The following is a 49461-nucleotide window of genomic DNA, read 5'->3' on the forward strand; positions in this document are numbered from 1 at the left end:
CGGTCACGGCCGAGGACGTGCGGCGTGGGAGCGTCGACAATGTGGCGACCGCGACGGGCACTGATCCGTCGGGCGGGGCGTACACGTCGGAGGAGTCGAAGGTGTCCACGGCGACGGCCGGGGCGGCCCTGCCGGGCACGGGCTCGGGTCTCACCCCGGGCTATGTGCTCCTGGGCCTGCTCCTCGCGGCCGCCGGAGTTCTCGCGCTGCGGGCCGTCAGACACCGCCGACACGCCTGACATCCCGGCCTCGCCCGGATCCGCATCCGGTCACGGACACGGATCCGGGCGAGGTCGTTCACCCCGATCGATCAGGTCGTCGGAACCGGCGAGGTGGCGGTCAGCTTCCGTCGCCTGTGCCTGCGTCCCGAATTCGCCTCAGGTCACACCTGGTCGTAGGAGGCGAGGTGGCGGTCGAGGGCGGACCAGACGTGGTCTTTGGCGCGGGGGGACGAGACGACGCCGAGGTGGCTGAAGCCGTCGACCTCCACATACTCGACCTTCGCCTCGGGGAAGGCCTCGACGCCGGCTTTGACGGACTCGGCGTGGGCGATGGCGTCGGTGCTGCTGCCGACCAGCAGGGTCGGGACCGCGAGGTCGCGGGTCGCGATGGTCAGGTCGTCGGTCAGTCGGACCTCGCCGTGCATGAACGCCCGACCGTACGTCAGCAGCGCGATGGACTGGTTGAGCAGACGCGCCGGATAGCCGGGCATGGACGACGTGAACCGGTCGGTCGCCTCGATGCGCGCCAGAGTCTCGGGCTGGTCGAGGTTGGTCAGCAGCGTCCACGGCTTCGTCAGCTCGCGCACGGGCGACAGCCACCGGTAGGCCAGCCGGGTCGCCACGGCGGGCGCGCCGCCGACCAGCTTCATCGGCGCGAGCAGCGGAGCCATGCCGACGACGTCGCCGACGGCGAACAGCGGCGCGTAGGTGGCCGTCCGCCGGTAGTCGATGGGAGCGGCCAGGCCGGTGATCGACGCGATGGGAAGGTCGGGCAGGTGGGCGCCGAGCATGAGCGACATCGACGCGCCCAGCGACCAGCCGACGAGGTGGACCGGCTGGCCGTGCTCGTCGGCGATCCGCTGGACGGCCGTCGGCAGCAGGTCGTCGACCCAGTGCTCGAAGCCCATCGCCCGGTCGGCGAAGGTCATCTCGCCGTAGTCGATCGTGTAGGTCGGGCGGGCCTGCGCCAGGTGCGCGGCGAGGCTCTGCCCCGGCCGCAGGTCCCAGCAGGACACCGGCACCGCCAGCGGCGTCACCAGCAGCACCGGGTTCCCGGACTGCTCCGGCGACGGCGCGACCCGGCGCACCAGCGCGTGCGGCTCCTCGTACAGCACGGTCGAGGGCGTTCCCTCCCACTGCTCGACGCCAGGGCCGAGCGGCGAGAGCGCCCACGCGGTACGGGCCGAGCGGAGCAGAGTCGTGGCGTTCATTCGGAGTCCTTCCACCCGACGAGTAAGCGTTTGAGCACCTTGCCCGTGGGGTTGCGGGGGAGCTCGGACAGGAAGATCACATCGCGCGGGACCTTATAACGGGCCAGCCGTTCGCGGACATGGGCCTTGAGGCCGTCGACGGTCAGTTCGGCGCCGTCGTGGACGGCGACGAAAGCGCGCAACCGGTGGCCGAACTCCGCGTCGTCCACGCCGACCACCGCGACCTCGCGCACGGCGGGGTGGGCGACGAGCAACTCCTCGACCTCGGCGGGGAAGACGTTCTCGCCGCCGGAGACGATCATGTCGTCGTCGCGGCCGTCGATGTGGAGACGGCCGTCCTCGAAATGACCGACGTCGCCGGTGGCCATGAGGCCGTCGACGATCTCCTTGTGGCCGCCGCCGGTGTAGCCCTCGAAGGGCGTGACGGTGCCGACGAACACGCGGCCCTTCTCGCCGGTCGGGACCGGCCGGCCGTCGTCGTCGACGATGACCACGCGGGAGCCGAGCGCGGGGCGTCCGACCGACGTCGGATAGCGGCGCACCTCGGCGGGCGTCGCCAGGGTCGCGATGGACACCTCCGTCGAGCCATACAGGTTGAACAGGACGTCGCCGAAGCGGTCCTGGAACTCACGGGACACCGCCGCCGGGAGCGCCGCGCCGGAGCAGAAGGCGACCCGCAGGCACGACGTGTCGTAGCGGTCGGCCGTCTCCCGGGGCAGCGCCAGCACCCGCTGCAGCATGACCGGCACCGTGCAGACCGTCGCCGCCCGATGGGTCGCGATGTCGGACAGGAACGCCTCGGGGTCGAAGGACCGTCGCAGCACGACTTTCGCGCCGAGCCCGAAGGACAGCACCGTCATGATGAGCCCGGTCCCGTGGAACAGCGGCGGGCCGATGACGGTCGCCTCCCGGGCGCGCATCGGCATGCGGTCGAGCAGGCTGCCCGGCAGCGTGTAGCCGCGCGGCTCGGTGCGCGGCGCGCCCTTCGGGGCGCCGGTGGTGCCGCTGGTCAGCAAGACCAGACGGCCAGGTTTCTCGGGCGCGGGCGGCACAGCGGCCGAGGACGCGTCCGCGAGGTCGGTGAGGTCGTCGGCGGGACGGGTGACGTCGGTCCAGAGGATCGGCAGGCCGATCCCCTCCACGGCCGCCGCGAGATCGGCGTCGACCACCAGCAGGTCGACACCCTCCCGGGCGATCACCTCCCGGGCCTGCGGCGCGGAGAAGCCGGTGTTCAGCCAGACGGTGTTGAGTCCGGCGCGCGAGGCCGCCATCGCCGCGACGATCGGGCCGCGATGGTTGCGGCAGAGCATGCCGACGGTCTGGCCGGGTCGGTACTGCTCGCGCCAGGCGTTCGCCACCCGGTTGATCTGCCCGTCGAGGTCGGCGTAGCTGATCTCGCCGCGCTCGTCGGCGACCGCCGGGAACCGGCCGTGGTGCAGCGCGCCAGCCCGCACCGCCCCGCCGAACGGGCCGAACTTCTTCATCGCGAGCACAACGCCGGGCAGCGTGTGTGGCGCGGTCAACGGCAGCACTCCGGCACGGACCATGGCGGCGACGGACCGGACTTCCAGGGACGCGCGGTGCAGCGGGTTCATGAGTCCTCCCTCTTCTGGCGGTGGGTGACGCCGACGACGGGCAGACGCAGTGCGCCCGACACGCCCTCGGGGACCGCCGGGTGAGACTCCAGCACCGCCACCCGGTAGCCCTTCTCGGTCAGCCGCAGCGCGCTGACCGAGCCGCCGAAGCCGGACCCGATGACGACGACGTCGTAGTGCTCGCTCATGCCTCGGCGTCGCGCGGCAAGCCGAGCATGCGCTCGCCGATCACGCTCAGCTGGACCTCGGTCGTGCCGCCGTAGATCGTCGTCGCCCGGCCCGCGAGCAACTGCTCGACGGCGTGGTCGCTCGGCTCGCCGGAGACCGCCACGGTCCCGGCGACGCCCAGCTCGGCGACGATGAACTCCGCGATCTTCTGGCTGATGCCCATCGCCAGCAGTTTGCCCGCGCTCGACGTGGTGGAGGTGTCGGCGCCCGTCAACTGCTGGAGCACGACCCGCGCGCCCATCACGTCGACAGCCTGGCTCTCGGCGATCAACTCGCCCACCTGGTGACGCGCCACCGCCGACAGCTCCCGGCCCTGGGTGAAGCGCAGCAGGTCGCCGTCGTTGGCGTAGGCCTCCGTCTTCTGACTGCGCATGACCCGCTCGCTGCCGAGCGTCGTGCGGGTGACCTCCCAGCCCCGGTCGACCTCGCCGACGACGTAGGCGTCGGGAATGAAGACGTCGTCGAAGAAGACCTCGTTGAACAGCGCCGACCCGGTCATCTCGCGCAGCGGCCGGACGTCGACGCCGTCGCTGGACATGTCGAGCAGGAAGTAGGCGATGCCCTGGTGCTTCGGGGCGCCGGTGTTCGTGCGGGCGACGGTAGTACAGGTGGGCGTCGTGCTCCCAGGTGAAGCCGATGCCGCCGTGGACCTGGATGCAGTCCTGCGTGACCTCGACGGCGAGGTCGGGGGCGACGAGGGCGGCGACGTCTCCGGCGAATCCGGCGGTGCCGTCGCCCCGGTCGAGCGCGGCGGCCGTGTCCCACACGGCGGCGCGGGCCTGCTCCAGGGCGATGCCCATGCGGGCACAGGTGTGCTTGACCCCCTGGAACTGGCCGATGGGACGGCCGAACTGGACGCGGATCTTCGCGTACTCCGAGGCCTCGGCGACCGCCCGCGCCATGACGCCGACCGCCTCCGCGCCGAGCACGACCGCAGCCACGGCGTTCGCCCGGCTCTCGTCGAGCGACAGCAGCCGGTCGGCCGGAACGACGAGGCCGTCGGCTACGACCCGGGCGGCCGGACGCAGCACGTCGAGTCCGTCCTGCGGCGACGCCTTCACCTGGCCGGCGTCGACCATGACCCAGCGCGTCGCACCGTCGGCCGTCACCGGCAGGACCAGCACGTCGGCCTGGCCGCCACCAGCCACACCGTCCCAGGCGCCCGTGACCCGCAGGCCGTCGCCCTCGCCGGTCGCCTCCGGCGTTCCGCTCGCCGCCAGCGCCGTCGCGCCCGGCGCCGTGCCGTCGACCAACGACGGCAACAGCGACACCGCCGCTCCGCCGTCGGCCTGAAGCAGCGCCGACGTCAGCACCGTCGGCGTGAAGGAGCCGGGGATCGCCCGACGTCCCAGCGCCTCCAGCGCGACCGCGAGCGTCATCAGCCCGCCGCCGGAGCCGCCGTGCGCCTCGTCGACGTGCAGGCCCAGCAGGTCGTAGTCGACCAGGGCCTTCCAGAACACCGGCTGCTCCGGCTCGCCTTTCGCCTCGACGATCGCGCGGACCGCGTCGGGGGTGATGACGCTGTCGGCGAGATCGGCCACCGCCGCGGCGAGGTCGACGTGCTCGGGGGTCAGGCCGAGGACCAGCTCATAGTGCTGGCGTGCCATGTTTCTCCTGTTCAGTTCCCGGCGAGGAGGCCCTTGGCGACGTGCGCCACCTGGATCTCGTTGCCGCCGAACAACCGGACGGCCTCCATCGCCACGTCGGTGGCGGCCTCGGTCGAGTAGAGCTTCATCGCCGAGGCCTCGGCGAGGGTCGGCAGTTTCCCGGCCTTGATCGCGTGGCCCGTCTCGGACCAGGCGTGCATGTCAGAGTCCTCAGCCGAGACGGTCGGCGAGGTCGGCGATCTCCCACGGACCCTCGGACTCGATCATCGCGACCTCGTGCCAGCCGGCCATCTCCTGGATGACGCCGCCCTGCACGGCGAAGAACTTGCCGTTGAGCGTGCAATCGGCCGCAGCGAGGCGCGCCACGAGCGGGGAGATGTTGGCCGGGCTGAAGGCGTCGAACTCGCCCTCTTCGACCTCGTCGGCGAAGATCGCGCCCATGCCGGGGGTGGCCAGCGTGAGGCGGGTGCGTGCGATCGGGGCGATCACATTGGCGCGCACGCCGTACCGGTCGAGCTCGTCGGCCGCCACCAGGGTCAGCGCGGCCACGCCCGCCTTGGCGGCCCCGTAGTTGGCCTGGCCGGCGTTCGGCATGAAGGTGCCGGAGGCCGAGGCGGTGTTGACCACCGAGGCCTGGACCGTCTGCCCGGCCTTGCTCTGCGCCTTCCAATAGGCGGCGGCGTGGTGCAGCGGGGCGGCGGTGCCCTTGAGCACCACGGCGAGCACCGCGTCCCACTGCGACTCCTCCAGATTCGGGATGAAGGCGTCGCGCAGGATGCCGGCGTTGTTGACCAGGACGTCGAGGCCGCCGAAGGTGTTGACGGCCTGCGTGACCAGGTTCTCCGCGCCCGACCAGCTAGCGACGTCGTCGGTGTTGGCGACCGCCTCGCCGCCGGCGGCGACGATCTCCTCAGCGACCTGCTGGGCGGGTCCGGCGTCGCTGCCGCTGCCGTCGTTGGCGCCGCCGAGGTCGTTGACCACGACCTTCGCGCCCTCGGAGGCCAACAGCAGCGCGTGCTCGCGGCCGATGCCGCGCCCCGCCCCGGTGACGATGGCGACGCGTCCGTCAAGAGTTCCCATGATGTGTGTCCTTTGAAGAAGAGGGGTCAGTCGGTGATGACGGCGAGGCCGTCGCGCAGGACGAGGTCGTCGCCGACGGAGGTCTCGAAGCCGACGGCGCGCTCGCCGTCGTTCGACGGGAGGTCCCAGAAACGGGTGGTCAGGTCCTGGCCGGGCAGGACCGGCTTGGTGAAGCGCACCGCGAGCCGCCTGAGCCGCGCGACGTCGCCGCCGGCGAACTGCTCCAGCGCCGCCCACGAGGTGAACGCCATCGTGCAGAGGCCGTGGTTGATGATGCCCGGCAGGCCCGACATGCGGGCGATCTCGTCGTCGAGGTGGATCGGCATCGGGTCGCCGGAGGCGGGGGAGTACCGGAAGGTCTGGTCCTCGTCGACGTGCTGGGTCACCTCGGCGACCGGCGCGGTCGCGGTGATCGCCGCGTCCAACGCGTGCCCCGGGGCCAGCTCGCCGACGGTTGTGCCGGCGTCGACACCTCGGAAGAAGGCGGTGATCCACTGCTCGTTGACCAGCTCGCCGCCTGAGTCACGGGTCTCGGCGTAGATCACGACGGTCGAGCCGGTGCTCAGCGAGGCGTAGCCGGTGGCCTTGGCCTTGCAGGTGAGCACGTCGCCGGGTCGGATCGGCCGGTGGAAGTGGAAGTCTTGCTCGCCGTGTACGAGCTTCATCAACAGCTCCACCGGCGCGACCTCCAGGGCCGCCGGGGCCATCGACATGAACGTCGGGACCACGGCGAACAGCGGCGGGGCGACCGTGCCGTCGCGATGCGCCTCGATGGGGTCGTTGGTGGCCGCCGCGTACTCGGCGACGCGTTCGGCGGTGACCTCGAAGACGAGGTCCTCGCTCCACTTCTCCAGGCCTTCGTCCTCGAAGGTCACCGCCGTGGGCATCAGGCCGCGACCAGATCGGAGAACTTCGCGAGCGAGGCCTCGAGGTCCTTCTGCGTGTTCTTCGCGACGGCCTTGCCGATGGGGCCGACGATCATCGTTCCGGTGAACTCGGCGTCCATCGTGATCGACGAGCCGCCGTCGGTCTCGGCGATGCTCAGCGCGAACTTCACCTGGACGCCGGCCATGCCGGCGCCCTCGATGGCGACCGAGCGCGGGGCGTCGACCTCGGTGACCTTCCACTCGATCTTGTTCGCCATGCCCATGACCGAGACGACCTCGGTGATCTGGGCGCCGACGGTGATCTCGGAGGGCAGCTCGGACTTCCAGCCCTGGTGGATGGTCAGCCAGTTCTCCCAGCTCTCGAGGTTGGTGAGCTGGTCCCAGGCGGCCTGGGGGCTGACAGACAGGTCCTGCGTGACGGAGACGTTGGCCATGACTTCTCTCTTTTCCTTCGGTGGTGGGATTCAGTGGGCTTTGCGGTAGGCCGTGACGACGACCGCGCCGCCGAGGCCGATGTTGTGCTGCAGTGCGACGCCGCCGGGCTGCGCGGCGCGCTCGACCTGACGCTTGTCGGCGGTCCCGCGCAGCTGCCAGGTGAGCTCGCTGCACTGGGCCAGGCCGGTCGCGCCGAGCGGGTGGCCCTTGGAGATGAGGCCGCCGGAGGGGTTGACGACCCAGCGTCCGCCGTAGGTGGTCTCGTCGTTGTCGACGAGCTTGCCGGCCTCGCCGTCGGCGCACAGGCCGAGCGCCTCATAGGTCAGCAGTTCGTTGGCGCTGAAGCAGTCGTGCAGCTCGATGACGCTGACGTCCTCGGGGCCGACGCCGGCCTGCGCGTAGACCTCCTGCGCGGCGCGGCGGGTCATCTCCTTGCCGACGAGCGACTGCGCCGACTGGTCGTCGAAGGTGCTGGTCATGTCGGTGACCATGGACTGTCCGATGATCTCGACCGCCTGACCCCACAAGCCGTGCTGCTCGACGAAGGCCTCGCTGGCGAGGATCGCCGCGCCGGAGCCGTCGGAGGTCGGCGAGCACTGGAGCTTGGTGAGCGGGCTGTAGATCGTCGGCGCGTCGAGGATCTCCTGCAGCGTGTACTCGGTCTGGAACTGCGCGTACGGATTGTTGACCGAGTGCCGGTGGTTCTTGAGGCCGACCTTCGCGAACTGCTCGGGCGTCGTGCCGTACCGCTCCATGTGCTCGCGACCGGCGGCGCCGAACATGTACGGCGCGGGCGGCATGGCGAACTCCTGCAGCTCGGCCAGCGCCAGCAGATGGCGCATCATCGGCTGCTCACGGTCGTCGAAGGTCGAGCCGAGCGAGCCGGGCTGCATCTTCTCGAAGCCGAGCGCGAGCGTGCAGTCGGCCAGGCCGCCGCGGACCGCCTGGGCGGCGAGGTAGAGCGCGGTCGAGCCGGTCGAGCAGTTGTTGTTGACGTTGACGACCGGGATGCCGGTCATGCCGAGCTCGTAGACGGCGCGCTGCCCGGCGGTGGACTCGCCGTAGACGTAGCCGACGTAGGCCTGCTGGACGAGGTCGTAGCCGAAGCCGGCGTCCTCCAGGGCCTTCGTGCCCGCCTCGCGCGCCATGTCGGGGTAGTCCCAGTCGCGTGATCCCGGCTTCTCGAACTTCGTCATGCCGACGCCGACGACGTACACCTTGTTGCTTGTCATGAACGCTTTCCTCGCGGGTGTGCGGAGACCGTCTCGCGATCTACCATGGACATCTTGTCCGGGACAAAGTACCCCGGACAAGATGTCTAGGCAAGGGTGGGGGTTATCGTCGTGCCATGGCACAGACGGTGAAGGACGCGCCCGCGACCAGCGACGGCCGCGATCGCCGGTGGGACGACCACCGTCAGGCGCGGCGCGATCATTTCCTGGACACCGCGATCTCGCTGATCGACGCGGAGGGCTCGGGGGTCGGCGTGGCGGCGATGGCCAAGGCCGCCGAGATGCCGCGTTCGGTGGTCTACAAGCTGTTCGGCGACCGCAAAGACCTCGACGAGCACATCCGGCAGCGCATCGTCGCCGAGGTCAGCGCCGCGATCTGGGACAGCCTCGTCGCGACCGGCAGCATCCGCGACCTCGTGCGCGGCGGCGTGGAGACCTATGTCGAGTGGGTGGCCGCGCACCCGCATCTGCACCGCTTCATCGGGTCGGGCTCGCAGAGCGCGCCGACCACCGAGTCGCGCGCCAGCCGCAGCGGCAAGCGCAGTTTCGCCTCGCGGGTGCGCGACCTGATCGAGGCGGCGTGGGCGCAGGCCGTCGCCGAGGGGTCGCTGCCGCCGGGGGTGGCCGAGCACCTGGCCTACGGGGCGGTCGGCCTGGTCGACAGCGTCGTCAACCGCTGGCTCGCCACCGGCGCCAAAGTCACCACCACGCATGAGTTGGTCGCCTTCCTCACCGACGCCATCTGCGGGATCGTCGAGGCGGGCGGCCGTGGGGCCGGGATTGACGTCGACGTGGACGCGGTCATGGACCTGGGGATCACGCCCGAATAGCATCGACGCGATGTCCGGGGTACTCTCGGTATGTTGTCCTCCCCGTCGATCAGGAGTCAGCTATGTCGGTCACCACGTCGTACGACGAGAAGCTCGCGGTGCTGTCGGAGGGGTCGGTGCACCAGCACTTCGACGCCTTCGAGGACATCGCGTGGGATGAGCCCGCGTTCGCCATCGAGGCGAGCGACCCGCGTCTGAAGGCCCCCACCTCCCACCTGCTCGCCCAGACCGAGTGGTACCAGTCGCTGCCCGAGGAGCGGCAGATCGAGGTCGGCACCTGGTTCATGGCGCAGATGTGCAAGGTCGGCCTGCACTTCGAGAACCTGCTGATCCGTGGCCTCATGGGCTATGTCTTCACCCTCGACAACGACAACCCCGAGTTCCGGTACGTCACCCACGAGGCGACCGAGGAGACGCACCACACTCAGATGTTCCAGGAGTTCGTCAACCGGACCGGCGCCGACGCGCCCGGGCTGCGGTGGTGGGCCAAGCCCTTCCACCACGTCATCCCGATGTTCTCGACGATCTTCCCCGAGTTCTTCTTCGTCATGGTGCTCGGCGGCGAGGAGCCGATCGACCACATGCAGAAGCACATCCTGCGGGCCTCGGAGGACGAGCTGCACCCGCTGATGCGCCGGATCACCCAGATCCACGTCGCCGAGGAGGCCCGGCACATCTCCTTCGCGCACAGCTACCTCGTCAAGCGCTCGCAAGAGGTCGGCTTCGTCAAGCGCGCGCTGCTGGCGCTGCTCACGCCGATCGTCATGCGGATCATGTGCGACATGATCCTCGCGCCCGACGCCCGTTCGGCCAAGAAGCTCGGCATCCCGCGCAAGGTCCGCAAGCAGATGTACTGGCGCGACCCGGCGTCGAAGCAGTTCCTCAGCGACATGTTCGGCGACGTCCGCATGCTCGCCGACCAGATGGGCATCCGCACCCGCTGGACCCGGCCGATCTGGAAGGCGATGGGCATCGACGGCGCGCCGTCGCGGTTCCGGGGCGAGACGCACGAGCGCGCCGCCCTCGCGCACGGGGAGCGCTGAGTGCCGCACGTCGTCACGCAGTCCTGTTGCAGCGACGCGTCCTGCACCGTCGCCTGCCCGGTCAACTGCATCCACCCCGGACCCACCACCGACGAGTTCGGCGCCGCCGAGATGGTCTACATCGACCCGTTGGCCTGCGTCGACTGCGGTGCCTGCGTGACCGCCTGCCCGGTCGACGCGATCAAGCCGCACACGGCCCTGTTGCCCGGCGAGCTGCCGTTCCTCGAGGTCAACGCCCGTCACTTCGCCGAGTCGCCGCACGCCGACCGGCCGGTGCTGGCCGCCGTGCCGCACCGTCGGGCGACACCGCACGGCCTGCGCCTGCGGGTGGCCGTCGTCGGGTCCGGGCCGGCCGGCCTCTACACGGCCGACGAACTGCTGCGCCGCCCCGGCGTGACGGTCGATGTGTTCGAGAAGTTGGACCGTCCGCACGGACTGGCCCGCTACGGCGTCGCGCCCGACCACCAGCGGACCCGTCAGATCGCCGACCTGTTCGCGGTGATCGAGCGGCAGAAGGGCTTCCGGTATCGCCTCGGCGTCGAGGTCGGCAAGGACGTCTCGCTGGCCGCGTTGGAGCGCGACTACGACGCGGTGGTGCACGCCGTCGGCGCGTCGACCGACCGGCGGCTCGACATCGCGGGCGAGGATCTGCCTGGCAGCGTCTCGGCCACCTCGGTCGTCGGCTGGTACAACGGCCACCCCGACCATGTCGGCCTGCCCGTCGACCTGTCGCACGAGCGGGTCGTGGTGGTCGGCAACGGCAATGTCGCGCTCGACGTCGCGCGCATCCTCACCGCCGACCCCGAGACGCTGGCGTCGACCAGTCTCGACCGCGCCGCGCTCACAGCGCTGCGGGACAGCCAGGTGCGCGAGGTCGTGGTGCTCGGCCGGCGCGGCCCGCTCGACGCGGCCTTCACACTGCCGGAGCTGCTCGGACTCGCGGCCTTGGAAGACGTCGACGTGCTGGTCGACGCCGCGGGTCTGGACATCGACGAGTCGACGCAGAAAGGCCGCGTGCTGGCCGAGTTGGCCGCCCGGGAGCCGCGCGAGGGACGCCGCCGGATCGTGCTGCGCTTCGGCGCCGCGCCGCGCGCGATCCTCGGCGCGGAGCGGGTCGAGGCGGTCGAGGTGGAGCGCCGCGTGCCGACTGCTGACGGCTGGTCCGCCACGGGCGAGGTCGAGCGGATCGCGTGCGGCATGGTGTTGCGCTCCATCGGCTACCGCGGTCTGCCGATCGACGGCCTGCCCTTCGACGAGGCGACCGGCACGGTCCCGCACGAGCGCGGCCGGGTACGTCCGGGCCACTACGTCGTCGGGTGGATCAAGCGCGGCCCCACCGGCTTCCTCGGCACGAACAAGTCCTGCGCGCAGGAGACGGTCGAGACCCTGATCGGCGACCTGATCGCCGCGAGCACACCGGCGAGGACGAGGGAACCGCTGCCCGCATGAGCACGAACGAGGAGCTGATCGCCCACGTCCGGGCGGCCAAGGAGGCGTTGCTCGACGAGCAGCGCGCCGAGAAGGTCGCCAAGCAGCACGCGCGCGGCAAACAGACCGCCCGCGAGCGCATCGCCGCCCTCACCTCTGAGTTCTACGAGTTCGGCGGCCTCGCCGGACCAGGACCGGCCAACAACGGCGCCGCGCCGCTCGTCGCGCCGGGCGACGGCGTGGTCACCGGCATCGGCTACGTCGACGGGCGTCCGGTGGCGCTGGCCGCCTTCGACTTCACGGTGCTCGGCGGCAGCAACGGCGCGGTCGGCATGGCCAAGCTCATGCGCTGCGCCGACCGCTGCCTGCGCGACAAGATGCCCTTCGTTCTGCTCATGGACGGCGGCGGCCACCGCATGCAGGAGGCGCTCGACTCGCGGCTGGCCGCGCCCGGCTCGGAGTTCCTGCTCAAGATCACCGACCTGTCCGGCTACGTCCCGCTCGTCGCGGCGATGATGGGGCCCGGTTTCGGCGCTCCGGCCAATATCGCGGCGTCCTGCGACTTCGTGACGATCGTGCGCGGCACGGGAACGATGGGGCTGTCGTCGGACTTCCTCGTCAAGAACGGCACCGGCGAGGAGGCCACCAACGAGGAGTTGGGCGGCGCCGACCGTTGCGCGCGACGCGGCGTGGTCGACCTCGCTGTGGACGACGAGGCCGAGGCGTTGGACGCGATCCGGCTGTACCTGTCGTATCTGCCGTCGTGGCAGGACGGCGCGCCGAATCTCGGTTCGGCGGGCGCCGAGCCCGGCCCGGACGCCGACCGGATCGACCAGCTCGTCCCGGCGAACACGCGCCAGGGCTACGACGTGCGCGAGGTGGTCGAGGCGCTGTGCGACGACGCTTCGGTGTTCGAGCTCAAACCCGACTTCGCGCCGAATGTCGTGACGACGTTGGCCCGGCTCGGCGGACGTCCGGTGGGGGTGGTCGCGAACCAGCCGCTGCGCCTCGGCGGCGCGCTCGACAGCCCGGCCTCGGAGAAGGCGGCCCGTTTCATCGGCGTGTGCGACGCCTTCGGCCTGCCCGTCGTGCTGCTGATCGACCTGCCCGGTTTCATGGTCGGCGTGGCCGCCGAGGAGAGCCAACTGGTGCGCCGCAGCGCCCGTATCGGCTACGAGTTGGGTATCGCCACGGTGCCGCGCGCGGTGGTCGTGACCCGCAAGGCCTACGGCGCGGCGTATGTGGTGATGGGCGGCGGCCGCTCCATCGACGCCGACCTGTCGATCGCCTGGCCGACGGCCGAGATCTGCGCGATCCCGGTGGAGAGCGCCGTCGACATCGCTTTCAAGTCCGAGTACGAGAAAGCCGACGACCCGCAGGCCAAGCGGGCGGAGTTCCTGGAGTTGTTCCGCGCCAACATCGACCCGCTGCTGGCCGCCGAGGGCTTCGGGATCGACGACGTCGTGCTGGCCTCCGAGACCCGCCGCCTGCTGATCGAGACCTTCACCCGCGCCCAGCCTCGCCGTGCTCAGCGCGTCCCCGACAAACGGCGGTCCATCTCCCCGATCTGACGCGCTGGCCGAAGGCCTGATCGTCGTATGTGCGTTCGAAGAATGTCAGTGGCGGCCTTTACGGTGGATGGGATGGGAACTGCTGCGGCTGATGGCGGTTCAAGCAGGCTGGTAGTGGTCCGCTGGGACTGCCGGGACGTAGGGTGATGTGTGTGCTGATCGATGTTCGTCGTCCGCTCGCCGTGGATTTGTTCGCCGGCGCCGGGGGCTGTCGTTGGGACTGGAGCAGGCCGGATACGAGGTGGCCGCAGCGGTCGAGTTCGATCCGATCCACGCGGCGACGCACGAGTTCAATTTTCCTCAGGCGAAGACGTTCTGTGAGGACGTCTCAACGATCACGGGCGCGTGCATACGGGGGAACTCCGAGATCGGTGACCGTGAGATCCATCTTGTCGCCGGTGGGCCGCCTTGCCAGGGCATCTCGATGATGGGACGTCGGGTGATCGACGATCCGCGCAACGCCCTCTTGAAAGAGTTCGTGCGCAGGGTGCTGGAGTTGAAGCCACGCTACTTCCTGATGGAGAACGTGGCAGGCCTCATGGTCGGTGGTCACCGACAGCTGCTCGAGGAGGTGATCGAGATGTGTGAGGCGAGCGGTGAGTACGACGTCCTGACCCCTGTGGAGGTGTTGCAGGCCGCCGACTACGGATCGCCTCAGTCTCGCAAGCGCATGATCCTCCTCGGCGCGCGTCGGGGGTTGACGCTCCCGTCGTATCCCGAGCCGACCCACATCCCGCGCACACTGCGCGGGGTCGTTCCGCGGGTCGAGGAGGGCGGCCTGCCGCTCGGTCCCAGCGTGAATGACGCGCTGGCTGATCTGCCTGACGCCGACGACTTCGAGGAGCTCCTGCAAGGCGACCACGTCAGTGAGGTCGTCTACGGCGAGCCGAGCGTCTACGCGAGGTCGCTGCGCGATCCGGGTGACGACCCGACGGACTTCTCGAGGCCGAGGCCCTCTGTCGGGCGAGATCTCACGTCGTCGGCACGTACTCTGCACACGCAGAAGTCCATTGATCGATTCGCAGCCGCGGAGCCCGGAGACACTGAGCCGGTCAGTCGCTTCCTCAGGTTGCATCCAGAGGGTATCTGCAACACGTTACGCGCGGGCACCGCTTCTGATCGCGGCGCGTACACAGCTCCCCGCCCGATCCACCCGGTGCGTCCGAGGGTCATCACGGTGCGCGAGGCCGCTCGGTTGCACGGCTATCCGGACTGGTTCCGCTTCCACGTCACGAAATGGAACGGATTCCGTCAGATCGGCAACTCTGTGCCCGCGAGGCTCGGGCGGGCTGTCGGTGCTGCGATCCTCGCCGCTGATGGAGTGGAGCCTCAAAGGACGGGCCGCACGCCGGTGAGTCTTGGATCGCCTGAGCTTCTGTCGATGGCATCGGGTCAGGCTCATGCTTATTTCGGGCTCGAACAACGAGTGATTCCACAGCGTGACCGGAAGGCGGGCTGAGGTGGGTGGCGAGAATCGGTATGAGCGGCTCGCGGCCTGGGTGTTTGAGAAGCACTACGTCGCCGGTGACACCCACGTCGAGCGGAGGCGAGACGAGCTGACTGAGGCGGCGCAGGCTCTTGGCATTGAGTTGCCGAAAACCTTGGAGACGTCGTGTACTCGATCCGCTACCGGATCAGCGTGCCGGCCGTCATGCTGGAGGTCGCCCCGGAAGGCATGGAATGGATCATCCGTTCCATCGGAAGGTCGAGGTACGCCTTCGACTTGATCCCTGCGCAGGTGAGAGTGCGCCCCAACCTCGCCTTAGAGGTGACGAAAATCCCTGACGCCACGCCGGAGATCATCGCGAGATCGGCGCTTGGCGATGAACAGGCCCTCCTCGCGCTGGTGCGTTACAACCGGCTGATGGACCGCCCCACGTGGGTCCACAAGATGCCAGCGTGTTTGTAGCGGGTGCTGTTCCGTGGGGTCCAAGCCTTGTGGATAAGAGCCTCGACAGATCAGATCATCGACGTGATTCTGGCGGCATGTCTCTCAGCCGTGTCACACTGCCGGTAGCGGTGGCGCTCACTGATGGAGGATCAGCATGTCGGTTTCTGTCCCACAGGGTCTCGGGCCGTGGACGGTCGACGACCTGCCCGAGGACGGCCGTCGCTACGAACTGCTCGACGGGTGGCTGATCGTGTCCCCGGCGGCCGCGCCACGGCATGAGTTGGCGGCGGGCGAACTCGCGTTCGTGTTGAAGACTCACCTTGCGCGTCAACGTGTTCTCTCACCGGTGGGTGTCGACTTCGCGAACGCGACCTACCTGGTGCCGGATCTGGCGGTGACCGCTGAGGGCGTGGACGTGTGGAATGTCCGGCATCTCGGCCCCGGCGACGTCGACCTCGTGGTCGAGGTGGTCTCGCCGGGCTCGACCCGCCACGACCAGGTGATCAAGCGCGCCCGCTACGCCGCCGAGGGCATCGCCGCGTACTGGATCGTCGAGACCGACCCCGACCTCGTGCTGACCGCCCTGGAACTGCGGCCCGACGCCCAGGCCTACGTGGAGGTCGGCCGGTGGAGCGGCGATGACACGGTCAGCCTCGACCGCCCGTTCCCGGTGTCGTTCAGGCTCTCCGAGCTACGGGGCTGACTGTCCCAGTTCCGCCTCCAGCGCGGCGAAGAAGGCGTCCAGGAGGACGAGATCGACCTCGTCGGCGGACACCTCACGCGCCCAGGTCACGGGATCGGTGGTCAGTGCTGCACGCCGGTCGGCCATGCCGGCAACCTATCGGCACAGGATCCTCACCGCAGGGAGAGCAACTCCTCCGGAGTCCGCAGGAGCCAGTCCGTCGGGCCCGTCAGGCGTCCCTCGGCGACATCGTGCTCGCCTCGCAGACCCGCCGCCTGCTGATCGGAGACCTTCGCACGAGTCCAGCCCCGGCGCGCCCCCCGCGCCCCCGACAAACGGTGGTCCGCCTCCCTGATCCGAGCTGGCCAAGGGATGAAGGCGGGGGTGAATTTCGCCGGGTCGGTCGGGCGCTGCTCGCCACTGTCGACCGGGATTTGACGGGGGGGGGGTCTGCTTTTAGGCTGCGCAGTGTGGCGGCGGCTGTGTCGTCGCTTTGTCCTGTCTGTGAATGAGGAACAGTGCCAGCAACTCGAACACGCCGTCTTGTCCCTCTGAGTCTCGCGGCCGCGCTGGTCGGCGTGTCGCTCGTCATGGCGGTCGGTGCCGCCGTGGCCCCCGTCGAGGCGGCCCCCGCCGGACAGCCTGGCACCCCTGGAGTCCCGGGGGAGCTGTGGCATGAGGACTTCGAGTACGGCATGGACTCCGGCGAGGTCGTCCCGCTGGTCGACACGGGGTCGGGCGGCTACGTGGGCAAGAACGGCGAGACCTACACCGCCGACGACCCATGGGACAAGCCTGCGCGTTGGAATGGACTGGTGTACGACGGGAACTCGACCAACGCCGCGATGGAGGCCGTCGGCGTCCCCACGGGAAATACCTCCGCGAAGGACTCGCTGCGGACTTTGGCCAGCACCTTGGGGACGTTGAACGGCACCGATCCGGTGGCGGACAACCACGTCCTCGCGGCCTACACGAGCGGCTGGAACCACCCGGGCGACGTGGTCCAGTTCGCGACCACCGCGCCCCTGCCGGTCGAGGCGCAGGGCAGGTTCATCTCCTTCTCGGTCAACGCCGCGGCCACCAGCTGTTGGGCGGCGCACCCGGTCATGCGGTTCTTCCTCGTCGACGGAACCGAGAAGCACCAGGTCACCGCGTCCGACCTGGACCCGTGCGCCGGGTACGTCAACACGGGCACGTCGAACAACCCGTCGGGGCCTTACTACATGTCCGCCACCCTGACGGCCGACAGCGCGTTCCTGATGACCAGTGACGAACTGGGCATCGAGATGCGCAATATGACGGCCACCGCCGCGGGCAACGACGGCGCCATCGACGACATCAAGGTCCTGGACGTCACCCCGCAGCTCGACAAGCACTTCGGTGCCGCAGGCTTCTACACCGAGTCGTACACGGCGAAGACGGGCGACGTCGTCCCGCTGACGTTCACCGTCACCAACACCTCCGAACGGGGTCAGAAGACCGGTTGGTCGTTCACCGACGCCCTGCCCGGCGGCCTGAAGGTGGCGAATGTGCCGTCGCCGGTGTCGCTGAACGACTGCGCCGCCACGGTCACCGCGGCTCCCGGCGACGAGGAGGTCGTGGTGACGAACGGATCGTTGGCGGCGGGCGCGTCGTCGTGTGCGATCACCGTGATGGTGCAGGCCCCGGCCGACGCGGGCTCGGTCGTCAACGGCGCGGACGACATCACCGCCGTCGGCCTGGACGAGCCGAACGACGCCACCCTCACGGTCACCGCCCCGACCGCCCCGTCGACCTGCTCGGCCGAGGACGACCGCGCGGTGCAGCGGTACTGGTTCTTCGGCAACGGCGTCGGCTTCGACTTCGGCACCAGCGGCGACGCGGGTCCGACGCAGCTGACCTCCACGGGCGTCTCCTCCCAGGAGGGCACCACGGTGGTCACCAACACCGGCGGCGAGTTGCAGTTCTGGACCGATGGCGGCGGCGGCAACATCTACAACAAGAACCACCAGGTGATGACCAACGGCGCGGGCGTCACCGGCACGCCGACCTCGGTGGCGGCCTTCGCCGCGTCCGGGGTGGCCGGACGGTACTTCGTCGTGTCCACCAGCGCCGGGCAGCCGAATCCGGGACAGTTGTTCTGGACGCAGGTGAACATGAACACGTCCGACGGCCTGGGCGAGGTTGACGCCACGAACAAGAACGTCGCCCTGGGCGCGGCGGGCGCCGCCTCGGAGGCGGTCACCGCCGTGCCGACCGACGACGGCACCGGCTACTGGGTGCTGACCTACACCTACGACTCGCCGAACATCATCGCCTACAAGTTCGGCGACACCGGTCCGACGGGCGAGGTCGTCACGAGCGCGATGCCGACGAGCAACAGTGTGAGCGGCTACGGCTCCCTGGCCTTCGACGCCGACCTGCAGCAGTTGGTACAGCTCGACAGCCTGCACAGCACCAACCCCAACAACAACACGGGACAGGCCTCGCGGGTCCGGCTGTTGAACTTCGACGCCGCGACCGGCGCGGCCTCGTTGAGGGCCGAGTGGCTGACCGACGCCGGCACGGGCGGCGCCAAGGGCTACGTGGCCGACTTCTCGCCCTCGGGCCGGTACGTCTACGTGTCGAAGATCTTCAGCGCGACGGGCGGCGGCGCGCCGGGCGTGCTGCGCTATGACACGCAGGCCGCGGACATCGCCGCCTCGCAGACGTTGATCGGGAACGTCACCGCCGGCAACGGCGGTCAGGTCAAGCGGGGTCCCGACGGCCGCATGTACGTGGCGCAGTACGGCCAGGGCACGATCTCGGTGATCGAGGACCCCGACGCCGCCACACCGACCTTCCAGGCCGGTGGCATCACCTTGACGTCCGGCACGTCGAGCCAGTGGGGCCTGTCGCAGATGGTGACCGGCTGCCCCGCTCCGGGCCGTCTTGAGATCGTGAAGACGAGCGCCCTGCTGGACGACGGCGACGTCGACGGCGACGGCCAGGCCGACGTCGGCGACGTCATCACCTACACGTTCACGGTGAGCAACGACGGAGCCTCGGCGGTCGAGGATGTGACGATCGTCGACGACCATGCCGGCCTGTCGGCGACCGACCCGGCCTCGGTCGACATCCCGGGCAAGAGCCAGGCGACGTTCACCGCGACCTACACGGTCACACAGGCCGATGTGGACAGCGGGTTGATCGAGAACACCGCGACCGCCACGGGGACTCCGCAGGGCGGCGGCGACCCGATCGAGAGCGACCCGGACGACGACACGTTCGTCCCCGCTCCGCGCGATCCGAAGCTGGCGATCGAGAAGGCCAACGACGTCGCCGACGACGCGACGGTCGACGTCGGCGACGTCGTCGCCTACACCTTCACGGTGACGAACACCGGCAACACGACGATGACCGACGTGCAGGTGGCCGACCCGATGCCGGGCCTGTCGGCGTTGGACCCGGCGAGCGTCGCGAGCCTGGCCCCCGGCGAGGAGGCTGAGTTCACCGCGACGTACACCGTCGACGAGGACGACGTGGTGACCGGCGAGGTCGTCAACACGGCCACGGCCTCGGGTCTGAGCCCGATCGACGACGTCCGTCGCACCTCCGACCCGGACAGCTCGACGGCCACCACCGCCGACGCCGACCCGCGCCTCGTGCTGGACAAGACCGACGCGTTGACGACCGACGCCAATGACAACGGGCAGGCCGACGTCGACGACGTCGTCACCTACACGTTCACGGTCACGAACGAGGGCAACCTCACGGTCAGCGGTGTGACGGTCGACGACCCGATGGAGGGCCTGTCGGCGATCACCCCGGTCGCCCCGGCCGTCGACCCGGTCACCTTGGAGCCGGGCGGCGAGGCGGAGTTCACCGCGACCTACACCGTGACGCAGGCCGACCTGGACGCCGGTTTCCTGCGGAACACGGCCACCGCGGCCGGCTCCTACCCGCTCGAGGGCGGCGGAACCGACGTCGTGACCTCGCCCCCGGACTCGGTCGACAGCGACACGCTCGTCGCGCGGCCGGAGCTGACGATCGTGAAGTCGGCCGACCACGACGACGCGAACGGCAACGGCGTCGCGGACGAGGGCGAGATGATCGGCTACTCGTTCACGGTGACCAACACCGGCAACACGACGATGGAGAACGTGCGCGTGGTGGACCCGAAGGTCACCGGCCTGCCTGAGACGGGCGTCACGTTGGCCCCCGGCGAGGAGACCACGATCGAGGCCGACCCGTACCGGGTCACCGACGCCGACGTGGCCGCCGGCGAGGTCCTGAACACGGCGACCGCGCGCGGCAACGTGCCCGGCGGCTCGGAGTTCTCCTCCGACCCGTCGACGGCGACGGTCTCGGCGGAGAAGCCGGCCGAGAAGTCCGGCCTGCTGCCCTCGACGGGCGCGGCGGTCATGCTGGCGCTACTGTTGATCGGCGGTCTGGCCGTCGGCGTCGGCGGAGTCGTCGTGCGGGAGCGCCGCCGCCAGAGGCTGGTGTGACCGGCTGACTCCGAACGAGCGAGGGGCGTGTCCCAGGCGACTGGAGCACGCCCCTCGCCGTCGTCGGTCGTTCCTGTCGTCGCAGGGCCTACCATGGACCGAAGATATGACTGAACCCGCCACCGAGCACCCCGCTCACACGTTCACCGTGCCCAGCAGCGTCGACGCCGTCGCGCTCTTCGGTCCGGGCGACGAGTTCCTCCGGCTGATCGAACGCGACTTCGAAGCCGACGTCCATGTGCGCGGCGACCGCGTCAGCGTCACCGGAGCGCCGTCCGAGGTCGCCCTCGTCGAACGGCTCCTCGACGAGCTCGTCGCCATCGTGCGCACCGGCCAGGGCCTGACCCGCGAGACCGTCGAGCGCAGCGTCGGCATGCTCCGCGCCGAGACGCAGGAGCGGCCCGCCGAGGTGCTGAGCCTCAACATCCTGTCCAACCGGGGGCGCACGATCCGCCCCAAGACGCTCAACCAGAAGCGGTACGTCGACGCCATCGACGCGCACACCATCGTCTTCGGCATCGGCCCGGCCGGCACCGGCAAGACCTATCTCGCGATGGCCAAGGCCGTGCAGGCGTTGCAGTCCAAAGAGGTCAGCCGCATCATCCTCACCCGTCCGGCCGTCGAGGCCGGAGAGCGGCTCGGCTACCTGCCCGGCACCCTCAGCGAGAAGATCGACCCGTATTTGCGTCCCCTCTACGACGCCCTGCACGACATGATCGACCCCGAGACGATCCCCAAGCTCTTGACTAGCGGGGTCATCGAGGTCGCGCCCCTGGCGTATATGCGGGGACGGACCTTGAACGACGCGTTCATCATCCTCGACGAGGCGCAGAACACCACAGCCGAGCAGATGAAGATGTTCCTGACCCGGCTCGGCTTCGGCTCGAAGATCGTCGTCACCGGCGACGTCACCCAGGTCGACCTGCCGGCCGGACAGCGGTCCGGGCTGCGGGTCGTGCAGGACATCCTCGGCGACGTCGACGACATCCACTTCTCGCGGCTCAGCTCCCGCGACGTCGTGCGGCACCGTCTCGTCGGCAAGATCGTCGCCGCCTACGACCATTTCGACGCGGGCGCGAACCAGTCCGCGGGACGGGGGAGCCGTGAGCGTCGAGGTTCTTGACGAGTCCGGTGCGGGCGTCGACGTCGTCCGGCTGACCCGTCTGTCGCGGTTCGTGCTGCGACGCATGCGGCTGCACCCGTCCACCGAGCTGACCGTGCGGCTGGTCGAGCCCGACACCATCGCCATGCTCAACGAGCAGTGGATGGGCAAGAAGGGCCCCACCGACGTGCTCTCCTTCCCGATGGACGAGCTGACGCCCGGCGACCAGGTCGAGGAGGGCTACCTCGGCGACATCGCGCTCTGTCCGCAGGTCGCCGCGCAGCAGGCCCCGGCCGCCGGGCACGAGACCATCGACGAGATCGACCTGCTGCTCGCCCACGGCATCCTCCACCTCCTCGGCTACGACCACGCCGAGCCCGAGGAGCACCGGGAGATGTTCGGGCTGCAGGGCCGCCTGCTGCTCGAATGGCAACGATTCCTGCTCGGCGTCGACCCGGAAGACGCCTGATGCCCGACCCCGTCAGTTGGACGCCCGTGGTGGCAGCGGTGCTGCTCGCCTTCGTCGCGGGCCTGTTCGCCGGCGTGGAGGCGGCGCTGTCGTCGTTCTCCCGCGCCCGCGCCGAGGAGCTGCACGACGAGGGGCAGGCGGGCGCCGCGCGACTGCTGAAGATCCTCGACGACCCCGCGCCCTACGTCAACAGCGTCACCCTGCTGCGGGTGCTCGCCGAGACCGCCGCCGTCGTGCTCGCCGCCCTGTTCGTCGCGCGCGAGGTCGACGGGCTCTGGCGGCAGTTCCTCGTCGCCACGCTCGTCATGGGCCTGGTCAGCTTCGTGTTCATCGGCGTCGGCCCGCGCACGCTCGGCCGTCAGCGCGCCGAGCAGGTCGCGGTGCTCTCGGCACTCCCGGTGACCGTGCTCGAATGGGTGCTCGGCCCGATCCCCCGACTGCTCATCCTCATCGGCAACGCGCTGACCCCGGGTCGCGGTTTCAGCGAGGGTCCGTTCGCCTCCGAGGTCGAGGTGCGCGAGATGGTCGACCTGGCCGCCGCCTCCTCGTTGATCGAGAGCGACGAGTCCAAGATGATCCAGTCGGTCTTCGAGCTGGGCGACACGATCGTGCGAGAGGTGATGGTGCCGCGCACCGACGTGGTGTCCGTCGAGCGGACCAAGACGCTGCGGCAGGCGATGGCGCTGTGCCTGCGGAGCGGCTACTCGCGGCTGCCGGTGGTCGAGGAGAACCTCGACGACGTGGTCGGCATGGTCTACCTCAAAGACCTCACCCGCCGTGTCTTCGACCATCACGGCGCCGAGCAGGTCGAGCGGGTCGCCACGATCATGCGGCCGTGCCTGTTCGTCCCCGACACCAAGCCCGCCGACGGCTTGATGAGGCAGATGCAGGCCGCCCGCACGCATGTGGCCATCGTCGTCGACGAGTTCGGCGGCACGGCGGGACTGGTCACCATCGAGGACCTCCTGGAGGAGATCGTCGGCGAGATCACCGACGAGTACGACTCCGATCCCGACGAGGCCGAGCAGCTGGCCGACGGGTCGTGGCGGATCAGCGTGCGCTGCGACCTCGACGACCTCGCCGAGCTGACCGGGGTCGAGATCGACGACGAGGAGCTGGACACCGTCGGCGGCCTGCTCGCCAAGCACCTCGGCCAGGTGCCGCTGCCCGGCTCCGAGGCCGAGGCGTCGGGGCTGCGGCTCGTGGCCGAGGGCGCCTCGGGACGTCGCAACAAGGTCGGCCATGTGCGCGTGTGGCGCCTGGGCGCCCCCGACGAGTCGGTAGCCTCGGGCGCATGAGCATTGAGTTGGAGCCCGAGGACGCCAAGCTGGTGACGCTGGCCCGCGCCGCCCGCGCCCGTACCAACACGCGTCAGGGGGCGGCGGTGCGCGACCTCGACGGCCGCACCTACGCGGCGGCGACGGTCTGGCTGGAGTCGCTGTCGGTCAACGCGCTCGACCTCGCCGTCGCGATGGCCGTGTCGTCGGGCGCGAAGGGTCTGGAGGCGGCCGCCGTCGTCGGCCCGGAGGACCGGGTGATCGGCCTCGACGCGATGCGCGACCTGGGCGGCGAGGGGCTGCCGGTCTACGCCGCCGAGCCCGACGGCACGGTCCGCACGGTCAAGCACACCTGATGACCGCCTTCCGTTCCGGTTTCGCCTGTTTCGTCGGCCGCCCGAACGCGGGCAAGTCGACGCTGACCAACGCGCTCGTCGGCGACAAGATCGCCATCACGTCGTCCAAGCCGCAGACCACGCGGCACGCGATCCGGGGTCTGGTGCACACCGAGGACGCCCAGCTGATCCTGGTCGACACGCCGGGCCTGCACCGGCCGCGCACGGTGCTGGGGGAGCGGCTGAACGACCTCGTCCGCTCCACCTGGGCCGACGTCGACACGGTCGCGATGTGCCTGCCGGCCGACCAACGGGTCGGTCCCGGCGACAAGTTCCTCGTCAAGGAGCTGGCGCAGCTGCGCAGGAAGCCGATCCTCGCGGTGGCGACGAAGACCGACCTGGTCTCGCCGACGCGGCTGGCCCGGCATCTGATGGACGTCCAGAAGGCGGGCGACGAGGCGGGCGTCCGCTGGGCCGAGATCGTCCCGGTCAGCGCGACGGCGGGCGACCAGGTCGAGCTGCTGCGCGACCTGCTGATCCAGACCTTGCCGGAGGGCCAGCCGCTCTACCCGGACGGCCAGCTCACCGACGAGCCCGCCGAGACGCTCATCGCCGAGGTCGTGCGCGAGGCCGCGTTGGAGGGCGTGCGCGACGAGTTGCCGCACTCGCTCGCGGTCGTCGTCGAGGAGGTCGTGCCGCGCGAGGACCGTCCGGCGAACAAGCCGCTGACCGACGTGCGCGTGAACGTCTACGTCGAGCGCGACAGTCAGAAGGGCATCGTCATCGGCCACAGGGGCACGCGCCTGCGCGAGATCGGCGCGGCCTCCCGCCGCCAGATCGAGAAGATCCTCGGCACCCCCGTCTACCTCGACCTGCACGTCAAGGTCGCCAAAGACTGGCAGCGCGACCCCAAACAACTCCGCAAGCTCGGCTTCTGACGGGTCACCTTTTCTCCAGATTTGCTGACTTATCCACCGTTCGCCACCGGGCAAACGGTGGATAAGTCAGCAAATCTGGGAAGAAATGACCCAAAATGGCGCACATCTGGGAAGAGCGCTACCCCATGAGGGTCGCGGCGAGGGTGGCGCCCAGGGTGTGGGCGCGGTCGGTCTCGGGGGCGGCGACGTCGCCGAGGACGGTCAGGTGGTCGGCGGCCCGGCGCCAGCCGAGGGCTCCGACGATGGACTCGACCGAGCGCACCGCGCCGGTGGTGTCGTAGCGACCGTGGACCCACAGGCCCCACGGCTTCTTCGTGCCCGACGAGGAGGCCGAGCCGCCGCTGCCGTCGTCGGCGAGCGCGCCGCCGGCCTGCAGGAAGATCGTGTCGAAGAAATGCTTGAGCGCGCCGCTCATATAGCCGAAGTTGGCGGGCGTGCCGAGCAGGTAGCCGTCGGCGGCGAGCACGTCCTCGGCGTTCGCCTCCAACGCCTCCCGCACCACGACCTCGACGCCCTCGATCGCGTCGTCGCGGGCCCCCGCGACCACGGCGTCGGCCAACCGGCGCACAGTCGGTGTGGGGGCGTGCTGGACGACGAGCAAGTGGCGAGACACAGAACTCATGCTGCTACGCTAACCCGGTGACGTTCTTCGGGAGCCTCCTTCTTAGCTGCCGCGGCGAATCTGATTAGGTCGGACACCTCGCCGCGGAGTCTCGCACGGCCGACCGCGAATCCGCTTCACCCACGAGGAATCCCGACATGAAGAACAACGCCGTCTCGCCGCAGACCCCCTCCCCGATGCCGTTCGGGCGCTACCAGGCCTTCCCGCCGATCGACCTGCCCGACCGCACCTGGCCGGCGAAGACCATCACGAAGGCCCCCCGCTGGCTGTCGACCGACCTGCGCGACGGGAACCAGGCGCTCATCGACCCGATGACCCCGGTTCGCAAGCGCCGCATGTTCGACCTGCTGGTCAAGATGGGCTACCAGGAGATCGAGATCGGCTTCCCGGCCGCCTCCGAGACCGAGTTCGCGTTCATCCGGTCGCTGATCGAAGAGGACCTGATCCCCGACAACGTCACCGTCTCGGTGCTGACGCAGGCCCGTGAGGACCTGATCGAGCGCACCACGCAGTCGCTGGCCGGGGCCAAGCGCGCCAACATCCACCTGTACAACGCGGTCGCGCCGCTGTTCCGCCGCGTCGTCTTCAACGCCTCGGTCGACGAGGTGCGCGCCATCGCCACCCGCGGCACCGAGATGGTCATGAAGTACGCCGAGCAGAACATGGGCGACACCGAGTTCGGCTACCAGTACAGCCCGGAGATCTTCACCGGCGCCGAGCTGGAGGTCTCGCTGGAGGTCTGCGAGGCGGTCATGGACGTCTGGCAGCCGGGCGAGGGCCGCGAGATCATCCTCAACCTGCCCGCCACCGTCGAGATGGCCACGCCGAACGTCTACGCCGACCAGATCGAGTGGTTCGGCCGGAACATCAGCCGCCGCGAGCACGTCGCGATCAGCCTGCACCCGCACAACGACCGGGGCACCGCCGTCGCGGCGACGGAGTTGGGCGTCATGGCCGGCGCCGACCGCGTCGAGGGCTGCCTGTTCGGCCACGGCGAGCGCACCGGCAACGTCGACCTGGTCACGCTGGGCATGAACTTGTTCAGCCAGGGGATCGACCCGCAGATCGACTTCTCCGACATCGACGAGGTGCGCCGCACGGTCGAGTACTGCACCAATCTGCCGGTCCACCCGCGTCACCCGTACGCGGGCGACCTGGTCTACACGGCCTTCTCCGGCTCGCACCAGGACGCCATCAAGAAGGGCCTGGAGGATCTCGACCGCCAGGCCGCCGAGCAGGGCGTGCCGGTCTCCGAGATCGCCTGGGAGGCCCCCTACCTGCCGATCGACCCGCACGACGTCGGCCGCACCTACGAGGCCGTCATCCGGGTCAACAGCCAGTCCGGCAAGGGCGGCGTCGCCTACATCATGAAGGCCGAGCACCAGCTGGACCTGCCGCGCCGCCTGCAGATCGAGTTCAGCCGGGTCGTCCAGCAGATGTCCGAGGGCGAGGCGGGCGAGATCGACGCCGACGCCATCTGGGAGGCCTTCCGCGCCGAGTACCTGGAGAGCGAGGAGCCGTACCAGCTGAACGCCTTCAGCTCGACCACCTCGGCCGACGGCCACGACCAACAGATCGTCGACCTGGTGGTGCGCGGCGAGGCGCGCTCGTTCAAGGGCGAGGGCAACGGTCCGGTCGACGCCTTCGTCGACGGCATGCGCCAGGCCGGCTCCGACATCCGCGTGCTCGACTACAGCGAGCACGCCCTGTCGGCCGGCGGCGACGCGCTGGCGGCGGCTTACGTCGAGTGCGAGATCGCCGGCGAGATCGTGTGGGGTGTCGGCATCGACCCCAACATCGTGCGCGCCTCGCTGAGGGCGGTCGTCTCGGCCGCCAACCGCGCCGAGGCGGTCACCATCCCGAAGGCTTGATCGGCTGACCCGAGACCGCCAAGCGGTAGGGTCGGGCGCAGGACATCAGGAGGGGCGGCGAATGACGTCAGCGGCCATCACCATCGAGCACCTGACCAAGCGCTACGGCGACGTGGCTGCGGTGGACGACCTGTCCTTCACCGTCGCGCCGGGGCGGGTCACCGGCTTCCTCGGCCCCAACGGGGCGGGCAAGACCACGACCCTGCGCATGCTGCTCGGGCTGGTCGCGCCGACCTCGGGCCGCGCGCTCGTCGGGGAGAAGCCCTACGCCCAGATCCGGCGTCCGGCCCAGCTCGTCGGCGCGGCGCTGGAGGCGTCGAGCTTCCACCCCGGCCGGTCCGGGCTGAACCACCTGCGCACCCTCGCGCCGCAGGCGGGCGTCTCGGACGACCGCTGCCACGAGTTGATGGAGTTCGTCGGGCTGGCCGACGCGAAGAAGCGCCGCGTCGGCCAGTACTCGACGGGCATGCGCCAGCGGCTCGGCCTCGCCACGGCGCTGCTCGCCGACCCCTCGGTCGTGATCCTCGACGAGCCCGCCAACGGCCTCGACCCGCAAGGCATCGCCTGGCTGCGCGGGCTACTGCGCTCGCTCGCCGACGAGGGGCGCACCGTGCTCGTGTCGAGCCATGTGCTCGCCGAGGTGCAGCAGTCGGTCGACGACGTGGTCGTCATCGGCCGGGGACGCCTCCTGCACGCCTCGACCCTGGAGGGGCTGGAGGCGCTGGCCTCCCGGCAGGTGCTGCTGCGCACCGCCGACTACCGCGCCACCGAACGGCTGATCCGGGAGCGGGGCTGGCGGTCTCAGGCGCACCCCGGCCACCACGTGATCCTCGACGTCGACGCCGCCGAGATCGGCGCCGCGCTCTTCCTCGCCGCCATCGAGGTGCATCAGCTCGCCGACGTCGGACGCGACCTGGAGACGGTGTTCTTGCGGCTCACCGGCAGCGCCACCGCGCCTCCGCCCGGACCGCCGAAGGAAGGGGAGGCGTCATGACCGCCGCGCTGATCGCCGAGTACCGCAAACTCGTCAGCACCCGCATGTGGTGGCTGCTGCTGATCGTCATGGCCGCGTATCTGGCCTTCCTCGCCGCGATGATGGGCCTCACCACCGCCTTGGCGCAGAGCGGCGACATCGAGGGGGCCGTGCCGATCCCCGGGGCTGAGGGCGCTCGTTCGGTGTACGCGCTGACCAACCCGATGGGCTATGCCTTCGCGCTCGTCATCGGCAGCCTCGCGGTCACCGCGGAGTTCCGCCACCAGACCATCACCGGCACGCTGCTCGTGGAGCCGCGCCGGTCGGTGACGGTCCTCGCGAAGGTGCTCGCCTGTGTGCCCGTCGGCTTGTTCTACGGACTCGTCGCCACGCTGGTGGTGGTGGTCGTCGGGGCGCCGGTGCTGGCCTTCCTGGGCGACGGCGCGTTCCTGGGCGAGGGGGAGACGATCAAGCTGTTGCTGATGTCGGTGGTCGTGCTGGCGCTGTGGACCGTCATGGGCGTCTGCTTCGGCACGCTGGTCTCGAACCAGGTCGCGGCCATCGTGACGCTGCTGGCGTTCACCCAGTTCGTCGAGCCGGTCGCCCGCCTGGCGCTCGCCGCCTTCGACGCGACCCAGGGCGTGGCCGCCTACCTGCCGGGCGCGGCCGCCGACGCGGTCCTCGGCACGAGCTTCTTCGGCACGACGGGCCTGGGTGTCGACCTGTTGCCCCGCTGGGCGGGCGTGCTGCTCATGCTCGCCTACTGCGCCGTCTTCGCCCTGCTCGGCCGGCTCACCACCTTCCGCCGTGACATCGGCTGAGAGGTGCCTGAGAGATATCGGTGTGGCGTGACTCACTGAGGCATCCCTTCGTTTGCTAGGACATGAGCCATTTCATCTCTCGGGGAACGGGTCGCCTGGTCGCGGCCATCGCAGGCGCCGTGCTCGGCGTCGCCTATGGCGTGGTCGGTCTGTCGACCACGGCGCAGGCGGCGAGCTGGACCGACGCCGACAGCGCACGCATCCATCCGGGCGTCCAGATGTACACGAACGGAAGCCAGTGCACGGCGAACTTCGTCTTCAGCGACGCCGCAGGCAACACTTACGTCGGCTACGCCGCGCACTGCGCGGGGCTCGGCGAGGCCACCGACACCAACGGTTGCGAGGCGGGTGCGCTGCCGCTCGGCACACGGGTCGACTTCGTCGAGGGCGGCTCGCTGCTCGGCGGGGGACGGAGCGTCGGCAGCGGAAAGCTCGCCTACTCGTCCTGGCGGACGATGCAGCAGCGCGGCGAGGGCGACGCGGACGTCTGCGCCTACAACGACTTCGCGCTGGTCAAGGTCGACGCGGCCTCGGTCGGAGACGTCAACCCGTCGGTGCCGTTCTGGGGCGGTCCGGTCGCGGTGAGCCCCGGCGAGGCGGGTTCCACCGTCTTCTCCTACGGCAACTCCAGCCTCCGAGCGGGCGTCGAGGCGCTGTCGCCGAAGCTCGGAACGAGCCTCGGCGAGGTCGGCGGCGGCTGGTCGCACACCGTCTACACCGCCACGCCGGGCGTTCCGGGCGACTCCGGCTCGGGTTTCCTCGACGGCCAGGGTCGCGCGCTCGGCACTCTGTCGACCCTCGCGCTGGCCCCGACGCCGTTGAGCAACGGCGTCGGCGACCTCGCCTCCGAGCTGGCCTACGCCCAGGCCCACTCGGGCATCGCCGGCCTGAAACTGGTCCCCGGCACGGAGCCGTTCGTCGGCTGACACGCCTGGCTGAGCGCTGGGAGGTAGCTCAGCAACCTCACGAACCTGCCAGAGGTAGCTCAGCAACCTCATCCGATGACGGATAGGTTGCTGAGCTACCTTTCGAGCCGGGGAGAGGTTGCTGAGGTACCTCCCCGGCGTCCGGTCAGTTCGCGTGGAGGGCGGCGTTCAGCTCGATGCCGACCTGCTCGCCGCGCGGGCGGGCCTCCAGCGTGCCGGTCTCGGAGTTCAGCAGGAACAGGATGTTGTCCTGGCCGGAGACCTCAGCGGCCTTGACGACCTTCCCGTCGGGCAGCGTCACCTTCGAGCCCGCGGTCACATAGCAGCCGGCCGCCACGACGCAGTTGTCGCCGAGGCTGATCCCGATGCCGGAGTTCGCGCCGAGCAGGCAGTTCTCACCGACGCTGATGACCTCTTTGCCGCCGCCGGACAGGGTGCCCATGATGGACGCGCCGCCGCCGACGTCGCTGCCGTCGCCGACCACGACGCCCGCCGAGATCCGGCCCTCGACCATCGCCGTGCCGAGCGTGCCTGCGTTGAAGTTGACGAAGCCCTCGTGCATGACGGTCGTGCCCTCGCCGAGGTGCGCGCCGAGCCGGACCCGGTCGGCGTCGGCGATGCGCACACCCGACGGCACGACGTAGTCGGTCATGCGCGGGAACTTGTCGACGCTGGTCACCGCGAGGTGCAGGCCCTGGGCGCGGGCCCGCGCGCGGGCGGCGTTCAACTCGTCGACGGCGACCGGTCCGAGCGAGGTCCACGCGACGTTCGTCAGCAGGCCGAAGACGCCGTCGAGGCTCTGCCCGTGCGGCGCGACGAGGCGGTGCGACAGCAGGTGGAGACGCAGGTAGGCGTCGTAGGCGTCGGTCGGCGCCTGGCCGAGGTCGTCGACGACCGTGCGCACGACGACGGTCCGCACGGCGCGCACCGCGTCCTCGCGCTCGGCGGCGGTCAGCGCCTCCGGCTCGTGGTCGTGCTCGCCGGGCGCGCCGAGGCGCGGCTCCGGGTACCAGACGTCGAGGACCGTGCCGTCCTCGGTGAGGGTGGCCAGGCCGAATCCGTGTGCTCCAGGGTGCTCCGTCGTCATGAGGGCCACGCTACCGAGTCGGCGCCTCGGCCTCAGCGCGTGCCGCCGAAGTCGTGTTGCCGCCAGGCCTCGTAGACGGCGACGGAGGCGCAGTTGGCGAGGTTCATGGAGCGTCGGCCGGACTGCATCGGCAGCCGGAGCTGGTCGGTGACCGCCGGATGGGACAGGTGCTCTTCGGACAGTCCCGTCGGCTCGGGGCCGAACATCAGCACGTCGCCCTCGGCGTACTCGACCTCGGTGTAGAGGCGGGTCGCCTGCGTGGTGAAGGCGAACACGCGAGCTGGTTCCAGCGCCTGCATCGCGGCGTCGAGGTCGTCGTGCACGGTGACGACGGCGAGGTCGTGGTAGTCGAGCCCGGCGCGGCGCAGTTTGCTGTCCTCGAAGTCGAACAGCGGGGCGACGACGTGCAGATGCGCGCCGGTCGCGGCGGCCAGCCGGATGGCCGAGCCGGTGTTGCCCGCGATGCGCGGCTCGATGAAACAGATCGCGAACACGCTCCGCAGCCTAGCCCCCTATGATCCGACCATGACTGCTCCGACGCGTGTGCGTCTCACCCAGGTGTACTCCTCCAGCCCCGAGGAGGTCTTCGACAAGCTCGCCGAGCACGAGAACCTCGGCCCGGTCCTCGGCGCGAACATCAAGCGGCTCAAAGACGGCGACACCGAGCGCAACGGCGTCGGCTCGGCCCGCACGGTCAAGATCGGCCCGCTGCCGGGCTTCGTCGAGACCACCGTGACCGCCGACCGGCCGACGCTCATCGAGTACCAGATCACGCAGGGCTCGCCCCTGCGCGGCCACTGGGGCCGCCAGGAGCTCGCCGCCACCGCCGACGGCGGCACCCGCCTCGACTACACGATCGGCTTCGACGCCGCGGTGCCCGGCCTCGCCCCGGTCGTGGCCAAGATCCTCACGGTCGTGATCGGCAAGGGCCTGCCCAAGCTCTGCCCCTGAGGGCTTAGCCTGGAGCCCGCACTCGCCGGTGTGGTGGAACTGGTAGACACGCAGGATTTAGGTTCCTGTGTCCTCGGACGTGCAGGTTCAAATCCTGTCACCGGCACTCCCGCAGGGCGGTGAGTTTCCACGTTTCAGCTTCGTCGGTGGCTCACCCACCCTGCGAGCGTTCATGCGGTGGATAACTCACCGACCGCGCGGCAAAGGTGGACAACTCACCGCCTCAGGGGGAGGGGTCAGTCGAGGCCGAGGTCGCGGCGGAGCTTGGCGACGTGGCCCGTGGCCTTGACGTTGTAGGCGGCGTGGGTGATCGTGCCCTCGGGGTCGACGACGAAGGTCGAGCGGATGACGCCCTCGACGACCTTGCCGTAGAGCTTCTTCTCGCCGAAGGCCCCGTACGCGAGCAGGACCTCCTTCTCCGGGTCGGAGGCCAGCGTGATCGTCAGGCCGTCGCGCTCACGGAACTCGGCCAGCTTCTCGGGCGTGTCGGGCGAGACGCCGACCACCGTGTAGCCCTGGGCGTTCAGCCGGTCGATGGAGTCGCTGAAGTCGCAGGCCTGCTTCGCGCACCCCGGCGTCATCGCCGCAGGGTAGAAGTAGACGATGACATTCCGACCGCGCAAGTCGGACAGGGTCACCGTCTCGCCGGTGTCGGTGGGCAGGGTGAAATCGGGCGCCGTGTCGCCGGGCTGCAATCGTGTCGTCATGGGCTCTATCCTTGCCCAAGACGGGTACTCCGGCTCGTCTGGGTGGACAGGAGCAGAACGTGGCGCGTGAGACCGACGACTTGGTGGCCCAGATCGATCAGGTGCGGGAGAACTTGGCCGCCACCATCGACGAGCTGATCGACCGGACCAGCCCGAAGACCATCATGCGGCGCAACGTCGAGGCGGTGAAGGCGCGCTTCGTCGACGAGAACGGCTCGCCCCGCCCCGAGACCATCGTGCCGATCGTCGCCGCAGTCGCCGGCACCATCGCCGCGGCCGTCGTGGTGCGGCGGCTGATGCGCTGATGAGCGGCCGGCTGCCGGTCTGCGCAGGCCGTCGGCTCGCCGGAGCCGGGTCGTGCGTCGGGGAAGGTCGGACCGGCCCGCGCCTGTGAACGAACGGCTCACCACCTTGCGACGCCGCTGGCGGCTGATCCTGCGGCTCAGCGTCTCCACGGCCGCCGCCTACGCCGTCGCCCTGCACGCGCTGGGCCACCCGCAGCCGTTCTTCGCGCCCGTCGCGGCCGTCATCGTCATCATCGCCGGGGTCGGCCAGCGCTCGCGCACGATGATCGAGCTGGTGGTGGGCGTCGCGGTCGGGGTGTTCGTCGGCGAGCTGCTCATCCTCGCGATCGGGCACGGAGCGTGGCAGATGGCGGTGATCGTCGCGCTGACGGTCGTCGTCGCGACCCTGGTCGGTTTGAAGGGCCTCGCCCTCACCCAGGCGGCCAACTCCGGCGTGTTGCTCGCGGCGGTCCTGCCGGTGGCCGGGGGCGGCGACCCCGCGCTGACCCGGTTCCTCGACGCCCTCGTCGGCGGACTGTGCGGGCTGGCGATGGTCTTGCTGCTGCCGCGCGATCCCGTGCGCGACGTCAACCGGCAGGTGCAGCGTCTGCTCGACCTGATGGCCGAGGTGCTCGACCGGGTCGCGCGGTCGATGCGCACCGGCGACCCGGCGCTCTGCGAGGTCGCGCTCGGCCAGGCACGGGACTCGCAGCCGCTGATGGACACGGTCTCGGCGACCGCGCTCAACGTCGAGGAGATCGCCCGCATGTCGCCGATGCGGTGGCGGCAGCGCGAGGAGTTGCAGCGGTTCGTCGGCTCGGTGCGCGACCTCGACAACGCCATCCGCGACACCCGGGTCCTCGCCCGCCGGGTCGCGGCGATGCTGCGTTTCGCCGAGTCGGCGCCGCCGGAGATGGAGGTAGCGATCCGGCGGCTCGCCGGGGCGGTGCGGCTGTACGCCGAGGCGCTGTCGAGCCAGGGCAGTTTCCTCGAAGCGCGGGACGAGGTGGTCGAGGCGGCCCGCATCGCCATCACCTGCCTGTCCGGCGAGATGACGATCAACGCCGCCGCCATCGGCGCCCAGGTCCGTTCGCTCGCCGCCGACCTGCTCGCCGCCAGCGGGGTCGGCCGCGACGAGTTCGCCGACCTGCTCGCCTTCGACTGAGCCCTGATCCACCGGTGAACGTGGCGGGTTGAGCGTGCCGTAGGGCGAGAACGCCCTTGTGGCTGGGAGGATCCGGCGTGCTCAAGACTCGTTCGTCGGCTCACGAAGGTCACCTCGTAAGCGAAAGCATCGCACACGGTCGAGGCGAAGTTCGACGACCCGAATCTGGTGGGTTCGGCGGGTCTGGACGACCTCGTCGCGACCTATGTCGAAGTGGAGCGTCCCAACCCGGCGGCGACGACCACCTCGATTCCGGCGGGGATGCCGCCATTTTATCCGAACGCATGTTCGAGTGCAAGGGTTCGAGCCAGATTTCTCAGGAGTCGTGGGATGAGCAAGAGGGGGCTCCCCATGGGGAGCCCCCTCTTGCTGGTGGTGTGTCAGGCGTTGCCGTGGCGGCGTCGCCGGTGGATGAGGCCGGTTCCGGCGAGGGCGGCCAGCGCGCCGAACACGGCGTCCGATCCGGTGCCCGACCGCCTGATCGCGCCGCTATCCCGGTGGAAAAACTGGAGGGTGACGCTCAGGCCGGCCGACGTGGAAGGTGTGCGGCTGGTCCGGCGCTGGTCCTGACGGTCGGAGCCGTCGCAGAGTTCAGGGCGTGCCAGGTCCGTCGCCGACGAGGCTTCTCCGCGCTCTACTCGCTCCGATTTGCCCCCGCCCCCGCCGATATGGCATAGCGGGCCGTCCCGTAGGCTTGACCGGGTGTCGGGACGCCTGTCCCGGCGCTGATCCATTCCTACTATCCACCCATCGGAGCCCGACGGCTATGACTTCTGGTATCGCAACGCCTGCCACCGCCCCGCAGGTTGCGGTCAACGACATCGGCAACGAGGAAGACTTCCTCGCCGCCATCGACAAGACCATCAAGTACTTCAACGACGGCGACATCGTCGACGGCACGATCGTCAAGGTCGACCGCGACGAGGTCCTGCTCGACATCGGCTACAAGACCGAGGGCGTCATCCCCTCGCGCGAGTTGAGCATCAAGCACGACGTCGACCCCAACGAGGTCGTCGCCGTCGGCGACGCCGTCGAGGCCCTCGTCCTCCAGAAGGAGGACAAGGAAGGCCGTCTGATCCTGTCCAAGAAGCGCGCCCAGTACGAGCGCGCCTGGGGCGACATCGAGAAGATCAAGGACGAGGACGGCGTCGTCGAGGGCACCGTCATCGAGGTCGTCAAGGGCGGCCTCATCATGGACATCGGCCTGCGCGGCTTCCTGCCCGCGTCGCTGGTGGAGATGCGCCGCGTCCGCGACCTCGACCCGTACATCGGTCAGAAGCTCGAGGCCAAGATCATCGAGCTCGACAAGAACCGCAACAACGTGGTCCTGTCGCGTCGCGCCTGGCTGGAGCAGACCCAGTCGGCGGTCCGCCAGAAGTTCCTCGACGAGCTCAAGAAGGGCCAGGTCCGCAAGGGCGTCATCAGCTCGATCGTCAACTTCGGCGCCTTCGTCGACCTCGGCGGCGTCGACGGCCTGGTGCATGTCTCGGAGCTGTCCTGGAAGCACATCGACCACCCGAACGAGGTCGTGGCCGTGGGCGACGAGGTCACCGTCGAGGTGCTCGACGTCGACCTCGACCGCGAGCGTGTCTCGCTGTCGCTCAAGGCGACGCAGGAGGACCCTTGGCAGCACTTCGCCCGGGTCCACCAGATCGGTCAGATCGTGCCGGGCAAGGTCACCAAGCTCGTCCCGTTCGGCGCGTTCGTGCGCGTCGAGGAGGGCATCGAGGGCCTGGTGCACATCTCGGAGCTGGCCGAGCGCCACGTCGAGATCCCCGAGCAGGTCGTCCAGATCGGCGGCCAGGTCATGGTCAAGATCATCGACATCGACCTGGAGCGTCGTCGCATCTCGCTGTCGCTCAAGCAGGCCAACGAGACGGAGGCCGCCGTCGCCGACGACTTCGACCCGACGCTCTACGGCATGACCTCCTCCTACGACGAGGACGGCAACTACATCTACCCTGACGGCTTCGATCCGGAGACCGGCGAGTGGCAGGAGGGCTTCGAGGACGCCCGTGCCGCGTGGGAGAAGCAGTACGCCGAGGCGCACGAGCGCTGGGAGGCCCACAAGAAGCAGATCGCCGAGGCCGAGAAGGCGAACGTGGAGGCTGGCGAGACCAGCAACTACTCCTCGCAGGCCCCCGAGCCGGACGCCGGTTCGCTGGCCTCCGACGAGGCGCTGCAGGCCCTGCGCGAGAAGCTCACCGGCGGCGAGTGATCCGCTGAGCTAGCCCGTTTCGAGCCCGGTCATCCCCAGGGATGGCCGGGCTCGAACGCGTCTCGGGGGCGGCTGCGGGGGAGCGGGTTCGAGCCGTGGCCGTCTCGGACGACTGTGCGGGCCAGGGAGACGAGCGAGGCGAGGGACAGGGCGGCGAGGACGACGAGAAGAATTGGGCTGTGCCACGTTCGGCAGGCGGTCTCTTTGCGGATTTCAGGCCGCGACTGTGGTCCGAGGGTCGTGGGCTGCCCGGGCCTCCGGCGACCTCCGACCAAGGGTTTAAACGCACGTTAGGATGGACTCATGAGTTTCTCGCGTCCGGGAGCGATCGACCTGTCCGCGTTCGTCCGTCCCACGGCGGGCTCGCCCTCATCGACACCGGCGGGGGAGCCGGGGGGCTCGTGGGTCGTCGACGTGACCGAGCAGGACTTCCAGAAGGTCGCGCTCGAGGCGTCGATGGGCCACCTGGTCGTGCTCAACCTCTGGTCGCCGCGGGCGCCGCAGAGCGCCGAGTTCAACGCCCGGCTGGCCGCCGCCGCGAACGCCTATGACGGGCAGATCCTGTTGGCCCAGGTCGACCTCGACGCGAATCCCGCGATCGGGCAGGCGCTCGGCGCGCAGTCGGTCCCGCTCGTGGTCGGGCTCGTCCAAGGCCAGCCGGTGCCGCTGTTCCAGAGCGTCGTCCCCGACGAGCAGATCCGGGCCTACTTCGACGAGCTGATCCGTCTCGGCGCGCAGCACGGCGTCACCGGTCGCGCGCCCGCCGTCGGCTCCGCGCCCGAGGACGAGGCCGATGACGCGCCCGACCCGCGTTTCGCCGAGGCCGACGCGGCCTTCGCCGCGGGCGACCTGGAGGGCGCGGCCGCCTCGTACGAGCGGCTCGCCGCCCAGCACCCCGGCGACGCCGAGGTCGCCGAGCGCCTCGCCGGAACCCGGCTGATGATCCGGGTCGCGGGAGCCGACCTGAGCCGGGCGCGCGCGGCCGCAGCCGACGCCCCGGGCGACGTCGACGCGCAACTGCTGGTCGCCGACCTCGACGTCAGCGGCGGTCACGTCGACGACGCCTTCGCCCGACTCATCGACCTCGTGCGCCGCACGCGCGAGGACGACCGGGAGCGCGCGCGTGAGCGCCTCCTTGAACTGTTCACCGTCGTCGGCGCGAACGACCCTCGCGTGGCCACCGCTCGCCGCGCCCTCGCCACCGCCTTGTTCTGAGTCGGTCCGCCGCGTGCCGTGGCCCGGTTGTCACCGCCGCGTTATAGGGTCGTCGTCGCGGCCAGCGGGCCGTGGCCGTGCGAGGAGGGTGACGATGCTGCGCAAAGCAGGGGCGGGGCTGCTCGCCGTGGTCGGCGTCGTCACGGCCGTGCTCGGCGTCGGCGTCATGGTCGTGCTCGGCCCCGACGGCCGTTTCACGACCGGCCCGCACCCGATCGACACCGACACCTCCGCGCTGGTCACCACGCCGGGCGTCGTCAAGCACACCGGCGTGCAACTCGACGTGAAGGTCGAGGTGCCCATCGACAAGCCGGTCTTCGTCGGCGTCGGCAACTCCATCGACGTCGAGAACTACGTCGCCGACACAGAACGCCTCGAAGTCGTCTCTTATGAGACGCCGTGGAAGGTCAGCACGACCGAGGTCGAGGGGCAGCCGAATCTGCCGTCGGCACCGACGGCCCTCGACTGGTGGCTCGCCGGACAGGCCGGTCTCGGCGGCGCCACGATCAGCCTGCCGCTGCCCGACGAGCCCGTCTCCGTCGCGGTGCTCTCGGTCGGCTCGACGAACCTCACCGGTCTGGAGGTCACCATCGCCTACGGCGTCAAGGGCGGTTTCGGACGGGGGCTCGGACTGGCGTTGATCGGCGTCGGCCTGTGCTGGGGCGCGCTGCTCGCCTGGCGCGACCGGCTGTGGCGCGAGGACGAGTTCGCCTGGACCGACGTCCGCGACGACGAGGCCGAGGAGGTCTTCGTCTACATCGACGAGGACGGCGTCGAGCACGAGGTCGACCCGGCCGACCTCGACGGCTACGAGCTGGTCGAGGAGGAGGTCCAGCCGCCGCCCGACCCGGACGAGGGGACTGAGGAGTCCGGCGACGAGGAGCCCGTCGTCTATGTGTTCGTCGACGAGGACGGCGTCGAGCGCGAGGTCGACGCCTCGGAGCTGGACGACTACGAGATCGCCGACGAGGAGGACCAGCGATGACGCGTCGGTTCATGGTCGCGCTGCTCGTCTGCCTGACGCTCGTGTCCTGCGCGATCCCGCACGAGCGCGAGGCCGACGAGGGACCGATGACCAAGCTCGCGATCCCCGAGGGCGAGGTCGACGCGGTCTACGAGCAGTATCGCGAGATCTACAACGCGGCGGTCGAGATCGGCGACGGCAAGCCGTTGTCGGTGGTCGAGGGCGGAGCGGTGCTCGACATCGACACCGCTGCGTTCGGCGTCGACGGCGACGACGAGCCCTCCACGTTGAGCGCCGAGCAGGCCGCGATCCCGAGTTTCGACGGCTACCCGTTGTGGTTCGTCGCGCTGGCCTCCGAGGCCGACGAGGAGGGTCGGCGCGTCCAGGTGTTCGCACGCGGCCACTCCGTCGACTCCTGGATGCTCGTGGCGAGCCCGCGCATCGTCGAGGGCGTCGGCCTGCCGGAGCTACGGGTGGCGGGTGAGGCCACAGCGGTCGTCGTTCCGGTCGACGACGGTCGTGGCATGGCCGCCTCCCCTGAGGAGGCGGTGGAGGCCTACGCCGAGCAGCTGTCCCGGCTGCCGGAGGCTCCCGACGGGGGTGACGACTTCGTGCAGCAGATGGCCGATTCCTATCAGCAGAACGCGACCCTCCCCGACGTGGTCTTCACGCAGGAGTGGGCGGCCGACCCGGTCGAGTACGCGGTGCGCACCGCCGACGGCGGCGCCCTCGTGTTCGCGACCTTGCGTCGCACCGACCGCTTCGAGGCGACGTCGGGGAGCAGCGTCACCTGGCCGGCGGGCACCGTGCAGAACGCGCTGGCACCCGAGGGCATCGCCGGGAGCGGCTCGGTCCGCTTCGCCCATCAGGTCTTGCTGAGGATCCCGGCCGGCTCCGGCCAGGTCACCGCCATCGGCCAGTACGGCGGCGTGGTCGGCGTCGACCAGAGCTGAGCGGCCCCGAGCGTGGCAGAATGCCGCGCATGACCGCGACGATGTTTGACGTCCTGGATGACTTGCGGGAATCCTCTCTGGACGAGCGGGACAAGGGCGACAAGTTCGAACGACTGGTCAAGGCGTATTTCACCACTGATCCTGAGTGGACCGCGCGTTTCGATGACGTGTGGTTGTGGTCGGAGTGGGAGGGCCGGGACGGTATCGCCGACATCGGCGTCGATCTGGTTGCCAAGCTTCGTGACAGCGATCAGTACGCGGCGATTCAGTGCAAGTTCTACGACGAAGGGCGTAAGGTCGCCAAGAGCGACATCGACTCGTTCATCGCTGCCTCAGGCCGCACGGACTTCGGTTTTGTCAGCCGTTATGTCGTGGACACCTCGGCGGGTTGGACGGGCAATCTGGAGAAGCAGTCGCAAGGACAAGTCCAACGCATCGGCATCGAGTACCTGGCCGACGCGCCGATCGATTGGAAGCGGTTCTCCTGGTCCACGCCGGAGGTCGTCGTCCCGACCGGCCCCAAGACATTACGGCCACATCAGCAGCAGGCACTCGACGCGGTACGCGATGGGCTGGCGACCCGCGACCGGGGCAAACTCATCATGGCGTGCGGGACGGGAAAGACCTTCACCTCGCTGAAGATCGCCGAGGGCATGGTGGGTGAGGGCGGCAGCGTGTTGTTCCTGGTGCCCAGCATCCAGCTGTTGTCGCAGAGTTTGCGCGAGTACATGGCCAACGCCGAGGTGGACATCAGGCCGTTCGCTGTGTGCTCGGACGTACGGGTCGGACGTCAGACATCTGACGATGGGGACCTGTCGGTCATCGACCTCACGGAGCCCGCCACCACGGATGCCGCGACGTTGCTGGCGCAGATGAGCACAGGCCGCCACGCGACCCCACGGATGACGGTGGTGTTCGCCACCTATCAGTCCATCGAGGTGGTGATCGAGGCGCAGCGGCAGGGCTTGGCTCCCTTCGACCTGGTGATCTGCGACGAGGCGCATCGGACGACGGGCGTCACGCTGGCCGGACAGGACGAGTCGGCCTTCGTCAAAGTGCATGACGACGATCTGCTGAAGGCTGATAAGCGGCTCTATATGACTGCGACGCCGCGTGTGTTCGGCGATGACGTCCGCAAGAAAGCGACCGATGCCGACGCGGTGTTGGCCGACATGGGCGATGAGGACGTGTTCGGCCCAGAGTTGCACCGGCTGGGATTCGGCGACGCAGTGGAGGCGGGGCTGCTCACCGACTACAAAGTGCTGGTGCTCGCGGTGGACGAGGCGTATGTCGCCGACAACTTCCAGCGCGCGATGGCCGAGTCGGGTGAGATCAAGCTGGATGAGGCCGCCAAGCTCATCGGCTGCTGGAACGGTCTGGCCAAGAACTTCGGTGCCGAGCAGCCAGGCGACCGTGTGCCGATGCGCACGGCCGTCGCCTTCGCGCAGAACATCAAGGCGTCTCAGAACGCCGCTGCGGCTTTCCCTGTCATGGCGGACCGGGCTGTCGAGGACGTACCGGACGACCGTCCCGCGCTACGTGTGGAGGCGCGACACGTGGACGGCACGATGCGCATTCGTGAGCGCAACAGACATCTGAACTGGCTCAAAGAGCAGACCTCCGGCGACGTCTGCCGCATCCTCACCAACGCGAAGTGCCTGTCCGAGGGCGTCGACGTCCCGGCGCTCGACGCGGTGATGTTCTTGACGCCGCGTGGCTCCCAGGTTGACGTGGTGCAGTCGGTCGGGCGGGTGATGCGTAAGTCGCCGGGCAAAGAGTTGGGCTACATCATCTTGCCGGTTGTGGTGCCGTCCGGTGTGGCGCCGGAGGAAGCGCTCCGCAAGAACGACCGCTACAAGGTCGTCTGGCAGGTGTTGCAAGCGCTGCGGTCCCACGACGACCGTTTTCAGGCGATGGTCAACAAGATCGAGTTGAACAAGAACAAGCCCACCGAACGGCTCGACATCATCCCCGTCACCGGTCCGTTGGACGGCGACGACGTGGCGACCTCGCGCGAGCCTGAGCCGGATCGCCAGTTGGCGTGGACCTTCCCGACGGACGAGTTCCGTGACGCGATGTACGCGCGTGTCGTGCAGAAGGTGGGGGAGCGGCGCTACTGGGAGACGTGGGCCAGGGACGTCGCCGACATTGCCGCCGCGCATGTGGCGCGTATCAACGGCCTGCTGAATGATGACGACTCGGTGGCGGCGTACGAGTTCGAGGTGTTCCTCGACGGACTGCGCGGCAACCTGAACGAGAGCGTCACACCGGCTGAGGCCGTCGACATGCTCGCTCAGCATCTGGTGACCAAGCCGATCTTCGACGCGTTGTTCGGGGGTTACGATTTCGCCCGCCACAACCCGGTCGCGCAGGCGATGGAACGCATGCTCGACGTTCTCGGCGAGCACCGACTCGACGCGGAGAACGTGACCTTGGAAGGCTTCTACGCCTCGGTGCGCCGTCGCGTCGCCGGGGTGGACAACGCCGAGGGCAAGCAGCGCATCCTCATCGAGCTGTACGACAAGTTCTTCTCGGTCGCCTTCAAGAAGACGGTGGACCGCCTCGGCATCGTCTACACACCGGTCGAGATCGTGGACTTCATCCTCCGCTCGGCCGACGCGGTGTTGCGCCAGGAGTTCGGACAGGGCCTCACCGCTGAGGGCGTGCACGTGCTCGACGGCTTCACCGGCACCGGGACGTTCCTGGTGCGGCTGTTGCAGTCGAGCCTGATCGAGCCGCACGACCTGGCGCGCAAGTACGCCCGCGAGCTGCACGGCAATGAGATTCTGCTGCTCGCCTACTACATCGCCTGCGTCAACATCGAGCAGACCTACCTGGAACTGGCCGGAGCGCAGGCTCCCTTCCCCGGCCTGGTGCTTACCGACACCTTCCAATCGTGGGAACCGGACGACCGTCCCGACTTGGGCGTGATGAAGGAGAACAACGCCCGCCTGGAACGGCTCAAGAGTCTGCCGATCACGGTGATCGTCGGTAACCCTCCATACTCCTCGGGTCAGGACTCGGCCAATGACGACAACGCGAACGAGTCCTATCCGAAGTTGGACGAGGAGATTCGCTCCACCTACGCCGAACGCTCGTCGGCGACGAACAAGAACTCGCTGTACGACTCCTACATCCGGGCGATCAAGTGGGCCTCGCTGCGGATCGAGGATCGGGGCGTCATCGCCTTTGTGACCAATGGCGGCTGGCTCGACTCCAACACCGCCGACGGTATGCGTCAGAGCTTGGCGGAGGAGTTCTCGGCGATCCACGTCTACAACCTGCGTGGCAACCAACGGACGGCTGGCGAGCAGTCACGCAAAGAAGGTGGCAAGGTCTTCGGCGGTGGCAGTCGAGCGACGGTGGCGATCACTGTGCTCGTGAAGAAACCTCGGGCGACCGGCCCTGCCACCATCCACTACACCGACATCGGCGACTACCTCAGCCGCGAGGAGAAACTATCCCGCATCGCAGCGGCTGAGAGTGTGCTGACCCTGCCGTCGGTGGCGATCACGCCGAACGAGCACGGCGACTGGCTTAACCAGCGCAGCGATGACTTTGAGGCGTTTCTTGGAGCAGAGGAGGTCTTTGACGTTCTGAGCGGTGGCGTGAAGTCGAACCGTGACGCATGGGTTTACAACTTCGGGACGGGACAACTCGCCGCGTCGATCCAGGAGCTCCTCTCGACCTACGCAGACGGTCTTGCAAACGGTGTCCAGACGAAGGACCCGCGTCGCATCTCGTGGAGCGGCGGTCTCGAAGCGGCGTTCAAGGCGAGGAAACAGCTCACGTTCCAACAAGACCGAGTCGGCATCGTTGTTTACCGCCCCTTCTCACGTATGCGGGGATACTTCGATGCGACGCTTAACGAGCGTCGCTACCGGCTCCCTCAACTCATTCCGACTGCGGCGACCCAGAACTTCGGCATTGTTGTCCCGAGCGCTGGTTCGCACAGTCCGAACACCTTCTTGATGATTGACGCGATCCCAGATCTCCACGTTGTTGATAGTGGACGGTACTTGGGGCGTTACCGCTACGAGCAGGTCGAAGACTCCGGCATGCTCGACTTCGGCGTCGCTGACGATGACGTGGTCGACAGCTACCGGCGCATCGACAACATCACCGACGAGGCGCTGGCGCGGTTCCGGCAGGCGTATCCGGGCGAGAAAGTCGACAAGGACGACATCTTCTTCTACGTCTACGGGCTGCTGCACTCGCCGCAATACCGCCAGACGTACGCCGCCGATTTGAAGAAGTCGCTCCCCCGTATCCCGTTCGTCCGTGGATTCCGCGATTTCGTGACGGGGGGGGGGTGCCTCTCAGAGCTGCATTTGGGATACGAGTCGGTCGAGCCCTACCGGCTCAGCGGACTCGACGTGCGGCCGGCGGAGGGGATCGATCCCTACGACTTCTACGCGGTCGGCGACAAGAAGATGCGCTTCGGTGGGAAGGGGCGCGAGAAGGATCGCTCGACCATCCACTACAACGACCGCATCACCGTCGGGGACATTCCCGACCAGGCGTACCGCTACCAGCTCGGCAGCCGGTCGGCCGTGGAGTGGGTCATCGACCGCTACCACGTCAAGACCGACAAGAAGTCCGGCATCGTCAACGATCCCAACGACTGGTCGCGTGAGGTCGGCGACCCTCGCTACATCCTCGACCTGCTCGCCCGCGTGGTGACGGTCAGCGTCGAGACGGTCGATATCGTCGATCACCTGCCCGACCTCGACATCCTGGAGACGACGAGTTAGCCGTCGCTCGGGTCAGCCGCTGGCTGCCATTGTCGCTCGGGATCGCTTCGGTTCTCCCGGATCTGCGCGTGAAGCAGCGGCGGTTGATAACTCGGCATCGTGGTCAACTCATGCTCGTCAATGATGGCCTGGACGGACTCGACGTTGCTGGGCAGATGCCCCGTGAGGGCTTTCCAGAGCACAAGATGGCGGACATGGTGATACTCGTGGACGACACGGTTACGGGCATGTTGGATATCTGACCAGGGGACATGTGGGTGGTCATCCTTGAACTGCCGATCCATGCGACGCACCGTCTCGCCCAGACGGGACACCATGGCCTCTGCGGCGAGTTGAAGTACGAGGCTGTCCTCATAGTCGGCGTGACTGACGGAGGTGATCGATCGGCGGGACATTTCCGCGTGGGCCACGAAGTCGAGAAGGGCGTAGGCCGTCCGTTCGTCGTAGGCGTCGATGAACGTTTGAGCGGCCGGACTCGGGCTCATAGCCACTTCGCGTCACGGGCGATTGATCCACCATGTTCGTCAACATCCTCGACGCCGATCAGATCGACGGAGACTCCGAGTAGTTCTTCCAGTCTTTGATGGAGGACTGCCTCATCGTGGAGCGTGACGTCATCGGTGAAGTCAACGAGTAGGTCGATGTCGCTGTCGTGGGTCGCCTCGCCACGGGCCACGGAACCGAATACCCAGACATCCGTGCCCTGATGCTGGCGCACCAACTCTTTGACGGCCTCGCGGTGGTGGGCTAGCGCGTGGGCGGGGTGGACCCGCTCGCGTGTCTGGACCGCCTGGCTGCTCATAACCTCAGCATAGGACGACGTTCCGACGAAGCCCAGGGAAACGGTCAGTCGGCCTGCGGGGACTCGCGGTAGGCGGGGACGCCGGCGTCGAGGGCCTCCAGCAGCTCGATCGTGGCGGCGGTGGCGCGCTCGCGGACGGTCGCGGGGTCGCACCAGTGGACGTCGGCGATCTCGGCGGCCTGCAGGGTCAGCGCCTCGCGGTCGGGGACCGGGGTTCGGCCGAGGTCGAAGACGAACACGCATGCGTCGTCCCAGCCGCGCCAGGCGGGCAGCCAGTTGACCGTCACGAGGTCGCCGACCTCGACCTCGATCCCCAACTCCTCGGCCAGCTCGCGGCGCAGCCCGACGGCGGGCGACTCGCCCACCTCGATCACGCCGCCGGGCAGGTCCCATTCTTTCTTGTAGGTCAGCTCGCACAGCAGCACCCGGCCCTCGGCGTCGCGCCAGAGCCCTTGGGAGATGACGCGCTTCGTCGGCAGGCCGGCGTTGAGGATCGCGATGAAGCCGTCGCGCGAGCGCACCGGGGGGTCCTCGGCGAGCCGCGCCATCAGCACGCGGTCGGGCTCGCGGCCGGAGCCGCGGACGACGCCCTCTTTGCGCAGGCCGCAGATCGACGCGGCGCGGATGTCGCCGGTGCGCTCGACGGGGATGCGGGCCTCGACCCGGCTCGCCCCGAGCGCGCCGAGGACGTGCTCGACGACGAGGCCGGCGGTGCGCACCGCGTGCCCGAAGGAGTCGGGGCCGGCGCCGAGGTTCCAGCGCGCCGACCACGTCGAGCGGCCCTCGTCGCGCAGCGCCACCGAGCCGATCCGCTGGTCGTCGGCCCACACGCTGTAGCCCTCGAAGCCGGACTGGGACCGCTCCGGGCGTACCGTCACGGTGTCGTCGCCGAACTCGCGCACGTCCATGGCCTCCACCGTACGCGGTCGCGGGCCGCCGTCCGTGAAACGATCACGGTATGACACGGCAGGTGACGGTCCGCCCGGTGGAACGGCGCGATCTGGAGGTGGTGGTCGAGCTGGTCCACGAGCTCGCTGCCTACGAGCGGGAGCCGCAGAGCTGCCATCTCACTACCGCCGACCTGGGGCGCGCGCTCTTCGCCGACCGGCCCGCGGTCTTCGGGCAGGTGGCCGAGCTGGACGGCGCGGTCGTCGGCACGGCGCTGTGGTTCCTCAACTTCTCGACGTGGGAGGGCGTGCACGGCCTCTACCTGGAGGACCTGTTCGTGCGGCCCGAGGCGCGGGGGACCGGCGCGGGCAGGGCGCTTCTCGCCGCGTTGGCCAGGGTCTGCGTCGAGCGGGGCTACGCCCGTATGGACTGGTCGGTGCTGCGCTGGAACACCCCGTCGATCGATTTCTACGAGGCGCTGGGCGCCGTGCCGCAGGACGAATGGGTCGGCTACCGGCTGGAGGCCGACGCGATCAGCCGGCTCGCGGCGGCCTCGGCGAGCTGACGGCCGTTCCCCTATGCTCGGGGGCGGGCCGTGAGGGCCGCCACACAGCGATGACGTCGGGAGGCCCCGGCGGGTAAGGAGTCCTTCGTGGGAGAACTCGTCCGTCTGGAGGTCGACGGCGGCGTCGCGACGATCCGCCTGGACCGTCCGAAGATGAACGCCCTGAACGCGGCGATGCAGACCGAGATCATCGACGCCGCGCGGGAGGCCGACGCGCGCGACGACGTCGCGGCGGTGGTCGTCTACGGCGGCGAGCGGGTCTTCGCCGCCGGCGCCGACGTCAAGGAGATGGCCGAGATGTCGTACCAGGACATGGTGCGCCACGGACGCCTGCTCCAGGACTTCACGCGGGCGCTGGCGGCCGTCGGCAAGCCGACCGTCTCGGCGATCACCGGCTTCGCCCTCGGCGGCGGCTGCGAGGTCGCGCTGGCGACCGATCTGCGCTTCGCCGCCGCCGACGCCAAGCTCGGCCAGCCCGAGATCGCGCTGGGCATCATCCCCGGCGCCGGCGGCACCCAGCGTCTGGCCCGGCTCGTCGGCCCGGCCGTCGCCAAGGACCTCATCTACACCGGACGCATGATCGACGCCGCCGAGGCGCTGCGGATCGGCCTGGTCGACCGGGTGCTGCCCGCCGAGGAGGTCTACCCGGCCGCCGTCGGCTGGGCGAGCCAGTTCGTCGGCGGTCCGGCGCTCGCTCTGCGCGCCGCCAAGTCGGCCGTCGACCGGGGCCTGGAGGTCGACCTGCAGACCGGCTTGGACATCGAGCGGACCGAGTTCACCGGGCTGTTCGCCACCGACGACCGGACCGCCGGGATGAGCTCGTTCGTGGAGAATGGGCCCGGCAAGGCCACCTTCACCGGGAGCTGACCGGATTTTCTTGTCCACGGCTCAGCCGTGAAACAGTGGACAAGGCCACCGTGTGAGGCATACTGACAGCGGACGTGAAGGCACACGCTCGCGCGAGGAAAGGGAGTCATGAGCGACTCACAGGACAAGTCGGCCACGGGCCGCGCTCCAGCTGACCGGATCGCCGCTGAGATGATCGAGGACGGCGAGGACGGCATCCCCACCGGACGTCCGCTGACGCCGCGGGAGCGCCGCGCGGCCGCGAAGGCCGCGCGCCTGAAGGCCGCGCAGCGACGTCGCGAGGAGCGTTCCGGACGCAAGGGCTCCGACGAGTCCGAGCGGGAGGAGCGGACCGAGCGCGAGACGCCGGTCGTCGAGACGCCCGCCGTCGCCGAGACCACCCCGGCCGCCCCGGCGACCGAGGGCCTCACCTTGGCGCAGAAGCTCGAGGCCGCCCGTCAGGCCGCCGCGCAGCGCCAGGAGGCCGCACAGCAGCGCCGCGACCCGATCGTGATTCCCGATCCGACGCCGACGGCGGAGATCTCGCGCGACGACATCGCCGCAGAGCTGCGGCGCGGTCAGGAGCCCGACCACCTGTCTCCCTCTGAGCCGGTCACCGCCGCGCAGCCGGAGGTCGAGTCGATTCCCGAGTTGCCGGGCGACAGCCTGCTGGACTCGCCGCGCGAGTCGCCGTTCAGCCGGTTGTGGAACGCCGCCACCGCGGGCGAGCTCACGAGCGACACCCCGGTCGAGCCGGAGCCGCTCCGCTCCGAGGACCGCTGGTCGCCGCGCGCCGAGCCTGTGCCGACGGAGGAGCCGAGGACGTCCTTCGACGATCCGCTCTCCTACGGCTACTCCTCGGAGGCCCCGCGCCACGTCGAGCGCACGTCGCTGGAGCCCGAGACGAAGACGCCCGCCTGGTCGCCCGACCCGGTCGCGTCCTCCTGGTCGTGGACGCCCGAACCCGCGCGGGTCGCGCCGGAATCGGAACCTGTCGAGCCGGAGCCCGAGCCCGTCGCACCTGAGCCGGAACCCGTCGTGGTGGAGCCCGAGCCCGTCGCTCCTGAGCCGGAGCCTGTCGTCGAGCCCGAGCCGGAGCCTGTCGTCGAGCCCGAGCCGGAGCCTGTCGTCGAGCCCGAGCCCGTCGTGGCCGTTCCGGAGCCGGTCGCCCCTGAGCCGGCGCCCGAGCCCTTCACGCTGGAGACCAGGACCACCGCGCTCAGCACCTCCTTCGCCGAGAAGCTGGCCGCGGCGAGCGCCGCCGCGCAGGAGCGGGTCGCGAACGCACGGGCCGAGGCCGCCCGACTGGTCGACGAGGCCGCCCGCGAGCGCGCCGAGCTGGCCAAGCGCCTGGAGGCCGACGAGGCCAAGCAGCGCGAGCTCGCCCAGAAGAAGCTCAAGGAGGCCGAGAAGGCCGCCGAGGAGCGGGTCGAGGCCGCGCGTCTGGAAGCTGAGCGGGTCAACCGCGATATCCAGAGCGAGCGGTCTGCCGCGCAGGCGCGGATCGAGCAGCTGCAGAAGGAGTCCGACGAGCGCGTCGCCCAGGCCAAGGCCGACGCCGAGCGCGAGGCGGCCGCCCGTATCGCCGCTGCCGAGGCCGAGGCCAAGCGCCTCGTCGCGGAGGCCGAGGCGGAGGCCACGCGCAACGCCGAGCAGCGCATCGCCGAGGCTGAGGACGCCGCCGAGAAGGCCGCCGCCGAGCGGTTGGCCGCTGCCGAGGCCGACGCCGAACGTCGTATCCAGGCCGCCCAGGCCAAGGCGCAGGAAGTGGCGCTGCTGGCCGCCAAGGAGCGCGAGGCTGCGCACGCTCAGCTGGAGAAGGAGCGCGAGGAGGCCAATCAGCGACTCGCCGAGGTCAAGGCCGAGGCCGAGCGGATCGTCGCCGAGGCCGAGCAGAGCGCGGCACAGCACGTCGCCGCGGCCAAGGCCGAGGCCGAGAAGTACGCCCAGGAGGTCGCCTCCGAGCGGGTCGCCATCGCGGTGAAGCTGGCCGACGCCGAGCGCACCGCCGAGGAGAAGCTGGTGGCGGCCAAGGTCGAGGCCGAGCGACTCGCCTCGGAGGCCGCCGAGCGACATGCCGCGGCGGCCGAGGAGTTGGCTCGCGAGCGTGACGACGCGCATCGCCTGGTCACCGAGGCCGAGGCGCAGGCGCGCACGGTCGCCGAGCAGGCCGAGGCGCAGCGCAAGGAGGCCGAGGCCAAGCTGGTCGAGGCTGAGCGGATCGCCGAGGAGCAGGTGCGGCTGGCCCAGGCCGAGGCCGAGAGGGTCGCCGCGGAGGCCGCGGAGGCCGCGCGGGTGGCCGCCGAGGCGCGCGCCGA

General features: G+C 69.6%; 46 protein-coding genes, 1 tRNA gene and 3 pseudogenes. 31 read left to right on the top strand and 19 right to left on the bottom strand.

The window, feature by feature from the left end:
- Positions 1–239 (top strand): hypothetical protein (locus tag QM621_RS04805; RefSeq protein WP_414989225.1); only part of this gene is annotated, 239 nt, incomplete at its 5' end.
- A 143-nt stretch (positions 240–382) separates the two neighbouring features.
- Here QM621_RS04805 and QM621_RS04810 read toward each other — a convergent pair.
- The 5 genes and pseudogenes from QM621_RS04810 to QM621_RS04830 form a co-directional block, all read right to left on the bottom strand.
- The gene (locus QM621_RS04810) at positions 383–1432 is read right to left on the bottom strand and encodes an alpha/beta hydrolase (RefSeq protein WP_414989226.1); all 1050 of its coding nucleotides are present in this window, start codon (positions 1430–1432) and stop codon (positions 383–385) included.
- Positions 1429–3027: an AMP-binding protein gene (locus QM621_RS04815; RefSeq protein ID WP_414989227.1), complete on the bottom strand. Its 1599-nt coding sequence runs from the start codon at positions 3025–3027 to the stop codon at positions 1429–1431. The genes QM621_RS04810 and QM621_RS04815 overlap by 4 nt, the downstream gene beginning before the upstream one ends.
- Positions 3024–3215, bottom strand: coding sequence for an FAD-dependent oxidoreductase (locus tag QM621_RS04820; RefSeq protein ID WP_414989270.1), 192 nt, complete (start codon positions 3213–3215; stop codon positions 3024–3026). The genes QM621_RS04815 and QM621_RS04820 overlap by 4 nt, the downstream gene beginning before the upstream one ends.
- Positions 3212–3793 carry an acyl-CoA dehydrogenase family protein gene (locus QM621_RS04825; RefSeq protein WP_414989228.1) on the bottom strand — a complete coding sequence of 194 codons (582 nt, stop codon included), beginning with the start codon at positions 3791–3793 and terminating at the stop codon, positions 3212–3214. The genes QM621_RS04820 and QM621_RS04825 overlap by 4 nt, the downstream gene beginning before the upstream one ends.
- Before the next feature lie 115 nt (positions 3794–3908).
- Positions 3909–4157 (bottom strand): annotated as a pseudogene (locus QM621_RS04830) (acyl-CoA dehydrogenase family protein); the annotation flags it as partial.
- Here QM621_RS04830 and QM621_RS04835 point away from each other — a divergent pair.
- Positions 4093–4548, top strand: a complete 456-nt coding sequence (locus QM621_RS04835) for a hypothetical protein (protein ID WP_414989229.1) — start codon at positions 4093–4095, stop codon at positions 4546–4548. The pseudogene QM621_RS04830 and the gene QM621_RS04835 sit on opposite strands and share 65 nt — an antisense overlap.
- A 20-nt stretch (positions 4549–4568) precedes the next feature.
- Here the strand turns inward: QM621_RS04835 and QM621_RS04840 are convergent.
- The 6 genes and pseudogenes from QM621_RS04840 to QM621_RS04865 form a co-directional block, all read right to left on the bottom strand.
- A pseudogene (locus tag QM621_RS04840) lies at positions 4569–4862 on the bottom strand (acyl-CoA dehydrogenase family protein); the annotation flags it as partial.
- 11 nt (positions 4863–4873) lie between these two features.
- Positions 4874–5062, bottom strand: a complete 189-nt coding sequence (locus QM621_RS04845) for an acyl-CoA dehydrogenase family protein (RefSeq protein WP_414989230.1) — start codon at positions 5060–5062, stop codon at positions 4874–4876.
- A gap of 10 nt (positions 5063–5072) precedes the next feature.
- The gene (locus QM621_RS04850) at positions 5073–5942 is read right to left on the bottom strand and encodes an SDR family oxidoreductase (RefSeq protein ID WP_414989231.1); all 870 of its coding nucleotides are present in this window, start codon (positions 5940–5942) and stop codon (positions 5073–5075) included.
- A gap of 26 nt (positions 5943–5968) precedes the next feature.
- Positions 5969–6829, bottom strand: coding sequence for a MaoC/PaaZ C-terminal domain-containing protein (locus QM621_RS04855; RefSeq protein WP_414989232.1), 861 nt, complete (start codon positions 6827–6829; stop codon positions 5969–5971).
- The gene (locus QM621_RS04860; RefSeq protein ID WP_414989233.1) at positions 6829–7263 is read right to left on the bottom strand and encodes an SRPBCC family protein; all 435 of its coding nucleotides are present in this window, start codon (positions 7261–7263) and stop codon (positions 6829–6831) included. Before QM621_RS04860 ends, QM621_RS04855 begins: the two co-directional genes overlap by 1 nt.
- A 30-nt stretch (positions 7264–7293) precedes the next feature.
- Positions 7294–8496: a lipid-transfer protein gene (locus tag QM621_RS04865; RefSeq protein WP_414989234.1), complete on the bottom strand. Its 1203-nt coding sequence runs from the start codon at positions 8494–8496 to the stop codon at positions 7294–7296.
- Between the two features lie 116 nt (positions 8497–8612).
- Here QM621_RS04865 and QM621_RS04870 point away from each other — a divergent pair, with 116 nt between their 5' ends.
- The 7 genes from QM621_RS04870 to QM621_RS04900 all read left to right on the top strand — a co-directional run bounded on the left by QM621_RS04870 (position 8613) and on the right by QM621_RS04900 (position 15962).
- Entirely contained in the window at positions 8613–9326 is a 714-nt protein-coding gene (locus QM621_RS04870) for a TetR/AcrR family transcriptional regulator (RefSeq protein WP_414989235.1), read from the top strand.
- 62 nt (positions 9327–9388) lie between these two features.
- Positions 9389–10369 (top strand): AurF N-oxygenase family protein, encoded by a 981-nt coding sequence (locus QM621_RS04875; RefSeq protein ID WP_414989236.1) that lies wholly within the window; start codon positions 9389–9391, stop codon positions 10367–10369.
- Entirely contained in the window at positions 10370–11818 is a 1449-nt protein-coding gene (locus QM621_RS04880; RefSeq protein ID WP_414989237.1) for an FAD-dependent oxidoreductase, read from the top strand. It begins immediately after the preceding gene.
- Positions 11815–13368 carry an acyl-CoA carboxylase subunit beta gene (locus tag QM621_RS04885; protein WP_414989238.1) on the top strand — a complete coding sequence of 518 codons (1554 nt, stop codon included), beginning with the start codon at positions 11815–11817 and terminating at the stop codon, positions 13366–13368. The genes QM621_RS04880 and QM621_RS04885 overlap by 4 nt, the downstream gene beginning before the upstream one ends.
- Before the next feature lie 214 nt (positions 13369–13582).
- Entirely contained in the window at positions 13583–14827 is a 1245-nt protein-coding gene (locus QM621_RS04890; RefSeq protein WP_414989239.1) for a DNA cytosine methyltransferase, read from the top strand.
- Positions 14828–14980: 153 nt separating this feature from the next.
- On the top strand, positions 14981–15277 hold the full coding sequence (locus QM621_RS04895) for a hypothetical protein (RefSeq protein ID WP_414989240.1): 297 nt from the start codon (positions 14981–14983) through the stop codon (positions 15275–15277).
- A gap of 136 nt (positions 15278–15413) precedes the next feature.
- Positions 15414–15962, top strand: coding sequence for a Uma2 family endonuclease (locus QM621_RS04900; RefSeq protein ID WP_414989241.1), 549 nt, complete (start codon positions 15414–15416; stop codon positions 15960–15962).
- Here QM621_RS04900 and QM621_RS04905 read toward each other — a convergent pair.
- A complete protein-coding gene (locus QM621_RS04905; RefSeq protein ID WP_414989242.1) occupies positions 15951–16088 on the bottom strand; it encodes a hypothetical protein in 138 nt (45 codons plus the stop codon). The genes QM621_RS04900 and QM621_RS04905 overlap by 12 nt on opposite strands.
- Before the next feature lie 431 nt (positions 16089–16519).
- On the opposite strand from QM621_RS04905, the gene QM621_RS04910 reads away from it, so the two are divergent.
- From QM621_RS04910 to era, 6 genes are all read left to right on the top strand, one after another.
- On the top strand, positions 16520–20410 hold the full coding sequence (locus tag QM621_RS04910) for an LPXTG cell wall anchor domain-containing protein (RefSeq protein WP_414989243.1): 3891 nt from the start codon (positions 16520–16522) through the stop codon (positions 20408–20410).
- A gap of 106 nt (positions 20411–20516) precedes the next feature.
- Positions 20517–21533 (top strand): PhoH family protein, encoded by a 1017-nt coding sequence (locus QM621_RS04915; RefSeq protein WP_414989244.1) that lies wholly within the window; start codon positions 20517–20519, stop codon positions 21531–21533.
- Positions 21514–21981: an rRNA maturation RNase YbeY gene (ybeY, locus tag QM621_RS04920; protein WP_414989245.1), complete on the top strand. Its 468-nt coding sequence runs from the start codon at positions 21514–21516 to the stop codon at positions 21979–21981. Before QM621_RS04915 ends, ybeY begins: the two co-directional genes overlap by 20 nt.
- Positions 21981–23279 carry a hemolysin family protein gene (locus tag QM621_RS04925; RefSeq protein ID WP_414989246.1) on the top strand — a complete coding sequence of 433 codons (1299 nt, stop codon included), beginning with the start codon at positions 21981–21983 and terminating at the stop codon, positions 23277–23279. Before ybeY ends, QM621_RS04925 begins: the two co-directional genes overlap by 1 nt.
- A complete protein-coding gene (locus QM621_RS04930; RefSeq protein ID WP_414989247.1) occupies positions 23276–23614 on the top strand; it encodes a cytidine deaminase in 339 nt (112 codons plus the stop codon). The genes QM621_RS04925 and QM621_RS04930 overlap by 4 nt, the downstream gene beginning before the upstream one ends.
- On the top strand, positions 23614–24531 hold the full coding sequence (gene era / locus QM621_RS04935) for a GTPase Era (protein ID WP_414989248.1): 918 nt from the start codon (positions 23614–23616) through the stop codon (positions 24529–24531). Before QM621_RS04930 ends, era begins: the two co-directional genes overlap by 1 nt.
- Before the next feature lie 118 nt (positions 24532–24649).
- On the opposite strand, the gene QM621_RS04940 is transcribed toward era, so the two are convergent.
- Positions 24650–25153 (bottom strand): flavodoxin family protein, encoded by a 504-nt coding sequence (locus tag QM621_RS04940; RefSeq protein ID WP_414989249.1) that lies wholly within the window; start codon positions 25151–25153, stop codon positions 24650–24652.
- Positions 25154–25290: 137 nt separating this feature from the next.
- Here QM621_RS04940 and leuA point away from each other — a divergent pair, with 137 nt between their 5' ends.
- The 4 genes from leuA to QM621_RS04960 all read left to right on the top strand — a co-directional run bounded on the left by leuA (position 25291) and on the right by QM621_RS04960 (position 29744).
- Entirely contained in the window at positions 25291–27024 is a 1734-nt protein-coding gene (gene leuA / locus QM621_RS04945) for a 2-isopropylmalate synthase (RefSeq protein WP_414989250.1), read from the top strand.
- A gap of 61 nt (positions 27025–27085) precedes the next feature.
- Complete coding sequence (locus tag QM621_RS04950) at positions 27086–28018, top strand: ABC transporter ATP-binding protein (RefSeq protein ID WP_414989251.1); 933 nt, start codon at positions 27086–27088, stop codon at positions 28016–28018.
- A complete protein-coding gene (locus tag QM621_RS04955; protein WP_414989252.1) occupies positions 28015–28818 on the top strand; it encodes an ABC transporter permease in 804 nt (267 codons plus the stop codon). The genes QM621_RS04950 and QM621_RS04955 overlap by 4 nt, the downstream gene beginning before the upstream one ends.
- A 62-nt stretch (positions 28819–28880) precedes the next feature.
- Positions 28881–29744 (top strand): hypothetical protein, encoded by an 864-nt coding sequence (locus QM621_RS04960; RefSeq protein ID WP_414989253.1) that lies wholly within the window; start codon positions 28881–28883, stop codon positions 29742–29744.
- Positions 29745–29889: 145 nt separating this feature from the next.
- Here the strand turns inward: QM621_RS04960 and dapD are convergent, their stop codons facing one another.
- A complete protein-coding gene (gene dapD / locus QM621_RS04965) occupies positions 29890–30831 on the bottom strand; it encodes a 2,3,4,5-tetrahydropyridine-2,6-dicarboxylate N-succinyltransferase (protein WP_414989254.1) in 942 nt (313 codons plus the stop codon).
- A 32-nt stretch (positions 30832–30863) separates the two neighbouring features.
- Positions 30864–31325, bottom strand: a complete 462-nt coding sequence (locus tag QM621_RS04970; protein WP_414989255.1) for a tRNA (cytidine(34)-2'-O)-methyltransferase — start codon at positions 31323–31325, stop codon at positions 30864–30866.
- A gap of 31 nt (positions 31326–31356) precedes the next feature.
- Here QM621_RS04970 and QM621_RS04975 point away from each other — a divergent pair, with 31 nt between their 5' ends.
- Both QM621_RS04975 and QM621_RS04980 read left to right on the top strand, forming a co-directional pair.
- Positions 31357–31782 carry an SRPBCC family protein gene (locus tag QM621_RS04975; protein WP_414989256.1) on the top strand — a complete coding sequence of 142 codons (426 nt, stop codon included), beginning with the start codon at positions 31357–31359 and terminating at the stop codon, positions 31780–31782.
- A 24-nt stretch (positions 31783–31806) separates the two neighbouring features.
- Positions 31807–31888, top strand: a tRNA-Leu gene (locus tag QM621_RS04980).
- A gap of 130 nt (positions 31889–32018) precedes the next feature.
- Here QM621_RS04980 and bcp read toward each other — a convergent pair.
- Complete coding sequence (gene bcp / locus QM621_RS04985) at positions 32019–32489, bottom strand: thioredoxin-dependent thiol peroxidase (protein WP_414989257.1); 471 nt, start codon at positions 32487–32489, stop codon at positions 32019–32021.
- Positions 32490–32548: 59 nt separating this feature from the next.
- Between bcp and QM621_RS04990 the strand changes: the two genes are divergently transcribed.
- From QM621_RS04990 to QM621_RS05020, 7 genes are all read left to right on the top strand, one after another.
- The gene (locus tag QM621_RS04990; protein ID WP_414989258.1) at positions 32549–32794 is read left to right on the top strand and encodes a DUF3618 domain-containing protein; all 246 of its coding nucleotides are present in this window, start codon (positions 32549–32551) and stop codon (positions 32792–32794) included.
- Between the two features lie 85 nt (positions 32795–32879).
- Complete coding sequence (locus QM621_RS04995) at positions 32880–33938, top strand: FUSC family protein (protein WP_414989259.1); 1059 nt, start codon at positions 32880–32882, stop codon at positions 33936–33938.
- Between the two features lie 766 nt (positions 33939–34704).
- Positions 34705–36156: a 30S ribosomal protein S1 gene (gene rpsA / locus QM621_RS05000; RefSeq protein WP_414989260.1), complete on the top strand. Its 1452-nt coding sequence runs from the start codon at positions 34705–34707 to the stop codon at positions 36154–36156.
- A gap of 303 nt (positions 36157–36459) precedes the next feature.
- Positions 36460–37371, top strand: coding sequence for a tetratricopeptide repeat protein (locus QM621_RS05005; protein ID WP_414989261.1), 912 nt, complete (start codon positions 36460–36462; stop codon positions 37369–37371).
- A gap of 94 nt (positions 37372–37465) precedes the next feature.
- Entirely contained in the window at positions 37466–38356 is an 891-nt protein-coding gene (locus QM621_RS05010; protein WP_414989262.1) for a hypothetical protein, read from the top strand.
- On the top strand, positions 38353–39288 hold the full coding sequence (locus QM621_RS05015) for a hypothetical protein (protein ID WP_414989263.1): 936 nt from the start codon (positions 38353–38355) through the stop codon (positions 39286–39288). The genes QM621_RS05010 and QM621_RS05015 overlap by 4 nt, the downstream gene beginning before the upstream one ends.
- A gap of 29 nt (positions 39289–39317) precedes the next feature.
- Positions 39318–44042 carry a DEAD/DEAH box helicase gene (locus QM621_RS05020; RefSeq protein WP_414989264.1) on the top strand — a complete coding sequence of 1575 codons (4725 nt, stop codon included), beginning with the start codon at positions 39318–39320 and terminating at the stop codon, positions 44040–44042.
- On the opposite strand, the gene QM621_RS05025 is transcribed toward QM621_RS05020, so the two are convergent.
- From QM621_RS05025 to QM621_RS05035, 3 genes are read right to left on the bottom strand one after another with little or no spacing between them, the layout of a single operon-like run.
- Complete coding sequence (locus tag QM621_RS05025; protein ID WP_414989265.1) at positions 44039–44527, bottom strand: DUF86 domain-containing protein; 489 nt, start codon at positions 44525–44527, stop codon at positions 44039–44041. The two genes, QM621_RS05020 and QM621_RS05025, sit on opposite strands and share 4 nt — an antisense overlap.
- Positions 44524–44844 carry a nucleotidyltransferase family protein gene (locus QM621_RS05030; protein ID WP_414989266.1) on the bottom strand — a complete coding sequence of 107 codons (321 nt, stop codon included), beginning with the start codon at positions 44842–44844 and terminating at the stop codon, positions 44524–44526. Before QM621_RS05030 ends, QM621_RS05025 begins: the two co-directional genes overlap by 4 nt.
- Before the next feature lie 44 nt (positions 44845–44888).
- Positions 44889–45752 (bottom strand): NUDIX domain-containing protein, encoded by an 864-nt coding sequence (locus tag QM621_RS05035; RefSeq protein WP_414989267.1) that lies wholly within the window; start codon positions 45750–45752, stop codon positions 44889–44891.
- A gap of 50 nt (positions 45753–45802) precedes the next feature.
- Here QM621_RS05035 and QM621_RS05040 point away from each other — a divergent pair, with 50 nt between their 5' ends.
- The 3 genes and pseudogenes from QM621_RS05040 to QM621_RS05050 form a co-directional block, all read left to right on the top strand.
- Positions 45803–46297 carry a GNAT family N-acetyltransferase gene (locus tag QM621_RS05040; protein ID WP_414989268.1) on the top strand — a complete coding sequence of 165 codons (495 nt, stop codon included), beginning with the start codon at positions 45803–45805 and terminating at the stop codon, positions 46295–46297.
- Positions 46298–46384: 87 nt separating this feature from the next.
- Positions 46385–47164, top strand: coding sequence for an enoyl-CoA hydratase/isomerase family protein (locus QM621_RS05045; protein WP_414989269.1), 780 nt, complete (start codon positions 46385–46387; stop codon positions 47162–47164).
- Positions 47165–47272: 108 nt separating this feature from the next.
- A pseudogene (locus QM621_RS05050) lies at positions 47273–49461 on the top strand (hypothetical protein); the annotation flags it as partial.

It is taken from the genome of Aeromicrobium sp., assembly GCF_047606445.1.
Classification (GTDB): domain Bacteria; phylum Actinomycetota; class Actinomycetes; order Propionibacteriales; family Nocardioidaceae; genus Aeromicrobium.

Bases quoted from the DNA above. Each gene is read 5' to 3' on its own strand.
- QM621_RS05015 (WP_414989263.1), top strand. From the start codon at position 38,353: ATGACGCGTCGGTTCATGGTCGCGCTGCTCGTCTGCCTGACGCTCGTG.
- QM621_RS04845 (WP_414989230.1), bottom strand. From the start codon at position 5,062: ATGCACGCCTGGTCCGAGACGGGCCACGCGATCAAGGCCGGGAAACTG.
- QM621_RS04915 (WP_414989244.1), top strand. From the start codon at position 20,517: ATGACTGAACCCGCCACCGAGCACCCCGCTCACACGTTCACCGTGCCC.
- QM621_RS05025 (WP_414989265.1), bottom strand. From the start codon at position 44,527: ATGAGCCCGAGTCCGGCCGCTCAAACGTTCATCGACGCCTACGACGAA.
- QM621_RS04860 (WP_414989233.1), bottom strand. From the start codon at position 7,263: ATGGCCAACGTCTCCGTCACGCAGGACCTGTCTGTCAGCCCCCAGGCC.
- QM621_RS04825 (WP_414989228.1), bottom strand. From the start codon at position 3,793: ATGTCCAGCGACGGCGTCGACGTCCGGCCGCTGCGCGAGATGACCGGG.
- QM621_RS05035 (WP_414989267.1), bottom strand. From the start codon at position 45,752: ATGGACGTGCGCGAGTTCGGCGACGACACCGTGACGGTACGCCCGGAG.
- QM621_RS04930 (WP_414989247.1), top strand. From the start codon at position 23,276: ATGAGCATTGAGTTGGAGCCCGAGGACGCCAAGCTGGTGACGCTGGCC.
- QM621_RS04975 (WP_414989256.1), top strand. From the start codon at position 31,357: ATGACTGCTCCGACGCGTGTGCGTCTCACCCAGGTGTACTCCTCCAGC.
- QM621_RS04835 (WP_414989229.1), top strand. From the start codon at position 4,093: ATGGGACGGCCGAACTGGACGCGGATCTTCGCGTACTCCGAGGCCTCG.
- QM621_RS04815 (WP_414989227.1), bottom strand. From the start codon at position 3,027: ATGAACCCGCTGCACCGCGCGTCCCTGGAAGTCCGGTCCGTCGCCGCC.
- leuA (WP_414989250.1), top strand. From the start codon at position 25,291: ATGAAGAACAACGCCGTCTCGCCGCAGACCCCCTCCCCGATGCCGTTC.
- QM621_RS04905 (WP_414989242.1), bottom strand. From the start codon at position 16,088: ATGGCCGACCGGCGTGCAGCACTGACCACCGATCCCGTGACCTGGGCG.
- QM621_RS04885 (WP_414989238.1), top strand. From the start codon at position 11,815: ATGAGCACGAACGAGGAGCTGATCGCCCACGTCCGGGCGGCCAAGGAG.
- QM621_RS05005 (WP_414989261.1), top strand. From the start codon at position 36,460: ATGAGTTTCTCGCGTCCGGGAGCGATCGACCTGTCCGCGTTCGTCCGT.
- QM621_RS04865 (WP_414989234.1), bottom strand. From the start codon at position 8,496: ATGACAAGCAACAAGGTGTACGTCGTCGGCGTCGGCATGACGAAGTTC.
- QM621_RS04875 (WP_414989236.1), top strand. From the start codon at position 9,389: ATGTCGGTCACCACGTCGTACGACGAGAAGCTCGCGGTGCTGTCGGAG.
- dapD (WP_414989254.1), bottom strand. From the start codon at position 30,831: ATGACGACGGAGCACCCTGGAGCACACGGATTCGGCCTGGCCACCCTC.
- rpsA (WP_414989260.1), top strand. From the start codon at position 34,705: ATGACTTCTGGTATCGCAACGCCTGCCACCGCCCCGCAGGTTGCGGTC.
- QM621_RS04810 (WP_414989226.1), bottom strand. From the start codon at position 1,432: ATGAACGCCACGACTCTGCTCCGCTCGGCCCGTACCGCGTGGGCGCTC.
- QM621_RS04940 (WP_414989249.1), bottom strand. From the start codon at position 25,153: ATGAGTTCTGTGTCTCGCCACTTGCTCGTCGTCCAGCACGCCCCCACA.
- QM621_RS05040 (WP_414989268.1), top strand. From the start codon at position 45,803: ATGACACGGCAGGTGACGGTCCGCCCGGTGGAACGGCGCGATCTGGAG.
- QM621_RS04870 (WP_414989235.1), top strand. From the start codon at position 8,613: ATGGCACAGACGGTGAAGGACGCGCCCGCGACCAGCGACGGCCGCGAT.
- QM621_RS04855 (WP_414989232.1), bottom strand. From the start codon at position 6,829: ATGCCCACGGCGGTGACCTTCGAGGACGAAGGCCTGGAGAAGTGGAGC.
- QM621_RS05010 (WP_414989262.1), top strand. From the start codon at position 37,466: ATGCTGCGCAAAGCAGGGGCGGGGCTGCTCGCCGTGGTCGGCGTCGTC.
- QM621_RS05020 (WP_414989264.1), top strand. From the start codon at position 39,318: ATGACCGCGACGATGTTTGACGTCCTGGATGACTTGCGGGAATCCTCT.
- QM621_RS04955 (WP_414989252.1), top strand. From the start codon at position 28,015: ATGACCGCCGCGCTGATCGCCGAGTACCGCAAACTCGTCAGCACCCGC.
- QM621_RS05030 (WP_414989266.1), bottom strand. From the start codon at position 44,844: ATGAGCAGCCAGGCGGTCCAGACACGCGAGCGGGTCCACCCCGCCCAC.
- bcp (WP_414989257.1), bottom strand. From the start codon at position 32,489: ATGACGACACGATTGCAGCCCGGCGACACGGCGCCCGATTTCACCCTG.
- QM621_RS04820 (WP_414989270.1), bottom strand. From the start codon at position 3,215: ATGAGCGAGCACTACGACGTCGTCGTCATCGGGTCCGGCTTCGGCGGC.
- QM621_RS04960 (WP_414989253.1), top strand. From the start codon at position 28,881: ATGAGCCATTTCATCTCTCGGGGAACGGGTCGCCTGGTCGCGGCCATC.
- QM621_RS04850 (WP_414989231.1), bottom strand. From the start codon at position 5,942: ATGGGAACTCTTGACGGACGCGTCGCCATCGTCACCGGGGCGGGGCGC.
- QM621_RS04925 (WP_414989246.1), top strand. From the start codon at position 21,981: ATGCCCGACCCCGTCAGTTGGACGCCCGTGGTGGCAGCGGTGCTGCTC.
- QM621_RS04950 (WP_414989251.1), top strand. From the start codon at position 27,086: ATGACGTCAGCGGCCATCACCATCGAGCACCTGACCAAGCGCTACGGC.
- QM621_RS04900 (WP_414989241.1), top strand. From the start codon at position 15,414: ATGTCGGTTTCTGTCCCACAGGGTCTCGGGCCGTGGACGGTCGACGAC.
- era (WP_414989248.1), top strand. From the start codon at position 23,614: ATGACCGCCTTCCGTTCCGGTTTCGCCTGTTTCGTCGGCCGCCCGAAC.